Annotated in this window: 53 protein-coding genes and 2 tRNA genes (2 of these 55 only partly in view); 22 read left to right on the forward strand and 33 right to left on the reverse strand. The window is 34.2% G+C overall.

Features of this window, described 5'->3' with window-relative positions:
- The 13 genes from ftsA to mraZ form a co-directional block, all read right to left on the reverse strand.
- A protein-coding gene (gene ftsA / locus IWX80_RS02870; RefSeq protein WP_196852083.1) for a cell division protein FtsA crosses the window boundary here: on the reverse strand, positions 1 to 148 show its 5' portion. It extends 1235 nt beyond the left edge of the window; 148 of the gene's 1383 nt are visible here — the first part of the coding sequence; the start codon lies at positions 146 to 148; its stop codon lies beyond the left edge, outside the window.
- A 6-nt stretch (positions 149 to 154) separates the two neighbouring features.
- Positions 155 to 877 (reverse strand): cell division protein FtsQ/DivIB, encoded by a 723-nt coding sequence (locus tag IWX80_RS02875; protein ID WP_196852084.1) that lies wholly within the window; start codon positions 875 to 877, stop codon positions 155 to 157.
- Complete coding sequence (gene murC, locus IWX80_RS02880; RefSeq protein WP_196852085.1) at positions 864 to 2213, reverse strand: UDP-N-acetylmuramate--L-alanine ligase; 1350 nt, start codon at positions 2211 to 2213, stop codon at positions 864 to 866. The genes IWX80_RS02875 and murC overlap by 14 nt, the downstream gene beginning before the upstream one ends.
- A 36-nt stretch (positions 2214 to 2249) precedes the next feature.
- Positions 2250 to 3341 (reverse strand): undecaprenyldiphospho-muramoylpentapeptide beta-N-acetylglucosaminyltransferase, encoded by a 1092-nt coding sequence (murG, locus tag IWX80_RS02885; RefSeq protein WP_196852086.1) that lies wholly within the window; start codon positions 3339 to 3341, stop codon positions 2250 to 2252.
- A 30-nt stretch (positions 3342 to 3371) separates the two neighbouring features.
- Positions 3372 to 4658 carry an FtsW/RodA/SpoVE family cell cycle protein gene (locus tag IWX80_RS02890; RefSeq protein WP_196852087.1) on the reverse strand — a complete coding sequence of 429 codons (1287 nt, stop codon included), beginning with the start codon at positions 4656 to 4658 and terminating at the stop codon, positions 3372 to 3374.
- A 76-nt stretch (positions 4659 to 4734) separates the two neighbouring features.
- Complete coding sequence (murD, locus tag IWX80_RS02895) at positions 4735 to 6066, reverse strand: UDP-N-acetylmuramoyl-L-alanine--D-glutamate ligase (RefSeq protein ID WP_196852088.1); 1332 nt, start codon at positions 6064 to 6066, stop codon at positions 4735 to 4737.
- 123 nt (positions 6067 to 6189) lie between these two features.
- A complete protein-coding gene (locus IWX80_RS02900) occupies positions 6190 to 6543 on the reverse strand; it encodes a four helix bundle protein (RefSeq protein ID WP_196852089.1) in 354 nt (117 codons plus the stop codon).
- A gap of 42 nt (positions 6544 to 6585) precedes the next feature.
- Positions 6586 to 7815 carry a phospho-N-acetylmuramoyl-pentapeptide-transferase gene (gene mraY, locus IWX80_RS02905; RefSeq protein ID WP_113665167.1) on the reverse strand — a complete coding sequence of 410 codons (1230 nt, stop codon included), beginning with the start codon at positions 7813 to 7815 and terminating at the stop codon, positions 6586 to 6588.
- 99 nt (positions 7816 to 7914) lie between these two features.
- Positions 7915 to 9378: a UDP-N-acetylmuramoyl-L-alanyl-D-glutamate--2,6-diaminopimelate ligase gene (locus IWX80_RS02910; RefSeq protein ID WP_196852090.1), complete on the reverse strand. Its 1464-nt coding sequence runs from the start codon at positions 9376 to 9378 to the stop codon at positions 7915 to 7917.
- Positions 9375 to 11378 carry a penicillin-binding protein gene (locus IWX80_RS02915; RefSeq protein ID WP_196852091.1) on the reverse strand — a complete coding sequence of 668 codons (2004 nt, stop codon included), beginning with the start codon at positions 11376 to 11378 and terminating at the stop codon, positions 9375 to 9377. Before IWX80_RS02915 ends, IWX80_RS02910 begins: the two co-directional genes overlap by 4 nt.
- Positions 11369 to 11716 carry an FtsL-like putative cell division protein gene (locus tag IWX80_RS02920; RefSeq protein WP_113634797.1) on the reverse strand — a complete coding sequence of 116 codons (348 nt, stop codon included), beginning with the start codon at positions 11714 to 11716 and terminating at the stop codon, positions 11369 to 11371. Before IWX80_RS02920 ends, IWX80_RS02915 begins: the two co-directional genes overlap by 10 nt.
- Positions 11717 to 11729: 13 nt before the next feature.
- Positions 11730 to 12638, reverse strand: coding sequence for a 16S rRNA (cytosine(1402)-N(4))-methyltransferase RsmH (rsmH, locus tag IWX80_RS02925; protein ID WP_196852092.1), 909 nt, complete (start codon positions 12636 to 12638; stop codon positions 11730 to 11732).
- Positions 12613 to 13086: a division/cell wall cluster transcriptional repressor MraZ gene (gene mraZ / locus IWX80_RS02930; protein ID WP_196852093.1), complete on the reverse strand. Its 474-nt coding sequence runs from the start codon at positions 13084 to 13086 to the stop codon at positions 12613 to 12615. Before mraZ ends, rsmH begins: the two co-directional genes overlap by 26 nt.
- A gap of 379 nt (positions 13087 to 13465) precedes the next feature.
- On the opposite strand from mraZ, the gene IWX80_RS02935 reads away from it, so the two are divergent.
- Both IWX80_RS02935 and yihA read left to right on the forward strand, forming a co-directional pair.
- Positions 13466 to 14239, forward strand: a complete 774-nt coding sequence (locus IWX80_RS02935) for an alpha/beta fold hydrolase (RefSeq protein WP_113634790.1) — start codon at positions 13466 to 13468, stop codon at positions 14237 to 14239.
- A gap of 31 nt (positions 14240 to 14270) precedes the next feature.
- The gene (yihA, locus tag IWX80_RS02940) at positions 14271 to 14891 is read left to right on the forward strand and encodes a ribosome biogenesis GTP-binding protein YihA/YsxC (RefSeq protein WP_113634788.1); all 621 of its coding nucleotides are present in this window, start codon (positions 14271 to 14273) and stop codon (positions 14889 to 14891) included.
- Positions 14892 to 14969: 78 nt separating this feature from the next.
- Here yihA and gldC read toward each other — a convergent pair whose 3' ends face one another.
- Both gldC and gldB read right to left on the reverse strand, forming a co-directional pair.
- Positions 14970 to 15305 carry a gliding motility protein GldC gene (gene gldC, locus IWX80_RS02945; RefSeq protein ID WP_091165314.1) on the reverse strand — a complete coding sequence of 112 codons (336 nt, stop codon included), beginning with the start codon at positions 15303 to 15305 and terminating at the stop codon, positions 14970 to 14972.
- On the reverse strand, positions 15305 to 16261 hold the full coding sequence (gene gldB, locus IWX80_RS02950) for a gliding motility lipoprotein GldB (protein WP_196852094.1): 957 nt from the start codon (positions 16259 to 16261) through the stop codon (positions 15305 to 15307). The genes gldC and gldB overlap by 1 nt, the downstream gene beginning before the upstream one ends.
- Positions 16262 to 16361: 100 nt before the next feature.
- Here gldB and nadE point away from each other — a divergent pair, with 100 nt between their 5' ends.
- Positions 16362 to 17159: an NAD(+) synthase gene (nadE, locus tag IWX80_RS02955; RefSeq protein ID WP_196852095.1), complete on the forward strand. Its 798-nt coding sequence runs from the start codon at positions 16362 to 16364 to the stop codon at positions 17157 to 17159.
- Positions 17160 to 17256: 97 nt separating this feature from the next.
- Positions 17257 to 17886: a LuxR C-terminal-related transcriptional regulator gene (locus IWX80_RS02960; protein WP_196852096.1), complete on the forward strand. Its 630-nt coding sequence runs from the start codon at positions 17257 to 17259 to the stop codon at positions 17884 to 17886.
- On the opposite strand, the gene dnaG is transcribed toward IWX80_RS02960, so the two are convergent.
- From dnaG to rlmN, 6 genes are all read right to left on the reverse strand, one after another.
- Positions 17883 to 19859 carry a DNA primase gene (gene dnaG, locus IWX80_RS02965; RefSeq protein ID WP_196852097.1) on the reverse strand — a complete coding sequence of 659 codons (1977 nt, stop codon included), beginning with the start codon at positions 19857 to 19859 and terminating at the stop codon, positions 17883 to 17885. The genes IWX80_RS02960 and dnaG overlap by 4 nt on opposite strands.
- Before the next feature lie 133 nt (positions 19860 to 19992).
- Complete coding sequence (locus tag IWX80_RS02970) at positions 19993 to 21585, reverse strand: hypothetical protein (protein ID WP_196852098.1); 1593 nt, start codon at positions 21583 to 21585, stop codon at positions 19993 to 19995.
- Positions 21586 to 21619: 34 nt separating this feature from the next.
- Positions 21620 to 22339, reverse strand: a complete 720-nt coding sequence (locus tag IWX80_RS02975) for a hypothetical protein (protein ID WP_196852099.1) — start codon at positions 22337 to 22339, stop codon at positions 21620 to 21622.
- Positions 22326 to 22886, reverse strand: a complete 561-nt coding sequence (locus IWX80_RS02980) for an RNA polymerase sigma factor (RefSeq protein ID WP_196852100.1) — start codon at positions 22884 to 22886, stop codon at positions 22326 to 22328. Before IWX80_RS02980 ends, IWX80_RS02975 begins: the two co-directional genes overlap by 14 nt.
- Positions 22887 to 23033: 147 nt before the next feature.
- The gene (locus IWX80_RS02985) at positions 23034 to 24011 is read right to left on the reverse strand and encodes a polyprenyl synthetase family protein (RefSeq protein ID WP_196852101.1); all 978 of its coding nucleotides are present in this window, start codon (positions 24009 to 24011) and stop codon (positions 23034 to 23036) included.
- Between the two features lie 79 nt (positions 24012 to 24090).
- Positions 24091 to 25134 (reverse strand): 23S rRNA (adenine(2503)-C(2))-methyltransferase RlmN, encoded by a 1044-nt coding sequence (gene rlmN / locus IWX80_RS02990; RefSeq protein ID WP_196852102.1) that lies wholly within the window; start codon positions 25132 to 25134, stop codon positions 24091 to 24093.
- Positions 25135 to 25333: 199 nt separating this feature from the next.
- Here rlmN and IWX80_RS02995 point away from each other — a divergent pair, with 199 nt between their 5' ends.
- From IWX80_RS02995 to IWX80_RS03005, 3 genes are read left to right on the forward strand one after another with little or no spacing between them, the layout of a single operon-like run.
- A complete protein-coding gene (locus IWX80_RS02995) occupies positions 25334 to 25585 on the forward strand; it encodes a hypothetical protein (RefSeq protein ID WP_196852103.1) in 252 nt (83 codons plus the stop codon).
- Positions 25578 to 25877, forward strand: coding sequence for a type II toxin-antitoxin system RelE/ParE family toxin (locus IWX80_RS03000; protein ID WP_196852104.1), 300 nt, complete (start codon positions 25578 to 25580; stop codon positions 25875 to 25877). The genes IWX80_RS02995 and IWX80_RS03000 overlap by 8 nt, the downstream gene beginning before the upstream one ends.
- Complete coding sequence (locus IWX80_RS03005; RefSeq protein ID WP_196852105.1) at positions 25877 to 26518, forward strand: O-methyltransferase; 642 nt, start codon at positions 25877 to 25879, stop codon at positions 26516 to 26518. Before IWX80_RS03000 ends, IWX80_RS03005 begins: the two co-directional genes overlap by 1 nt.
- A 96-nt stretch (positions 26519 to 26614) precedes the next feature.
- Here IWX80_RS03005 and IWX80_RS03010 read toward each other — a convergent pair whose 3' ends face one another.
- The 8 genes from IWX80_RS03010 to IWX80_RS03045 all read right to left on the reverse strand — a co-directional run bounded on the left by IWX80_RS03010 (position 26615) and on the right by IWX80_RS03045 (position 33541).
- A complete protein-coding gene (locus tag IWX80_RS03010; protein WP_196852106.1) occupies positions 26615 to 27190 on the reverse strand; it encodes a phosphatase PAP2 family protein in 576 nt (191 codons plus the stop codon).
- Positions 27190 to 27591, reverse strand: coding sequence for a twin-arginine translocase TatA/TatE family subunit (locus tag IWX80_RS03015; protein WP_196852107.1), 402 nt, complete (start codon positions 27589 to 27591; stop codon positions 27190 to 27192). The genes IWX80_RS03010 and IWX80_RS03015 overlap by 1 nt, the downstream gene beginning before the upstream one ends.
- A gap of 111 nt (positions 27592 to 27702) precedes the next feature.
- Positions 27703 to 29946: a M1 family metallopeptidase gene (locus IWX80_RS03020; protein ID WP_196852108.1), complete on the reverse strand. Its 2244-nt coding sequence runs from the start codon at positions 29944 to 29946 to the stop codon at positions 27703 to 27705.
- Positions 29947 to 30011: 65 nt separating this feature from the next.
- Entirely contained in the window at positions 30012 to 30515 is a 504-nt protein-coding gene (locus IWX80_RS03025; RefSeq protein ID WP_196852109.1) for a DUF6702 family protein, read from the reverse strand.
- The gene (locus IWX80_RS03030; RefSeq protein WP_334682206.1) at positions 30512 to 31267 is read right to left on the reverse strand and encodes a hypothetical protein; all 756 of its coding nucleotides are present in this window, start codon (positions 31265 to 31267) and stop codon (positions 30512 to 30514) included. Before IWX80_RS03030 ends, IWX80_RS03025 begins: the two co-directional genes overlap by 4 nt.
- Before the next feature lie 37 nt (positions 31268 to 31304).
- Positions 31305 to 32066 (reverse strand): hypothetical protein, encoded by a 762-nt coding sequence (locus IWX80_RS03035; protein ID WP_196852110.1) that lies wholly within the window; start codon positions 32064 to 32066, stop codon positions 31305 to 31307.
- Positions 32053 to 32781, reverse strand: a complete 729-nt coding sequence (locus IWX80_RS03040) for a hypothetical protein (RefSeq protein ID WP_334682207.1) — start codon at positions 32779 to 32781, stop codon at positions 32053 to 32055. The genes IWX80_RS03035 and IWX80_RS03040 overlap by 14 nt, the downstream gene beginning before the upstream one ends.
- On the reverse strand, positions 32771 to 33541 hold the full coding sequence (locus IWX80_RS03045) for a hypothetical protein (RefSeq protein ID WP_334682208.1): 771 nt from the start codon (positions 33539 to 33541) through the stop codon (positions 32771 to 32773). The genes IWX80_RS03040 and IWX80_RS03045 overlap by 11 nt, the downstream gene beginning before the upstream one ends.
- A 131-nt stretch (positions 33542 to 33672) precedes the next feature.
- Between IWX80_RS03045 and pepE the strand changes: the two genes are divergently transcribed.
- Positions 33673 to 34380 (forward strand): dipeptidase PepE, encoded by a 708-nt coding sequence (pepE, locus tag IWX80_RS03050; RefSeq protein ID WP_196852111.1) that lies wholly within the window; start codon positions 33673 to 33675, stop codon positions 34378 to 34380.
- Positions 34381 to 34433: 53 nt separating this feature from the next.
- On the opposite strand, the gene IWX80_RS03055 is transcribed toward pepE, so the two are convergent.
- A tRNA-Gly gene (locus tag IWX80_RS03055) sits at positions 34434 to 34506 on the reverse strand.
- A 44-nt stretch (positions 34507 to 34550) separates the two neighbouring features.
- Positions 34551 to 34623: transfer RNA gene (locus IWX80_RS03060), tRNA-Gly, on the reverse strand.
- A gap of 199 nt (positions 34624 to 34822) precedes the next feature.
- On the opposite strand from IWX80_RS03060, the gene IWX80_RS03065 reads away from it, so the two are divergent.
- Together IWX80_RS03065 and IWX80_RS03070 are read left to right on the forward strand one after the other, a co-directional pair.
- Positions 34823 to 35014, forward strand: coding sequence for a hypothetical protein (locus IWX80_RS03065; protein WP_196852112.1), 192 nt, complete (start codon positions 34823 to 34825; stop codon positions 35012 to 35014).
- A gap of 102 nt (positions 35015 to 35116) precedes the next feature.
- Complete coding sequence (locus tag IWX80_RS03070) at positions 35117 to 36703, forward strand: L,D-transpeptidase family protein (protein ID WP_196852113.1); 1587 nt, start codon at positions 35117 to 35119, stop codon at positions 36701 to 36703.
- On the opposite strand, the gene IWX80_RS03075 is transcribed toward IWX80_RS03070, so the two are convergent.
- Positions 36692 to 37414: a murein L,D-transpeptidase catalytic domain family protein gene (locus tag IWX80_RS03075; RefSeq protein ID WP_196852114.1), complete on the reverse strand. Its 723-nt coding sequence runs from the start codon at positions 37412 to 37414 to the stop codon at positions 36692 to 36694. The two genes, IWX80_RS03070 and IWX80_RS03075, sit on opposite strands and share 12 nt — an antisense overlap.
- Before the next feature lie 188 nt (positions 37415 to 37602).
- Between IWX80_RS03075 and IWX80_RS03080 the strand changes: the two genes are divergently transcribed.
- The 9 genes from IWX80_RS03080 (at position 37603) to IWX80_RS03120 (ending at position 51052) form a co-directional block, all read left to right on the forward strand.
- Positions 37603 to 40011, forward strand: coding sequence for a DUF5916 domain-containing protein (locus IWX80_RS03080; protein WP_196852115.1), 2409 nt, complete (start codon positions 37603 to 37605; stop codon positions 40009 to 40011).
- Positions 40012 to 40143: 132 nt separating this feature from the next.
- Complete coding sequence (locus IWX80_RS03085) at positions 40144 to 42549, forward strand: DUF5916 domain-containing protein (protein ID WP_196852116.1); 2406 nt, start codon at positions 40144 to 40146, stop codon at positions 42547 to 42549.
- A gap of 141 nt (positions 42550 to 42690) precedes the next feature.
- The gene (gene gpmI / locus IWX80_RS03090) at positions 42691 to 44208 is read left to right on the forward strand and encodes a 2,3-bisphosphoglycerate-independent phosphoglycerate mutase (protein ID WP_196852117.1); all 1518 of its coding nucleotides are present in this window, start codon (positions 42691 to 42693) and stop codon (positions 44206 to 44208) included.
- A 124-nt stretch (positions 44209 to 44332) separates the two neighbouring features.
- Positions 44333 to 45004 carry a TetR/AcrR family transcriptional regulator gene (locus tag IWX80_RS03095; protein WP_196852118.1) on the forward strand — a complete coding sequence of 224 codons (672 nt, stop codon included), beginning with the start codon at positions 44333 to 44335 and terminating at the stop codon, positions 45002 to 45004.
- A 16-nt stretch (positions 45005 to 45020) separates the two neighbouring features.
- Complete coding sequence (locus IWX80_RS03100; RefSeq protein ID WP_121364951.1) at positions 45021 to 46682, forward strand: peptidase domain-containing ABC transporter; 1662 nt, start codon at positions 45021 to 45023, stop codon at positions 46680 to 46682.
- 2 nt (positions 46683 to 46684) lie between these two features.
- Positions 46685 to 48031: an HlyD family secretion protein gene (locus IWX80_RS03105; RefSeq protein WP_196852119.1), complete on the forward strand. Its 1347-nt coding sequence runs from the start codon at positions 46685 to 46687 to the stop codon at positions 48029 to 48031.
- Complete coding sequence (locus IWX80_RS03110) at positions 48031 to 49419, forward strand: TolC family protein (protein WP_196852120.1); 1389 nt, start codon at positions 48031 to 48033, stop codon at positions 49417 to 49419. The genes IWX80_RS03105 and IWX80_RS03110 overlap by 1 nt, the downstream gene beginning before the upstream one ends.
- A gap of 44 nt (positions 49420 to 49463) precedes the next feature.
- Positions 49464 to 50282: a type I methionyl aminopeptidase gene (map, locus tag IWX80_RS03115; protein ID WP_196852121.1), complete on the forward strand. Its 819-nt coding sequence runs from the start codon at positions 49464 to 49466 to the stop codon at positions 50280 to 50282.
- Positions 50282 to 51052, forward strand: a complete 771-nt coding sequence (locus IWX80_RS03120; RefSeq protein ID WP_196852122.1) for a class I SAM-dependent methyltransferase — start codon at positions 50282 to 50284, stop codon at positions 51050 to 51052. Before map ends, IWX80_RS03120 begins: the two co-directional genes overlap by 1 nt.
- 78 nt (positions 51053 to 51130) lie before the next feature.
- Here IWX80_RS03120 and IWX80_RS03125 read toward each other — a convergent pair whose 3' ends face one another.
- Positions 51131 to 53941, reverse strand: coding sequence for a M16 family metallopeptidase (locus tag IWX80_RS03125; protein WP_196852123.1), 2811 nt, complete (start codon positions 53939 to 53941; stop codon positions 51131 to 51133).
- Positions 53942 to 54107: 166 nt separating this feature from the next.
- Between IWX80_RS03125 and IWX80_RS03130 the strand changes: the two genes are divergently transcribed.
- The 3 genes from IWX80_RS03130 to pruA all read left to right on the forward strand — a co-directional run.
- A complete protein-coding gene (locus IWX80_RS03130; protein WP_196852124.1) occupies positions 54108 to 55373 on the forward strand; it encodes a type IX secretion system plug protein in 1266 nt (421 codons plus the stop codon).
- 80 nt (positions 55374 to 55453) lie between these two features.
- Positions 55454 to 55840, forward strand: a complete 387-nt coding sequence (gene apaG / locus IWX80_RS03135; RefSeq protein ID WP_113634711.1) for a Co2+/Mg2+ efflux protein ApaG — start codon at positions 55454 to 55456, stop codon at positions 55838 to 55840.
- 290 nt (positions 55841 to 56130) lie between these two features.
- Positions 56131 to 57671, forward strand: partial view of an L-glutamate gamma-semialdehyde dehydrogenase gene (gene pruA / locus IWX80_RS03140; RefSeq protein ID WP_196852125.1) — the 5' portion only. The gene runs 88 nt beyond the window's last position; only the first 1541 of its 1629 coding nucleotides appear in the window; the start codon lies at positions 56131 to 56133; the stop codon falls past the right edge of the window.

The raw sequence follows: 57671 nt of genomic DNA on the forward strand, positions 1-57671 counted from the left end.
TGTTTACAACGCCTCTTGCCACACCTAAACTTTTAGACTTTCCAACACCTAAAATTTCTAGTTTGCCATATTCATTCTTCTTGCCTATCATGGCAACTATTTTAGTTGTCCCAATATCTAGACCTACTGCAATATTCTCTTTTTCCATTATCTATTATTTAGTGCAAACTACTTGATCCGTAAATCGGAGGTCAATTTTTTTATATTTATACAACGAACTATCTAAAACTGCTTTTTGAAAAAAAGCTTTATAATTTTTAAATTTACGCTCCACATTAATCAAAATACCAAAATCTATTTGATAATCAAAATTTCTGTTGTGCATTTTTAAGCTTCCGTTAGGCATAATTTCAATTCCAATGATGTTTTTTTTCAAAAATGCATCGTTATAAATTACGCGAAATAATTCGGCTAAATTTTCGTTATTATCTTTATTTATCCCCCCTGAAACAAGTGGAACTCGGGCTGTAAAATTTGCTGACAACGGCATTCTATTCCCTTCGTAATCAATATAAAAAGAACCTCCTTCGTCAAAAACTCTAGCAATAGGAGTTTTTTGTTTTACCACTGCTTTTAACACACCATCAATGCTCACAAAAACATCTGATTTTTCAATCATTTCTTGTGAATCGAGATTTGTTTCCAGCTTATTCAAATCTAAATTAACTTTTTGAATGCTGGATGCCTCTCTATTATTTTCTATTAACAATTTATTAACCGTTTCTTGCTTTACAAAAGGAGCGTCATCTCCTACAAAAATAACGACAGATTTGGCCAATTTTCTATTTTCATTTCGTTTTGACGTGAAAGAAAAAAGAAAAACAACCAATCCAAACATCAGTAATAATCGAATATTTGTCCAATTAAAGAGTTTCATTTATCGCTTTTTTTATAGATGGCACTAATTCTCCAATGTCACCTGCACCAATTGTGACAATTACAGTTGCGGTACTCTCTAAAATTGTTGCAACCAAATTATTTTTAGCCACAATTTTCTTATTATTATTTGTCATTTTATCCATCAGCCATTGTGAATTTACGCCGTCAATCGGTTGTTCACGAGCCGGATAAATATCTAATAAAATAATCTCATCAAATGCAGATAAACTTTTGGCAAAATCATCAGCAAAATCTCTTGTTCTGCTAAACAAATGCGGTTGAAAAGCAGCTAAAACCTTTTGGTTTGGATACAACTCCCTAACGGCTTGATGCACCGCATTAATTTCGGTAGGATGATGTGCGTAATCATCTATGTAAACTTTAGCTTCCGTTTTTATTTGATACGAAAATCTTCTTTTTATTCCTTTAAATGATGCTACGGCTTTTGCAATGGCATCGGTTGGGGTGCCGAATAAATTTGCCATTGCAATAGCCATCAATGCATTCATTAAATTATGTCGTCCCGGTAATCCAAAATGCAAATCTCTGATTATCTCGGTAGGTGTTTGCACATCAAAAATGTAACTTCCATCTCCTATTCTAACATTGAAAGCTTTATAAGTTGCATCTTCATTGACCGCACAAATAACTCCTTCTATTGGTAATTCTTTGGTGATAAAAAGCTTGCTCTTGTCTTCAATTTTCGAAGCAAATTCTATAAAAGATTCTTCTATAGCCTCACTAGTTCCGTAAATATCCAAGTGATCTGCGTCCATAGATGTAATACATGCAATATTGGGATACAAGTGCAGAAATGAACGGTCAAATTCATCGGCTTCAACAACGGTAATCGTCTTTCCGCTTCCTATTAAATTTGAATTATAATTTTCTACTATTCCACCAATAAAGGCAGTGACATCTGCGCCACTTTCTTGCAAAATATGTCCTAATATCCCTGAAGTGGTCGTTTTTCCATGCGTACCGGCTACAGCAAAGCAAAAGGTATCTTTTGTAATTAATCCTAAAACTTCGGCTCTCTTTTTTATTTCAAAGTCTCTTTCTAAAAAATAATTCCATTCTGAATGCGAAACTGGAACTGCCGGAGTAATAATTACCAAAGTGTTTTCGATATAAAAATCCTTTGGAATCAAATCAATATTATCTTCAAAATGAATTGAAATGCCACTTTCTATTAATTCATTCGTCAGAGTAGAAGGAGTTTTATCATAACCGGAAACTTGCTTTCCCAAGTTCTTGAAATAGCGGGCTAGATTGCTCATCCCGATTCCTCCGATTCCTATAAAATAGACGTTATGTATTTGATTCAGGTTCATTTTCGTTTTCTTTTTTGTCTATTATCTTAATTCTTTCTATCTGATTAACTTCACAATTTCATCTACAATTTGTTTTGTAGCTTCTGGAAGAGCCAGTTGTTTAATGTTTTTACCCAGCTGCTTTTGCTTTTCTGGATCTTTCACCAGCGATTCAAATACCACACTGAATTGCGAATCGAGTTCGGATTCTTTTAATAACAAAGCTCCTTTCTTATCCACTACAGCTTGGGCATTTTTAGTTTGATGATCCTCTGCTACATTCGGAGAAGGAATGAAAATCACCGGTTTCCCTACGATACATAATTCTGAAACTGAGGAAGCTCCGGCACGTGAAATCACAATATCCGCAGCGGCGTAAACTAAATCCATTCGGTCAATAAAAGAATGAATCTGAATATTTTCATTTTCTTCAACACGTTTATATTCATCAAAATACAACTTCCCACATTGCCAAATCACTTGTATATTATGAGCAGCGAACGTTAAAATCTCTTTAGCAATTAACTGATTTACTCTTCTTGCGCCAAGACTGCCACCTAATACCAAAAGTGTTTGTTTATTAGGATCTAAATTAAAATAACGTATCGCCTCTTCTCTTTTACTGTCAATATCTATTAAATCCTGACGCACTGGATTCCCTGTCAAAATCATTTTGTTTTTTGGAAAAAAGCGCTCTAGATTCTCGTAAGCAACACAAATTTTATTTGCATTCTTGCTCAACAATTTATTTGTAATACCAGGATATGAATTTTGTTCCTGAATAACGGTAGGAATGCCGGCAAACTCGGCTACTTGTAACAAGGGCCCACTTGCAAATCCTCCGGTTCCAATAACCACATCTGGTTTGAAATTCCGAATTATTGTTCTCGATTGTAATAAACTTGAAAGAAGTTTTACAGGGAAAAGTGCATTATCAAATGTTAGTCTTCGTTGCAATCCTGCAATCCAAAGTCCAATGATTTTGTAACCCGCCTGTGGTACTTTTTGCATTTCCATTTTATCTTTGGCACCAACAAAAAGAAATTCTGCATCTGGAAAACGAGATTTTAATTCATTTGCAATAGCAATTGCAGGATAGATATGTCCACCTGTTCCACCACCGCTTAATATGAATTTATACTGTTTCATTATTCCTGATTTCTAATTTTCTAAAATGACTTACTTATTTAAAACTGCATGCATTGGGTTCTTCGCTTTATCTTCAATTGAATATGCTTCTGCTACAGCACCATCTTCTTCCAATTCTCTATCAATCAATTTTTGAAGTGCTTCTTCTCTTTTGGCAGCATCTTTCATTTCCTGTGCAATTTCTTCTTCTTTTTTGGTTACACTTATAATAATTCCAAGTGCAAAACAAGTCATCCAAATAGAACTTCCCCCACTACTTATAAGTGGCAATGTTTGCCCGGTAACTGGCAATAATTCTACTGCAACGGCCATGTTTACCATCGCCTGAAATATCATGGGAAAACCTAAACCGACCACTATTAATTTTCCAAATAGCGAATTGGCTTTGTGCGAAGCTATAACAAATCGAAACAACAATAATAAATACAACGACAGTACACCCAAACCTCCAATAAGTCCATATTCTTCAACAATTATAGCAAAAATAAAGTCGGAAGAGGATTGCGGCAAAAAGTTCTTTTGGATACTTTTCCCTGGACCTAAACCGTATATTTTTCCCGAAGCTATCGCAATTTTAGCTTTTTCTATTTGGTAATCATCCTCGCCCGGTTTGTCACTTGTAAAATTGTCAACACGATTGATCCACGTATCAACCCGGTTTGGGAATGCATCTGGAAATGCTTTAGCGATAAGTATAAAAAAAGCGAGAAATACGATTCCTGATCCCACTACAATTCCAATATAGCGCAATGGATATTTACCAATAAAAACCAACATTAATACCATCGAAAAAATTAAGGCCGTTGTCGAGAAGTTAGCTGGCAAAATAAATAACAATGTAACAAAAACAGGAATCCAAAGCTCCAGTACTGAAGACTTAAAATCAATAGGTACTTCTCTTGCCTTAGATAAATACCGAGCAACAAAAATAAACAAAACCATTGAGGCCAATGTTGAAGTTTGAAACGTAACTCCTATAAACGGCACCTGTATCCATCGACTGGCATTGGCACCTGCAATTACTGTTCCTTTTATTAGAGTGTAGGCCAATAAAACCCATACAATATACAGCGCCCCTTTAGAAATAGCTTTAAAATAGTGATAAGGCACTTTATGCACCATAAAAATAATGGTAAAACCAATACCAATATGCATGATATGCTTCACTAAGTAACCTAAAGTATTTCCGTTTCCCTGACCAATGTAAGCCAAATTACTACTCGCACTAAAAACAGGCATAAACGAAAACAAGGCCAATAAGGCCACAAATGACCAAATTCCTTTATCTCCCTTTAAATTGTTTATTAGTTGTTTCATTTTAAGTTTGGTTTAAAGTTTCATTTGATTTAAAGTTTAAAGTTGCTCAACCTTATACTTTAAAACTTAAACTTTTTTATAAATTTTTAACAGCTTGTTTGAACTGATTTCCTCTGTCTTCATAATTCTCGAATAAATCAAAACTGGCACAAGCAGGCGATAATAAAACAGTATCACCTTTTTCTGATAATCGTTGTGCCATTCTCACTGCATCATCCATGTTAGAAACTTCAATCATCATATCGACAACATTACCAAAAACATCAATGATTTTCTTGTTATCCACACCTAGGCAAATAATAGCTTTTACCTTTTCACGAACTAATGACATCAATTCGTTGTAATCATTTCCTTTATCTACACCACCAACAATCCAAACAGTAGGTGTATTCATGCTGTCTAAAGCAAAAAAAGTAGCGTTAACATTCGTTGCTTTTGAATCATTAATATATTGAACGTTCTGGATTTTCAAAACTTTCTCAAGACGGTGTTCTACTCCCTGAAAATTAGAAAGACTCTCGCGAATTGTCGCCTTTCTTATTTGCATTAATTTTGCCACAGAGGTTGCTGCCATTGCGTTTTTCATGTTATGTTTTCCTTCTAAAGCAATGTGTTCTGTGTCCATTGTAAATTCTTCTTGATTGATCTTTATTTCCATTTTGTTATTTTTTATATAAGCCCCTTCGCTGAAAATTTTAGTCAATGAAAAAGGAATTAATTTTGCTTTTGTTGTGTGCGTTTTGAACCATTCATTAATAGCTTCATCATCTGCATCGTATATGAGGTAATCTTCCTCCGTTTGATTCATCGTTATTCTGAACTTTGCATCAATATAATTTTCATACTTGTAATCGTAACGATCTAAATGATCTGGACTGATATTCGTAATAATGGCAATATGCGGTTTGAAATCTACAATCCCATCGAGTTGAAAACTACTCAACTCCAGCACATAGGAATCGTATTTATTATCAGCAATTTGCCAGGCAAAACTCTTCCCGATATTTCCTCCCAATCCAACATTTAATCCTGCTGATTTCAGCAAATGATGGGTTAGCATTGTTGTTGTTGTCTTTCCATTACTTCCGGTAATCCCAATAATCGTAGCATCTGTAAAAGGGGCAGCAAACTCAATTTCTGAAATAACAGGAATTCCTTTTTCCAAAAGCTTTTTTACTATTGGAGATTTATCAGGGATTCCAGGGCTTTTCATCACCACATCTGCATTCAAGATTAAATCTTCGGTATGTTTTTCCTCTTCCCAAGCTATTCCATTGATGATAAGAATCTCTTTGTAATTGCCTTTTATCTTTCCAAAATCAGATACAAAAACTTCATATCCTTTTTTCTTACCCAGAATAGCGGTCCCAACACCACTTTCGCCTCCACCTAAGATTACTAGCCTCATACTATTTTAATTAAAAATTGAGAATTAAAAATTAAAAATTTCGGATAGTAATTAATTGAATTCGAGTAGTTCTAATTTCTCGTTTTCAATTTTTGTTTCGTAATTTTTAATTTTATATTTTTTCTACATTTTCCCTTTTAAGGTTATTATAATTTTTGCTAATATTTTGCAAATTTCTTCAGCTTCAGCATAAATACTTTCAAATTCACTAATTGAAATATAATCTGTTTCTTTTAGCAATTTTAACCAATAAATCGTTTCTCTTGCTTCCTTGTATGAAATCTCCAGTTTAAATAAAAACTCTTTATCAGATCGCCCACCTATAGATTCTTCTATATTTGCACCAATTGATGTCCCACTTCTTAAAATCTGTTTACTCAAAACAAATTCCTTTTTTTTAGTGGTTAAATATTTATATAAATTAATTATCCTAACGGCAAAAAGAAATGATTTTTGTTGAATAATATTTTCTTTCATTCGAGAATTATTAATTTTTAATTTCTGATTTTTAATTGAAAATTATCTTAATTTTAAGGTAACAATTGACAATATGGCCAGCATTATAGCAACAATCCAAAAACGGGTGACAATTTTACTTTCGTGATATCCTTTTTTCTGATAATGATGATGCAAAGGCGACATCAGAAATATTCTTCGGCCTTCGCCAAAACGTTTCTTGGTATATTTAAAATAACTTACCTGAAGTACTACAGAGAAATTTTCGACTAAGAAAATTCCACATAATAACGGAATCAGCATTTCTTTACGGACAGCTATTGCTAAAACCGCTATAATTCCACCTATCGTCAAACTTCCTGTATCTCCCATAAAAACCGAAGCTGGATACGAGTTGTACCAAAGAAATCCAATCAATGACCCCACAAATGCCGCTATAAATACCGTCATTTCCCCTGAATTCGGGATATACATAATATTCAGATAATTAGAGAAAATAATATTTCCCGATACAAACGTGAATATTCCTAGCGCAAGCACTGAAATTGCCGAAGTTCCTGCTGCCAGTCCGTCAATTCCATCCGTTAAATTAGCTCCGTTAGAAACGGCAGTAATAATAAAAATCACCACTGGAATAAAAATCAACCAAGCCCATTTTTCATATCCCTCACCCGTCCAAGCCAGTAATTCAGCGTAATCAAATTCATTATTTTTAAAAAAAGGAATTGTTGTCGCTGTAGACTTCTCCTCAATTGGCGCAGGCAGAATCACGGTTTCTGTTGGTGCTTTAAAAATATCTGAGCTAGAAGTATCAGTACGAACCGTTACACCAGCATGAAAATAAAGAACAATCCCTACAATTAAACCCAAACCTACTTGCCCTACAACTTTGAATATTCCTTTTAAACCTTCTTTATCTTTTTTGAAAATTTTAATATAATCATCTATAAACCCTATTGTACCCATCCAAAGTGTGGTTACAATCAACAAAACGATGTAAATATTATGCAGTTTGGCAAAAAGAATTACCGGAACTAGCGTAGCAAAAATGATGATTAATCCACCCATCGTTGGCGTACCTGCTTTTTCGTTTTGACCTGCCAGTCCAAGCTCTCGAACAGTTTCTCCTACTTGCTGTCTTTGCAAAAAACGAATTATCATTTTTCCGTAAATTGTTGACAAAAGCAACGATAGCATTAAAGCTAATGCAGATCTAAAAGTAATGTACTGGAAAACCCCTGTTCCCGGGACATCTAGTGTTTTGTCTAAATATTCAAATAAATAATACAGCATATATTTTTGTTTATTTGGTTAATCGTTGATTCCTTATTCGTTAATTCCTAATCACATCTTTATTTGCGCAAACAAATAATTCAAACTTCCGACTAACTCTTATTTTCCTAATTGAGCTAATATCTCTTTAACTATTTTCATGTCGTCAAAATCATGACGAACCCCATTAATCTCCTGATAAGTTTCGTGTCCTTTGCCTGCAATTAAAATAATGTCATTAGGCTGAGCCAATTGACAAGCCGTTTTAATCGCTTGTTTTCTATCCGTTATGGTCAAAACTTTTTTATAATTCTGCGGGGCAATTCCTTGTTCCATTTCAGTAATAATTACCTCAGGATCTTCATTCCTAGGATTATCAGAAGTGAATATCGATTTATCACTTAAATCAGATGCAATCCCCGCCATAATTGGACGCTTGGTCTTGTCTCTATTTCCTCCGCAACCTACAACCGTAATTAGTTGTTCGTTTTTGGTCCGAATATCATTGATGGTTTTCAATACGTTTTCTAAAGCATCCGGCGTATGCGCATAATCCACAATTGCCGTAATATTTGAATCCGAAACAATAAATTGAAAACGTCCCGAAACACTTTCTAAATCTGACAATAATCGAAGTACTTCCAGACTTTCCATTCCTAACTCAACCGCAGTTCCATAAATTGCTAATAAATTATAGGCATTGAATGTTCCTATTAGCTTAACCCAAACTTCATTTCCGTTTATTTTCAACAACAAACCTGATAACTGATTTTCCAAAATTTGAGCCTTGTAATCGGCATACGATTTTAACGCATAAGTCAATTTTTTTGCAGCAGTATTCTGCAACATCACGGGCCCATTTTTATCATCAATATTGGATAAGGCGAATGCTGTTTTTGGTAAATTATCAAAGAATGATTTTTTCACATCTCTGTATTCTGCAAAAGTTGGATGATAATCCAAATGATCATGAGATAAATTTGTAAAAATACCACCAACAAAATGCAATGCTTCCGTTCTTTTTTGATGAATTCCATGCGAACTCACTTCCATGAAACAGTATTCAACCTCGTTTTCAACCATCTCTTTTAGAAAATGATTTATCGTAATTGAATCCGGTGTTGTGTGAGTGGCTTTATATTCTACTTCGTCGACCATTATTTTAACGGTAGATAGTAATCCAACTTTAAATCCTGCTTTTTTAAACAATTGATACAATAAAGAAGCAATCGTAGTTTTACCATTTGTACCTGTAATGCCAACTAATTTCAAGCTCTGAGAAGGATCACCAAAATAATTCGCAGCCATAAATGCTAGGGCCGAATTGGTATCTTTTACCTGAACATAGGTAATTCCTTTAGCGATGTTTTCTGGAAATGTGTCGCATATAACTGCAACTGCACCTTGCAGAATCGCTTTTTCTATAAAATCATGACCATCAGAAATGGAACCACGAATGGCTACAAAAACATCATTAACCTCGATTTTTCTAGAATCGAAATCCATTTTGTTGATAGTAATATCCGTCGAACCTTTTACTGCTTCGATAGCTACTTTGTACAATATGTCTTTTAGTATACTCATGATAATTCTAATAGTATCGTTGTGTTTTTTACTAAATTCTGACCTGCTTCTAGAGATTGTTTTTTAACTTTTCCAACTCCTATTACTTTCACTTTCATACCCAAATTCCCTAATAAAGCAACAGCATCCATCCCTGACATTCCTTTTAAATTTGGAATTATTTGCTGTTTCTTTTGCGATTTAACAAAATAGGAATCATAATTATTTTCTTGTTTTGGTATTTTTCTGTCTAAGTTTTTAATCTCATTTGTTGATGGCGCATCAGTAAAAATCTTTTGTGCAATGCGCTTGAAAACAGGCCCTGCCACATCTGCACCATAATAATTATTCAGCGCTGTACTTGGTTTATGTACGACAACTATACAAGAATATTTAGGTTCATCAGCAGGAAAGTACCCCACAAAAGAAGAGGCATAATATTTTCCAACTCCACCAGCCTTTCCGTAATTCACCGCCGCTGTTCCTGTTTTCCCTGCCATCGAAAAATCCTTAGAATATAATTTCGAAGCCGTTCCTTTTTTTACAACATTTGCTAAAACTGCTTTTAACTTTGAAATAGTTTGTGGGGAACAAATTCTTGGATTCAAAACTTCTTTCTCATATTTTTTGATTGTCCTGTTCCATTCTTTAATTTCAGAAACAAACTGAGGCTTTACCATTTCACCATCATTGGCAACCGCATTATAAAAAGCTAATGTTTGCATTGGAGTGATAGAAACACCATATCCAAAAGCCATCCATGGAAGCGAAATATTCGACCAATGTTTATCCCCTGGCTGCGGAATATAAGGTCTTCCTTCTCCTTTGATAGAAAGTCCCAATGGTTTGTTCAATCCAAAATTATTAAGATGATTTACAAATCTTGAAGGCTCATCTTTATATGCATTATAAACCGCCTGAACCAAAACAGTATTTGACGAAAGTTCAAAACCTCTTCCTAATGAAATTTTCCCATAACCACCTTCATGAGAGTCGCGTACTTTTTTTCCGGAATAAACGACAACACCACCTTTACTGTCATAAACAGTACTGGTATCCGCTTTTTTGTCTTCAAAAAGCGCCATTAAATCAGCTAATTTATAGGTAGAACCTGGCTCGTGCGATTCAGCTACTGCATAATTTGTGGTCTCATAATAGGTTCCGTCTTTCGCTCTTCCCAGATTTGAAATTGCTTTTACATGACCCGTTTTTGTTTCCATAACCACCACACAACCGTGATCCGCTTGATACAATTCCAACTGTTTTAGCAATGCGTGATGCGCTATATCCTGAACATAAACATCTATTGTAGATATTACATCATACCCATCTTGAGGATCGACTTCATTAATATCCCTTATTGGTTTCCACTGTCCTTTTGCAATTTTTTGTTTTAAAATCTTACCGTCTTTCCCATTTAGATATTTCCTGAAAGCCCACTCGATTCCTTTTCCATCCAGTGATTCCCCATTAGAAGTTCGCTCATAACCAACGGTACGTTCTGCAATTTTGCCTATCGGATGTTCTCTAACGGTTTCTTGTTCAATTATAATTCCTCCTTTATAAGCACCCAAATTAAATAATGGAAATCCTTTTATTTTAAAATATTGTGTGTAACTCAAATTTCGGGCTATCAAATAATATCTGTTTTTGTTTGCTCTGGCTTTTCGAAGTTCATTTTCAAAAAAGCTGGCAGGCTTCCCTAAAACTGTCGCTAATGAATCTGACAGAGACTTCACGTTTTTTTCAAAAGATTCAACTTTTGGCGCTAAAGCATCAAAACGTATTTCATAGTTCGGAATTGATGTAGCCAAAAGACTTCCGTCAGCAGAATAAATATTCCCTTTATTAGCAGGAATTACAAAATTTCTAACCGTTCTTTCTTTAGCTAACTTCCTGTAATAATCACCTTCAACCCACTGAATATTTGTCAATTTTACAGCAATTGCTATGGCCATCAAAAAAATGACAAAAGCTACCAGATAAATTCTGTAGGATATGTATTTATCTTCTACTGCCATATTTTTTCTAAAAAGTTTTTCTCTTTTTCTTTTTTAACTTTAATTTTAATTGGAGGAACTGTTGACGGAAAAATTTCTTTCTCAATCATTTTCTCAGAAACCGTCGACTCCATTTTCAATTTCATCAACTCGGAACGTCTGTCTACAAACTCAGAACGCAATTCTTTCACTTTATTTGTTAGTTCAGCAATCATGAAAACTTTCTGTTCAAATCGCTGAGTATTTGCAATCATTATGATAGCCAAAAGAATTATAAAAACGATGAAACGCCAGTTTTTCACAGCATCATCATTAATAAGAAATCTTGCTTTTAATAGGCTGTAAACTCCGTTTTTCATTTTTTATGACTACTTATCTTTTCTCAGCTATTCTTAATTTGGCACTTCTGGCTCTATTATTTTCCTTTATTTCGGCAGCGTCCGGAACAATCAATTTTCCAACGGTTTTGAATGGAACCGAAAAATTCCCAAAAAAATCACGTTCAGGTTCGCCCTCGAACATTCCATTTTTCACAAACCTCTTTACTAATCTATCTTCTAGTGAATGGTAGGATATAACACTTAATCTTCCTCCTGGATTCAAAATTTCTAAGGATTGCTCCAAGAACTCTTTCAAAACGTCCATTTCCTGATTTACTTCAATTCGGATTGCCTGATAGATTTGTGCCAATATTTTATTTCTGACCCTTTCCGGTAGGAATCTTGCCAAAACTTCTTTTAGCTCATCAGTCGTTTTGATTGGCTTTAGCTCTCTGGCTTCGATAATTGTTCTTGCCAAAACTGGTGCATTTTTCAATTCTCCATAATCCAAAAACACCCTTTTCAAATTCGCCTCATCGTATTCATTTACAACTCGATACGCATTCAAATCATTTTTCTGACTCATTCGCATATCCAAACCAGCATCAAAACGAGTAGAAAAACCTCTTTCCGGAACATCAAATTGATGTGAAGACACACCTAAATCAGCTAAAATTCCATCCACACTTTTCACTCCGTAAAAACGTAAAAAACGTTTTATAAATCTGAAATTTTCGTTTATCAGCGTAAATCTTTCGTCCGGCAAAGCATTCGCTAAAGCATCTTCATCTTGATCAAAAGCAAACAGTTTTCCGTTAGGACCAAGTCTTTTCAAAATCTCTTTTGAATGACCGCCTCCACCAAAAGTTACATCTACATAAATGCCGTCAGGCTTAATATTTAAACCATCTACTGATGCGTGAAGCAAAACCGGATTATGATATTCCATTGTCGTCGTCATTTAAATTCCCCATTACTTCTTCGGCTAAATCTGCAAAATCCATGTCTTCGCCGCTTATTGATTTTTCGTATAAATCTTTGTCCCAAATCTCAACAATATTCACCGCTGAAGAGAACACCACTTCTTTTGAAATACTAGCGAAACCCACTAAATCTTTCGGGACTAATAATCGTCCTAAAGCATCAATTTCAACTACTTTGACACCAGCCGTAAAGCGACGGATAAAGTCATTGTTTTTCTTAACAAATCGATTTAGTTTATTGATTTTTTGCATCATCAAATCCCATTCTTTCATTGGATATAATTCCAGACAAGGCTGAAAAACGGAACGCTTCAAAACGAATCCGTCTTGAAGTGAAGCTGCCAACTGCTTTTTTAAGGGCGCTGGCATAAGCAGCCTTCCTTTAGCATCGACTTTACACTCATATGTTCCGACAATTGTATCCAAGAAAAAAATATTAAATGATGTAGAGCAAAAATATAAAAAATATTACCACAATTTACCACTATATACCACTTTGTTAATAAGTTTAACCACTTTTAGACAAAAAGCCTTAATTTATGCACAGTCAGAACATTAGCTGTGTTTTGTTTTATTTGTAAGAAACATAATGTTATAAAAAAAAGGGTTTAAAACACAAGGAAAAGTGAATATTAAATAGTAAGAATAAAAGTGAAAAAATCAGAAAAAGCACCTTTATTTTTTTAAAAAATTACACTTTTTTTTAAGCAATGCGGATAATTTTACAATTAAAAATTGTTGTAAAAATTCATTTTTATTTATTAAATCCTATATTTGTCAAAATTGAAATCCGGATTCAAAAAAAATGGAAAAACACTATAAAAAAGAAGGTAGATACAGCTATTATGAGGCTGGCGAAGGAACTCCAATTGTCATCTTGCACGGACTTATGGGAGGACTTAGCAACTTTGACGCTGTTGCTAGTTACTTTTCTACAAGAGGATATAAAATAATCATTCCAGACTTACCTATATATACTCAGAATATTTTAAAAACGAATGTAAAAAGTTTTGCAAAATATGTTAAGGATTTTATCACATTCAAAGGTTTAGAACGCGTTATACTTTTAGGAAATTCATTAGGCGGGCACATTGCTTTATACCACACTAAAATGTATCCTGAAAAAGTTGCAGGCCTTGTTATCACAGGTAGTTCAGGACTTTATGAAAGTGCCATGGGTGACAGTTACCCCAAAAGAGGCGATTATGAGTACATCAAGAAAAAAGCCGAAGATGTATTTTATGACCCGAAAGTCGCCACCAAAGAACTTATTGATGAAGTATACGAGTCCGTAAATGACCGAATAAAATTAATAAAAACACTGACAATTGCAAAAAGCGCGATTCGTCATAATATGGCAAAAGATTTGCCAAAAATGCATGTTCAAACCTGCATCATTTGGGGAAAAAATGACAAAGTCACTCCTCCAGATGTAGCAGAAGAATTCCATAAATTATTACCTAATTCTACATTATATTGGATTGACAAATGTGGCCATGCCGCCATGATGGAACATCCGGATGAGTTTAACCGTTTGTTAGAAGAGTGGTTAACACAAACTCATTTAGCCGTACATTAAACCTAAAAGTAGAATTTTACACCTCGAGAAAATGAAAATTAATACCGCCGAATTTGTTATCAGCAACTCTGATGTAAGCAAATGTCCAAAAGACTTTTTGCCGGAATATGCTTTTATAGGCAGATCAAATGTTGGGAAATCTTCCTTGATAAACATGCTGACCAATCATAAAAAGTTAGCTAAAACTTCCGGAAGACCAGGAAAAACACAATTGATAAATCATTTTCTGATTAACAATAATTGGTTCTTAGTCGATTTACCAGGATATGGATATGCTAAAGTTTCCAAAAAAACGAAATCTATTTTTCAGGAATTTATTACTGATTATTTCGAAACTAGAGAACAATTGGTCTGTGCATTTGTTTTGATTGACATTCGTCATGAAGCACAAACCATAGATATCGAGTTCATGTCCTACATGGGCGAAAGTGAGATTCCTTTTTGCATCGTTTTCACTAAAGCAGATAAGATAAGTAAAGTAAAAATCGATTCGCATATTGCTGCTTACAAAAAGAAAATGTTCGCCAACAATTGGGCCGAAATGCCTCATTATTTTGTAACATCAGCAACAGAATCAACTGGGAAAGAAGAATTACTTTCTTATATAGATGAAGTAAATCAAGAAGTTTTTAAGAATAACAGCCAGTTTTAAAAACTCCTTATTGAAACATAAAAAATCCCAAAACTTAAGTTTTTAAGTTTTGAGATTTTTTTTATAAAGAAATCTACTCTATTTTGTTAACTCTAATTTCTCCGCAAAATAATCACAGAAATCTTTCATGGTATCAGCCATTTTCTCATCATCGGTTGCGCGTTTGAATGTTTCGGACATTGCCACTAAAGTTTGGTGAAAGAAAATTTTCATTTCATCAACCGGCATATCTTTCGTCCATAAATCAATTCGCATACTTTCTTTTGCCTTGCTGTCCCAAATAGACAACATAATTGCTTTTGCCTCTTCCTGTTCTACTCCGCCGTCTTTAGCAGACCACATTAATTTTTCTGGAACACGATTTTCATCTAACTCAATTAGAAATTTAATTTCTGATGTATTTTTATTTGACATTACTTTTTGGGTTTGTATTTTGATTTTACAAATATTTCTTTTGCACTTGTTTTCAGTAAATCAGCAATTGGAACTTCATTATTTTTCATGTAGGAACGAACCATTTGCCATCCAATCCAGGCTCCAACTTGCCCCGGGGATTCATTATCAATTTCCAAATAAAATTTAGAAAATGGAGCCGGATTTATAAATCGCGGAATTAACTTTTGGTCATTACTGTAAAGCATTTCTTTTTCAATAAAATAACGCCACATATAACTTTCATTTTCCTGACACCATACTATTTGTTCCGGAGTATATCCCATTTTTTCAGCATCAGTATATTCTGGTAAAAGTAAGTCCTTTAAATACAATTGCTTTCCGTGATAAATCATTTGACTCAGTAAATCTTTCTCTAAAACAGGAGGGATTTTACGAGCGGAAAAACTCGAAACAACATCGGGAGCAATTTGTCTTTGTTCAAAATTTTGTTTTAAATAATTGGGAAACTGATAAAACTTGTGCCCTTTTCCTAAATAAAGTTCCAACGAAACAATTACTAAACTGTCCGCATAAATTGCTTTATTAGTATAATCCATTTCAGAGATTATAGTAATTACTTTTGGCGTTTTTGTTTGCGGAAAATAATATTTAATATGTTTAAAAAGCGTCTCTAATTCTAATTTGACAGGTTCAAAATCAGCATATTTTTTTTGAACTTCCGTGTATAATTCTCTCCACATCGGATCTTGCATTTTATTTAACCAAACGCTATTATCGTTTCCTGCAGGAAAAAAAAACGGGAATTCCTTTTTTACTTTTTCCAAATCCTTTGGAGGCGTTTCAAAAAATATTTTATCAAATCGCTCCACTTTTACTTCCAAAGGAATCGCTGTAACGGCAGTTTCAACTTTAGTTTTCTTATCACAAGAAAAAATAACGAGACAAAAGACTACAAGAAACAGATATTTTTTCATATATATTAATTAAATTTGTTTCCAAAGAATCCTGGGAAACGAATGCATGATGAAATGATTTTGCAAATATACATTCCTGCTTTTTAAAACGTAAACTATTATGACTAAAAAAAGTGCAATCCAAGTTGAAAAAGTAAATACTCAAATTGTAAACTGGTTAAAAACATATGCTGAAAATGCAAAAGTAAATGGATTTGTAATAGGTATTTCCGGCGGAGTAGATTCTGCAGTTACCTCAACATTATGTGCACAAACAGGATTAAAGGTTTTATGCGTTGAAATGCCTATTCATCAAGCTCCAAGTCACGTCACCAGAGGACAAGAACATATTGAACAGCTAAAACAAAGATTCCCTAATGTTTCCAGCACTGAAGCTGATTTGACTGGCGTTTTTGAAACGTTTAAAAAAGCAGTTCCCGATGATTCAGATACAGCAAAAGTTAACCTGGCGCTTGCAAATACAAGAGCACGATTAAGAATGACTACGCTCTATTACTTTGCAGGAATCCATGGTTTACTAGTTGCAGGAACAGGAAATAAAGTAGAAGATTTTGGAGTAGGTTTTTATACAAAATACGGTGACGGCGGAGTAGATTTAAGTCCAATCGCTGATTTGATGAAATCAGAAGTCTATCTATTAGGCAGTTATTTGAAAATTCCGGAGTCTATTTTAAAAGCTTCTCCAACAGATGGATTATTTGGTGACGACAGAACTGATGAAGATCAATTAGGAGCCAGTTATGATGAATTAGAATGGGCGATGCTTGAAAATGAGGCGGGAAAGTCAGCTGAAGACTTTTCAGGACGAGAAAAAATTGTTTTCGAAATTTATAAGCGATTAAACACTATTAATCAACATAAAATGCTAGCAATTCCAGTATGTTTTATCACAAAATGATAAAGAAGTAATATTTTATATTGATTTACAATTAATTACAGAATTTATTTATTAATTTTACATTTCCAATTACAAACAATTCTAAAAATTTAAAATTATGATTAAAGTATGTATAGCCGATAATTATCCTGTTGTGCATTTTGGAGTAAAATCTTACTTTAAAGATAATGCAGACATCTCAATAGTTGCCAATGTCGGCAATTTCTTGATGGTAAGGGATATTCTTCAAACTAAAGACATTGATGTATTAGTATTAGATTTGGAGCTGGAAGGTCTTTCCAGTATTTTTGAGGTCAAAGCGGTCTTGAAAAACTTTCCAAAAACAAAAATTATTATCTTCAGTGGGCTTTCAGAACAAATTTATGCGCCAAATGCCATAAAAGCCGGAGTATCTGGCTTTGTGCATAAATCAGAAAAGTTAGAAACTTTAGGTATTTCGATTATCAAAGTCTACCAAGGCAAGATAATCATGAACGAAACCGTGAAGAAAAACTTAGCCTTGATTGCTAAACAAAGTAAAAGCGAACGTTTATACCGTAAGCTTTCTAACCGTGAGGTAGAAGTTTTACGTTATTTAAGTGGAGGAAAAAAGAATCATGAAATTGCTGAAATTTTAAACCTCAACGAAAAAACGATCAGTACCTACAAATTACGATTACTAACCAAACTGAACGTTACAAATCTGGTAGATTTAGTAGACAAAGCTAAAAAACTGGAGATTGTTTAGTAATATCTAGACATTACTCTTCCTAATTTCTTAGAAAAAGAATGGATTAATATATTGTAATCCATTACCAAAGATAAAGGCTCTGTATTGTCTGAATTCGGTTCAGATGATAGAGAGCTTTTTAATTCTTCGATTATTTTACCCACTAAGTACCAACGCAAAGTCAAAATAGTCTCCGATACTTCTTGGACTATTGTATCATTTTTTGATTTTGGAAAAATATTCTGACCAACCCAGTCGTGCAAAACAACGCGTTCGTCCTCCATCAAAATATCCGTCACCTCTTGCGCAAAGTCAACCTGTAAGTGCATTAAATACTGCTCTAAACTGAAATTTTCGTTATGATGATAGTAATTAATTAAATCATTGAATATATCCCGAAACAAAGGATTTGCTAATTCAACTTCATCTTCTTGTAAACTCAGATAGATTCGTTGGAATACTTTATACTGTTTCTTTTCGGTTACCGTTTCGATTTCCCCTTCCTCGTTAGTTCTCAAAAATGTATCTTCAAATTCTTCCTCTTTGTTTCCGTACAACAAAAGAATCTCAATGATTTTACGTTCCAAACGATATAAAATATCTACTTTTTCAGCATCTATTGGATTTTCATTTTTTACAACTTCGAAAGCCTGTTGTTCCTGTTTTTGTTTTTTACCAACTTCAGAAACATCTTTTTGAACTAATTGCGCTAACGTACTTTGCAAAACCTGCTCCGAAATATCCATAATTCGTGAACATTCCTGAATATAAATTTCGCGCTGAATCCTGTCCGGAATTTTCGAAATACTGACCACCATATCCCGAATCAAATCGGCTTTTTTGATTGGATCATTCTTTGCTTCATTCATCAGAAGCGATGCTTTAAACTGAATAAAATCTTTAGCGTTATCTTCCAGATATGAAACTAAATCATCATGCGATGTTTTTTTAGCAAAACTATCCGGGTCTTCTCCATCAGGAAACGTACAGACTTTTACATTCATTCCTTCTTCAAGAATTAAATCGATTCCTCTAATGGAAGCGCGCAAACCCGCCGCATCACCATCAAAAAGAACGGTAATATTCTTTGTTAATCTATTGACTAATCGGATTTGATCTGGTGTTAGAGCAGTTCCTGAGGAAGAAACAACATTTTCAATACCGGATTGACTGAATTGAATTACATCTGTATATCCTTCAACTAAATAGCAATTATTTAATTTCGCTATTGATTGTTTGGCCTGAAAAATACCATAAAGCACTTTACTTTTATGATAAATTTCACTTTCGGGTGAATTCAGGTATTTAGCCGCTTTTTTATCATTGGTAAGAATACGACCTCCAAAACCCAGCACTCGGCCAGACATACTTTCTATAGGAAACATCACACGACCTTTGAATCTGTCGAATGGTCTGTCATCACGGGGAATTGTGAGTCCTGTACTTTCTAGAAACTCTAATTTATATCCCTTTCCTAAGGCTTCTTTAGTAAAAGCATCCCATGCTTCAGGCGAATATCCTAAACTAAATTTCTTGATAGTCTCATTCGTAAATCCTCTTTCTTTAAAATAAGAATAACCAATTGCTTTTCCCTCTTCAGAGTTTAAAAGTGTATTATGGAAATAGCTTTTTGCAAATTCAGAAACCAAATACATACTTTCCCGAACATCGGTTATGGCTTTTTCTTGATCTGTTTGCTCTGTTTCTTCAATTTCGATATTGTATTTCTTAGCTAAGTATCGAATGGCTTCCGGATACGTAAAATGGGAATGTTCCATTAAAAAAGCAACAGAATTCCCGCCTTTTCCAGAGCTAAAATCTTTCCAAATTCCCTTTGCCGGCGAAACCATAAACGATGGAGAACGCTCTTCAGAAAAGGGACTTAATCCTTTCCAATTACTTCCGGCACGTTTTAATTGGACAAAATCACCAATAACCTCCTCTACTCGGGCAGTTTCGAAAACAGTATCAATAGTGGCTTTTGAAATCAAGTTGGATAAAATATTTAATAGTTGAAAAGTGTGCAAAAATACGCAAATCAAAGTTCATAATTCAATATCTAAAAACAAAAAAAGCACTTCTTTCGAAGTGCTTCTCAAAGTATAAAACTAACTAAAACAATTTCTAATTGAAATCAAAACGCAGTCCTAAAGAAACATTGTTTTGTTTTACTGCATTATCTTTAAATAAAGGATTCAAATCATATTTCAAGTACAAACTAGTGGATTTATATCCTATGTAAGTACTCAATCCATATATAAAACTATCAACATTAAAATCCCCTTTAGTAATCTGTCTAGACTTGTAACCATCAATATCATAATTGATATATTGTTTCGATTTTAGATTTGTACCAACGTACCCTCCTAATCCAAGACGAAAACTGTCATGTGTTTTAAAATAGGTTTTACCATCTCTTTCTTTGGATTTTGTGAAGTCAAATTCTAAATGCATAGGAAATACCAAATTTACATTCTTGAAACGGGAATCATCTTGCGCCACCGCATTCACTTCTAAATTTGTTTGATTTCCATTTACTGCAAAAAACCTATTATCTGTAGCTCGCAAATTATTGTATATTACCGAAAGTCCGTACTTAGCATGCAATAAATTATCGTTTTTGAAAATTCGGGTATTATACGTTACTCCCCATTCATAAAAATGAGAACCCAAATATCTAAAATCAGATTTTTCAACAGAGCCGTCAGTCACTACATTATTCAATCCAGTAGCTAATACCAATTGTGAAGTAGTTCTTTTGGATTGGCGCTCTTCCTTATCTTCCTGACCATTATAAACTTTCATGGAAGTGATATTAATTTCAGTTTGTGAACCAATTGGATTTGGATTATTCCCTAGAATAATAGTTCGGCCTCCGCTTCTATGTTCCTTTTCATCTGCCACTTTTCCATCAACTTTATCTTGTACTAATTGATTTAACTTTGCTTGTTCAACACTCACTTTTGCCTCAATGGCTGCAGCATGAATTTTCGCTTTCTGCATTTTAAGTTCACTTGCTTGCTCCTTAGTAACAACACCTTTTTCTAAGTCCTTGTCAATTAATTCCACAGCTGCTTTTAGGGAATTTTTTTCCTTGTCTGTAATGGCTTTAATTTCATTACTAATAGCTTTGGCTTTGGTTTCAAAGGAAATTACTTTATGGTCTCTTCCTTTATTTTGTCCGGTTTCTTCAAGAGAGTCGTCAACTATTTCTATTGTTAGATCCTTAAACCAAATTTGTCCAGTTTCATTTAATAAAACGCCATACGAAATATCTGTTGCCTCAGTTGGAACATATAAAACCACCTCATATTTAGTCCAATCCTTAGTTCCTTTGATGGGCCTTCTTTGCATGTTATCAAAAGCTAATACAGCTGCAGTATAATAATCTACTCTCATCCACAACCCCGCCCATGATTTTACATCTTCACTTTTTACATAAGCAGTCATCTTGACTGTTTTTCCTAAAAATTCATCCGGTTTTATGGTTTTCATCATAGTACCAAAACCATTCGTTTTGCTTTGAATTGATTTAATTTTGTAAACCGTTTGATTGTTTTTTTCAGCACTTGCAACTGATCCCATTTCATAATTATCTGGCTTTGAACCTCTATAATGCCATTCAGAACTGTTTTTTATGGCATCTACTCCTTGAGCGTTTACCTTACACAGTACAGAAAGCAACATAATTGCTGTAAATAAAATAATTTTTTGCATGATTTTCGTTTTTTGATTGATGATTGATTTTGATTTATTCTTCGTAATTTCTATTAACTAAAACTGTTTTTATAGCATTAAAATTCTTGTTGAATTTATCCAGCGCCGATTCTCTAAATGATTGATTTAGCTCTGTTTCAGCACTAGATAATAAACTATTTGGATTTACAGAAATAGCTTTTCTAGTTTTTTCAATTGTTTTATCAGTAGTTTTAGGTTCAAAATTATTATTCGTAACTTCAGCTAATAATTTTTCTGCTGAAACGTATCTATTGCTGCTTGTTGATTGGTAATTCTTATTTTCAGATACAATAACCACAACTTCATTTCCTCGTGATTGATTGCTGTTTGAAACTTTCTCTTCTTTAGTATTAAGTTTTTTCGACTGTTTGTTCACGTTATTATTTTCAGCGATAACTTTCTTAGTTATTGTTTTTTGAATCTGACTAGGCAGAAAGTCTTTATGCAGTATCTCGGGCTTTTCTAAATTATCTTCATCTGGTTTTTCTTCTAAAACTATTGGAGCAGTCGGATCTATTTTTAAAGTTTCATATCCATTAAAAAAAACAGTGCATACAAGTAGAAAACCTACAAAACTCGCAGCAATGTAAATCCAATTAATATTGCGTTTGCTTTTTGTTTTTTCAGCTGAATCTAACATAGCTTCTAATCGATCCCAAGCTTGTGCAGAAGGCTGAATCATTCTATGCTCCAACTTCTGTTTTATTTCAAGATCTAATTTATTCGGTTCCATACTCGTAATTTTTTAAGGTATTAATATGTGCTTGCAGCATTTTCCTGGCATGTGATAATTGCGATTTTGATGTTCCTTCCTTAATCCCTAACATATCAGCAATTTCATGATGCTTGAATCCTTCGATAGCATATAAATTGAAAACCATTTTGTAACCATCCGGTAAACTGTCTATCAAAAATTGAATGTCGGCTATTGCGAATTGGCTTTCAGTATTATTGAAACTTTCTTCAAAATAGGTTTCATCTTCAATATATTTTAGTTTTTTTTCAACTCGGATAAAAGAAATACATTCATTGACAACGATTCTTCTTATCCAACCTTCGAAACTTCCTTTGTGTTGAAAATTTTTCAGATTCGTAAACACTTTCATAAAAGCAGTAATCATTACATCTTCGGCCTGATGAATGTCTTTTATGTATTGGCGGCAAACGCTTAACATTTTTGGAGAAAACTTAGTATAAATCTGTTGTTGTGCAGGCCGATTATTTTCGACAGCCAACTGGATTAATTCATTTTCCTCTTGATGTAAGTTGATTACTTTCAAAATTTTTATAAAGTGTTTCTATAAGTATAGACGATTTGCAATGCAAAAAGGTTGCATCATAAATAGATTTTTTTTTGATTCTACAATTTAAAACCAAAAAAAGTCAATGAAACCAGTAGTTAACGAGAGAAAATAATTTAAAAAAAGTTATTTTTTTCTTTCAATCACATAATTCACCATCAAAATCAGCGCGTCTTTAAACTCAGAATCCGAATAATTATCTAAAAGCAAAAGGGCTTCTTGCTGGAATTCTATCATTTTTTGTTCTGCATAAAGTAATCCGTTATTGTTTTTTACAAAAGCTATAACTTCTTTGACGCGTTTTTTATCTTTATTATGGTTTTTAATGGAATTGATAAGCCATGTTTTCTCTTTTGAAGTACACGTATTCAAAACATGAATAAGTGGCAAAGTCATTTTTTGTTCTTTGATGTCAATTCCTGTTGGTTTTCCAATAGCTTCATCGGTATAATCGAATAAATCATCTTTTATTTGGAAAGCCATTCCAATGAGTTCTCCGAATTTTCGCATATTTTCAACCTGAACTTCATCTTCGATGACTGATTTTGCGCCAAGAGCACAACAGGCAGCAATAAGTGTCGCTGTCTTTTTTCGGATGATTTCATAATAAACGTCTTCTGTGATGTCGAGTCTTCGGGCTTTTTCAATTTGAAGTAATTCACCTTCGCTCATTTCGCGAACAGCAACAGAAATAATTCGGAGTAAATCAAAATCTCCATTATCTATAGAAAGTAACAATCCTTTGGACAATAAATAATCCCCAACCAAAACAGCAATTTTATTTTTCCAAAGTGCATTCAGAGAGAAAAAACCTCTTCTGCGATTACTGTCATCTACTACATCATCGTGAACTAATGTCGCAGTGTGAATCAGTTCGATAACACACGCACCACGATACGTTCGTTCATTTACAATTCCCGCTGAAACCATTTTGGCAGTCAAAAAAACAAACATAGGACGCATTTGTTTTCCTTTTCTGTTGACGATATAATAAGTGATTCTATTCAACAAAGCCACTTGTGAAGTCATCGATTCGTAGAACTTTTTTTCAAAAAGTTCCATTTCGTCAAAGATGGGCTGTTTTATTTGTGAAGTAATATTCATTAGAATTCAAAGATACAATTTTAGCCTGCAATCTTACAACTGCGGTCATTCTTTTGAATATTTTTCGAAAAGAAAATTCCTAGGCTTCTTTATTGGCAAGTTGTCCACAAGCGGCGTCAATATCTTTTCCGCGGCTACGACGAACTTTCACCACAATTCCGCTAGCTTCAAGTGCCTTAATGTACGCATTAATTGATTCTTCTGAAGCTTGTTGAAATTCTCCATCATCAATAGGATTGTACTCGATAAGATTCACTTTGCAAGGAACGTATTTGCAAAACTTCACCAAAGCATCTATGGAAGCTTTATTATCGTTGATATCTTTCCAAACGACATATTCGTAGGAGATTTTGCTTTTGGTTTTTCTGTACCAATATTCTAATGATTCTTGCAAATCAGCCAAAGGAAAATTAGCACTAAACGGCATAATTCGAGAACGAATTTCATCGATTGCTGAATGTAGCGAAACGGCAAGTTTGAATTTCACGTCATCATCAGCTAATTTCTTAATCATTTTAGGAACTCCAGAAGTTGAAACCATAATACGTTTAGGTGACATTCCTAAACCTTCCGGAGAGGTAATCATCTCGATTGCTTTCAAGACATTGTTGTAATTCATCAAGGGTTCTCCCATTCCCATGAAAACAATATTCGATAACGGATGATTGTAATACAAACGGCTTTCTTTATCAATGGCAATTACCTGATCATAAATTTCAGCCGGTTCTAGATTACGCATTCTTTTTAATCGCGCTGTAGCGCAAAAGTTGCAATCTAAACTACAACCCACTTGACTAGAAACACAAGCTGTAGTTCTTGTATTTGTAGGTATCAAAACCGATTCTACCACCAAACCATCATGCAAACGAACGGCATTTTTCACAGTTCCGTCTTCACTGCGCTGCATCGTATCTACTTTGATGTGGTTGATAACGAAATGCGTTTCCAGCATAGTTCGTGTTCCTTTAGAAACATTAGTCATATCCTCAAAACTATGTGCACCTTTACTCCACAACCATTCGTAAACTTGGTTCCCACGAAAGGCTTTATCGTCATTAGCAACGAAAAAATCACGTAGTTGTTCTTTTGATAAGGCGCGTATGTCTTTTTTCTCGATTTCCATGGTGCAAATTTAATGACAATTTGTTGATTTGTTGATTTGATAATTTGATAACTTTGCTTCCAATTGAAAAAAATTCAAATAATGCATTTCATTTCCCAAGAATTAGGAGATTGAAAATTAAAAAAACCAAAACACCTGACCTTTCACAATAAAGAAACCTATTATATTTTTTTGTAAATTTGTGTATAAATAAGTAAAAATGGGACTTCCAGAATTAAAACATAAAATCCAACTTCAATTAGATTTAGCAGATGAACGAGTACTTCGTATTGTATCCTCTGTATTTGATAATTATTTGAATGAAATTGTTTCTTACGATGCAAAAGGAAATGCCATAACACTCTCTGAATATCACAATAAAGTTGAAGAAGGTTTAGAAGATATTAAATACAATAGAGTAATTTCTCAAGAAAATCTCATTGAAGAAATGAAAACATGGAAAAATGAGTAATCCTGATTATCCAATTTTATGGACTACAAATGCAAAACTTGATTTAAGAGATATTTATCTTTCGCTAGAACAAAACATTTCTCCTCTTGTTGCAACTAAAGTAACCGATGAAATTTTCGGAAGTTTAAATTCAATAATTTTTCCTGATCAATTTCAAATTGATGAATACCGAATTGATTGCAGAAGAATCATTATCCGAAATTACAAAATACTTTACCAATTCCATAACAACACAATCTACGTTGTTAGAATATTCAATACTTTTCAAGACCCACTAAAAAGTTTAAAATAATGCATTTCATTTCCCAAGAATTAGAAGATTACATTGAGCAACATTCTGAAAAAGAACCTGCTTTACTCGCAGCTTTAAACAAGGAAACTTATCAAAAAATTCTGTTGCCGCGAATGTTGAGCGGACATTTCCAAGGTAGGGTTTTGAGTATGTTGTCTAAATTGATTCGACCTGTGAATGTTCTGGAAATTGGTACGTATACGGGTTATTCCGCATTGTGCTTGTGTGAAGGCATGCAGGAAAACGGACAGCTGCACACGATTGACATCAAAGAAGAATTAGTTGATTTTCAAAGAAAACATTTTAACAAATCGCCTTGGGGAGAACAAATTTTCCAGCATTTAGGAGAAGCAATTGACATTATCCCAACACTTGACTTGAAATTTGATTTGGTTTTTATCGATGCCGACAAGGAAAATTACCTCAACTATTTTGAATTGATTGTTCCAAAGATGAATAAAGGCGGAATAATATTGTCCGACAATGTTTTGTGGAGCGGTAAAGTATTAGAACCGCTTAACCCTAAAGATTTGAGCACAAAAATATTGCTGGAATACAATCAGTTACTAGCAATAGATCCAAGAGTAGAAACCGTTTTACTACCTATTCGTGATGGATTGACGGTGAGTAGAGTCTTGTAAATTCAACTATTCCTTTTGAAAACAACTGCCTAGCCCTGATGGAAGCGGCATCCCAAGCTTTTTAGCGTGGATACAGCGGACAGCAGGAAATTGCTCCTAGTACTTTTTAGGTTGCGGAAAATATCTTTCTTGTGCTATTTTATATACTATAAAAACCAGAAAACCAGAAATAAATCCGAACAAATAGCCTGATAAAATGTCTAATGGATAATGCAGTCCCAGATAGATTCTGCTATAAGCAAAGATGAAAGGCCATATAAACAGAAGTCCAAAAAATTTGATTTTATCTTTAAAATTAAAATACAAAAATGTTGCAACTGCCATTGAATTTGCTGCATGTCCCGAGAAAAAACTAAAAGATCTCCTGACTTGGACGATGCGTATAAAAGAATTTATTTCAGGATTATTACAAGGACGTAAACGCTGAAATCCGTTCTTGAAGACATTTGTAGTTTGGTCTGTAAATGTTACCAAGACAGCTACAAACAATAGTAAATATAATGTTTGTTTTGCTCCCAATTTTTTAAAAATAACATATAACAGCAGTAAAAAAAGCGGAATCCAATTGCTTTGTTTCGTAATTAGTAGCCAAAGTCCATCGTAAGTCTTCGATCCTAAACCATTTAAAAACACAAACAATTCCGTATCTAAGGAAAGTAATTTTTCTAACATTACATCTGACGTTTTATTGGTCCTGTAATGTCTTCTATTACTTCTTTAGTAGTTTCAATTGGAGCGGTTGTATCTGCCAACAAGCTGTCTTTGGCTTTATTAATTTCAGAAGTAATGTTGCCTGTTATATCAGTAAATTGAGATGTATCGCCTAACAGATTATCCTTCGCTTTATTGATTTCAGAGGTAATATTCCCCCTAAAATCGGTCAATGTTTTCGCATCGAATCCGTTTGCCTCAGCTCCTTTTTGAATTTCACTTTTAATGTCATTCGTTGCATTTTTCAATTGCGCCATTGCTTTACCCATGGTACGGGCTATTTCAGGAACTTTATCCGAACCAAAAAGCATAAGCACTATAAACATGATAAAAATTAATTCGCCTCCACCTATACCAAACATATTTTTTGTTTTTGATTGTTACAAAGATATCAAATTTTGAATCTTTGACTTTTAATTTTTTCATAAAAAAAAGACTCTTTTCAGAGTCTTTTTTAGAAATTTTATTTTTATTTAGTCAAATTTAGATTTTACTTCTTCTTTAGGCCAAGTGTTATTGGTCACATCAATATCGGCAGTTTCTAATTTTGGATCCACTTGGATTTTTTTGATTGCTTTTTCAGTTGCATATACTTTCTTAGCGGTATCATTGTTTTTTCTCCAAATTTGAGCTGGATACTTGAATGACTCTTTCGAATCATCTTCGTAAGTTAACTCAACGATAAGTGGCATTAACATTCCTCCAGGTTTATTGAACTCTACTTCGTAAAAATATTTTGGAGATTTTAATTTTGTTTTTTCATCTACTGTAAAGTTTTTATTAACATAGTCCGATAATAAATTTACATCCGCAATTGCTAATGCTTTCTTTTCTTTTGCAGATAATTCTTCGCTAGTTCCAGGAACTAAATATACGAAAGGCCCTTTTTCCTGTCCAAAACGTCCTCTTCTTACGGTTGCATCTTTTAGCTCTTTAGTTGCAGTTTCAGAAACGTAATATTGTTTTACTTCCTTCACACCGATATCTACAAAATCAGTAGAGTAAAACCATCCTCTAAAAAACCAGTCTAAATCTACTGCCGAAGCATCTTCCATAGTTCTAAAAAAGTCTTCCGGAGTAGGATGCTTAAATTTCCATCTGTTTGCATATACTTTGAACGCATGGTCAAATAACTCTCTTCCCATGATGGTTTCTCTAAGAATATTTAAACCTGTTGCCGGCTTACCATAAGCGTTTGCACCAAACTGAACTATGGTTTCAGAATTAGACATAATAGGCTCCAAGAATTTTTGATCACCGCTCATGTAAGGAACAATTTTGCTTGCTGGTCCACGACTTGAAGGGAAATTTGTTCCCATTTCCTGCTCAGCCATATATTGCATGAAAGTGTTCAAACCTTCATCCATCCACGACCACTGACGCTCATCAGAGTTTACAATCATAGGAAAGAAATTGTGTCCTACTTCATGCACTACTACCCCAATCATACCATTTTTAGTACGTTCACTGGTCACCCCTTTTTCGTCAGGACGACCGTAATTCCAACAAATCATTGGATATTCCATACCTTGATCTTCCGCAGATACTGAAACCGCTTTTGGATAAGGATAATCAAACGTATGTGCAGAATAACTTCTTAGAGTATGAGCTACAGTTCTTGTAGAAGTCTCTCCCCATAAAGGATTACTTTCTTTTGGATAAACTGAAATTGCCATTACTGTTTTCTCGCTTAATTTAACTGCCATTGCATCATAAATGAATTTTCTTGAAGTGGCAATACCAAAATCCCTTACGTTTTTAGCACTGAATTTCCATGTTTTCTTCTTGTCAGAAAATCCTTTTTCATTTGCTTCTGCTTCCGCTTGTGTTACAATAACAACCGGATTATCGTATGATTTCATAGCTAATTCATATCTTTTCACTTGCTCCGGAGTAAATACTTCGCTTCTGTTCATCAGCTCTCCTGTTGCTTCCATAATGTGATCCGCAGGCACGGTGATATTTACATCAAAATTCCCAAAAGGCAACGTAAATTCTCCTGTTCCCCAGAACTGCATATTCTGCCATCCTTCAACATCATTATAAACCGCCATTCTAGGATAGAATTGAGCAATTACATATAATTTATTTCCGTCTTTTTCGAATAATTCATATCCTGAACGACCACCTTCTGCTCTGTAGTTGTTAATATTATACGCCCATTTGATTGCAAAAGAAAATTTTTCTCCCGGTTTCATTGGCGTTGCCAAATTGATACGCATCATAGTTTGATTGATGGTATAAGACAATGAATTTCCTTTCGCATCTTTAACAAACTCAATATTGAATCCGCGCTCTAATTCTTGTTTCAAAAATTTATTAGCAAAACCTCCCGCTGGAAATACCTGCTCCATTCTCTGGCTTTCCGCCAATGGAGTCTGTGAGTTTTTAGCAGCTTGATTTTGGTCTAACTGCACCCATAAATACTCTAAAGTATCCGGAGAATTATTATAATAGGTAATGGTTTCTGAACCACTTAATCTGGAATTCTTGTCGTCAAGCTCAATATTAATTTTGTAATCCGCTTGTTGTTGGTAGTAAGCCGGGCCTGGAGCTCCCGAAGCCGTACGAAACATGTTAGGCGTAGCTAACAAATCATACATTTGACTAAACTTATTCGTGTCGTACTTTCCGGTTTGTTTAGGTGTGACCGGTGCTGTTTTTTCCTGTGCAAATAACAATGCTGGAAAAAACAATAATAAAGATAATTTTTTCATAGAGTGGAAATCTGGTTATTTCAATGCGTGAAAATAATAATTTTAAGTAGATGTATCTACATTAATTAATATTTTAACATTCCCTTGGATGTGGATTCCGTAAAAAGCAATGTGTTTTTGACTCCAGAAACGTTAAAATGCATGATGTTTTGTTGCTCTGCATTGCCTTCGGTGATTACAGCATTATAGATTTCCAAACTATTTATTTTTTGGATTTCTTTCACGCTGAAGTAACAAATGAGCACATCACCTTCCATCTCTTTGCTCAAAAAAAGTATTGGTTTGGTCTGACCGTTTACTTTGATATAAAATTTTTCGCTGAAGTATTTTTTTAAAAAATTTACATCATTAACAGATTCATTTTCTGCACCTAAATTAATTTTCTTGCTGTATTTTTTTCCAACTGCACTGTTCAAATCATCAACAAATATGCGAGTCGTTATCTGAAGCATTTTCTTTTCAGGAGCGTAATTTACCTGATACAACGCAACATAAAATTTGTGAACACTAAAAGATGTTAACGTTAATAATAGTAACCCAAAAAAAGTAATTAAGATTGTTTTTTTCATTTTTGTAAAGTAGTAATTCTTTTAAATTCTTCGTTCTTGGTAATTAAAAAATCAATTAGTAAAAACTCATCTTCTTCTTTCAAAAGATTTTTTGATTTCGGATCACTTTCACAGTAATCCAGAAAAAGACTAATTTCTTCCGACTTCAATTTCAAGGTATTGGTGAAAAAATAGCGATCCAACCCTTTAGAAACGGTATCAGAAAAATCTGCTTGCGCATTCAATCCTGCTTTTTCATCCGAATCTTTTTTAAATACTTTGGAAACCATTTTAAATATTCTAACAAAATCCATTCCGTTTTCTATGGTTCCGTCCGAAGGCATCGTTCTATTTATAGGCGAAGATTTTGCATCATCCGTAAATTGCATATCTACAATTTTCTGAGTACTGCCGATAGCTGGCTTTATGTCCAATTTACCTTTTACAATTACTTCTTTCAAAAGTGTAGTTTGCGCCTCTAAATCGATTACAAACAACGTTTTTAAAAAATCTTTTTCCTGAAGAACGATTTTTTTGGACTTGAAAGAAGGACTTGAAACCAGCAACGTATCTTTGGCTTTAGCCAAAATATCAAAAAAACCTTGATTGCTGATGAAGGTTCTTGTTTTCGAATTCAAATTAAAAACATAGCCATTGTCTACCAAAGCGATTTCATTTACAAATTGCCCGTGGAGTGACTTTCGGGTTTCATTTTGCCCAAAGGAAAGTTGGCAAAAGAAAAGAAAGCACAATATTTTTATTTTAGTTTTCATCTTTATTTTTTTTAACATTATTGATTTTAAGCTACTATCACTTTCCATGATTTAGTGCAGTTTTGTATTCTTGTGACAAAGCTACCATAAATAAAATGGTCTTTTGATTATTTTTAGATTCTAAAACTTGTAAAAAATTTTCATTTTCCACTAAATAATACTTAAAACCACTTACATAATCAGATGCTATTCCTAATTTGGTGGTGAAAAATTCTTCATCATACCATTCAGAAATTAATTGGACATATTTTTCTTTTTTCTCCAAAATGACTAATTTCTTGAGTCGTTTTGTCCTTCCATTAATTTTATTTAACAGCGGGTCCAGTGGCATTGATCCACCTATCATATTCAATAAGTGTATCGGTTTAAAATCTCCAGCTGTTTTCAAGCGTCTTTCTGCAGGACTATATTTCAAAGGATTTTTAGTAACAATTCCCAAAGAAAGTGGGTTAATTTGACTTTCATTAATAATCACTTCCTTGAGTTCTGTAGTTTTTTGCTCCAGATTAATCAGCATCAACTCACTTTCTAAATCACTTGAACTTATCGTTTTCCTATAGGTTTTTAGATGGACTGCAGTAAAGACCAGTACATCATTGGTTTTCCCCAAAATAAAAAATTCTCCAGCACTATTTGTTTGTGTTTTTGTCCCGTTTTTTAAATTTAAGACATTTATTCCGTTTATACCAACAGAATCGACTTTGATTTTTCCACGAAGCAGCTTTTCATCGAGAGTTTGTCCAAAAGAGATTTGGCATATTATAAAGAACATTCCCCATAAAATGCTATTTATTTTCAAGGGCTATAATTTCATTATAATTTTCCGCAAGTTTCACGATTAAATACATAGTCAATGTTTTATTCTTTGCTCGCAACGCATTTGCAAAGGCAACATCTTCGACACAATAATACTGAAATCCCTTGATATAGTCCAATGGAATCCTTAATGTTTCCGTGTAATATTTATCTTCAAAAAGCACATCAATTCTAGCCAAAAGTTGTTCTTTCTTTTCTACAACAATCTCCTTTTTCAACATGGCTTTTCTACCGGATATTGTATTCAAAAGCCCGTCAATTCCGCCACCGGAAGTTGCTGTGTATAATTTCCTTTCAGATGGTGTGTACTTCTTTTGACCATAATGAATAATTCGTAAACTCTCCGCAGTAATAGAAGATTCATTTACAATAACTTCATTCAAAATAATACTTTTTGGGAGCATTATCACCGATAGAACTTCCCCTAATAAATCCTCTTTAGTGATTTTCCGGCGAAGACCTTCTAAATTAACGGCTGTAAATACCAAAACATCGCCATCTTTTACGGGTATTGTAAAAAAACCTTTCGCATCAGAAACCGTAGTTTTTTCTGTTGTTATATTCACAATATTAATGCGATCAACTGCAACAGAATCTGCAGTTATTTTCCCTCGAATTTCCTTAATATTAGTGGTCTGCCCAAAGGCAACTTGAACCAACAAAAGGATTAAAAACTGTAGCGTATTTTTAATTTTCACCGGCAATTATTTCTTTATATTTCGTAGCTAATTCTCCTATCAAAAAAGTAGTCATTGTTACATTTTTAGACTTCAGAACCGTCACAAATCGTTCATTTTCGATACTGTAATATTCAAATCCTTTGACATATTCAGCAGGAATTTTCAATTTACTCACAAAATAATCCGCAGTAAACATATTTTCTAACTGTCGTAAATAAGATTCTTTCTTTTCAATCTCCACTTCTTTTTTCAACATTTTAGTTCTTCCCGAAATCCAATTTAACAATGGATCCGCCGAAACTGATCCTCCCATCATGCTACCCGCATTTGCTGATGCATTCAGATCACTGGCAGTATATAATTTGCGTTCTGCCGGAGTATAAATTTTCTGACCTCGAGGAATAATCCCCAGTGAAGTTGCGTTAATCCCATTTCGAACAATCACCTCGCGCAATTGATTCACAATAGGCATCACTTTCACATAAAGAATTCCTTTAGCAAAATGATCTTGCGTCAAAAGTAATGTAGTTTCCTTGAATTGCGTCGCGGTAAATAGTAACGTATCTCCAGCAGCTGCCTGAATAGAAAAATTACCGTCACGATCCGTAATTGAAGACTTTTCAGTTTTTTTATTTATAACATAAATGCCTTCTAAAACCGAAACATCAGCAGTCACTTTTCCGTTCAACTGCATTCGGGTAGCTTCTTGTGACCAAACATTTGTTGCAGCAAAAGCCAAAAATAAGTACACAATTCTAATCATCTCTTTGAAAGCCATTATTGACACCTCGTAAAAGTATCTTAATGCATTCCAAATTAAGTACTAAAGACTTGGTAAAAAAATGTTAATTAAAAATTTGAAATAAAAAAGACTGATTTAATATCTTTAGCACAAATTATGCACCAAAAATGAAAAACATACTAATCGCAAGTACCTCAACACTTGCAAACGAGAATTATCTGGAGTATTTATTACCGGAATTGACAACGCATTTCCAGGATTGTGACACCATTCTTTTTATTCCTTACGCCAGACCTGGTGGAATTTCACATCAGGAATACACTGCAATGGTTGGCTTGGCTTTCGCCAAAATAAATAAAAAAGTGATTGGAATTCATCAGTTTGAAGATGCCGCAGAAGCTATAAAAAATGCAGAAGGAATTTTCACAGGAGGTGGAAACACTTTTGTTCTAGTATCCCAATTATACAAGAATAATGTTATGAAAATCCTTTCGGAAGTTGTAAAAAATGGGACTCCGTATTTAGGAACAAGCGCCGGAAGCAACATTTGTGGACTTTCGATACAAACGACAAATGACATGCCGATAGTTTATCCGCCAAGTTTTAAAACCCTTGGATTAATTCCCTTCAATTTGAATCCACATTATTTAGATCCGGATACTTCTTCAAAACACATGGGCGAAACACGAGAAACCCGAATTAAGGAATATCATGCATTTAATACTGTTCCGGTTTTAGGACTGAGAGAAGGCAGTTGGCTGGATGTAAAAGGAGATACAATCACTTTGAAAGGTCATTTGACCGCACGATTGTTTCGACAAAATCAAATTCCTGAAGAATTAGAACCTGGAACTGATTTAAGTTTTTTAAAGTAGTTCCAAAATAAATAACAAAAAAAAGCCGAAACAATTAAGTTTCGGCTTTGAAGAGCGAAAGACGAGGCTCGAACTCGCGACAACCAGCTTGGAAGGCTGGAGCTCTACCAACTGAGCTACTTTCGCATTATAACAGTAAAATAAGATTTCAAAGTAAATTTGAAACTTAGAGCGAAAGACGAGGCTCGAACTCGCGACAACCAGCTTGGAAGGCTGGAGCTCTACCAACTGAGCTACTTTCGCATTAACAACGGTGCAAATATAATTAATAAGTTTGCTTTAATGCAAGTTTTTTTCTTAAAAAGTCTCAATCTTACCGCTTCAACCTTTTTTAAAAAAGAGGATTCAAATCATAAAGAATTTAATATGAAAATATTATACCTTTATAGGACACAAAAAAACCTTTGAAAAAATAATGCAAAACATCTAATAAATAATTGCTTTGGATGCATTTCCGGTACGACTTCCTACACTTCGGGCTGAAAAACCGATAGCAATTTGTCGTTTTGACGGCGATACTTTAGAAACTAGATTGCTTGACTATGATAATCTCTTGGGAGTGGTTTCCTTATTTGAAGAAAAGAACATGTATTCACCCATGAAAAAGAGTGCAGCAACAACAAACCAAATCTAATTTGGTTCAACACCCGAAATGGAAGTTTTTATTTCTTTAGAAAAAAAGAAACTCAATCAATAAGAATCGGAGAATAAAGTATAATTTTTAAAGATATAAATTATGAACATTTCATTTCTGATAGTGTTGTTGTTTACCTTTATTAGTTGTAAAAAAGAAGAACTTAAAGGCGAGGTAATCTTGAAAGAAGAGATTCCAAAACCTCGTGTGCAACCGGAAGGAAAACCAACCAATATGGACTCCACTTTAGTACTTTCATTCCGCAACAAAGTGCTTACAGATTTTTACACATCTACAAATTACAGGACAGTTTGGCAATCCCAAGAAAAGAGAAAAATAATTTTAGCCGAGCTTAACAAAGCAGGTGAAGAGGGACTCAGCCCAGAGGATTACAACGTAAAATCTTTATTTGATTTCGAAAAAAAAGCAGCCTCTCTGGATTCTGTAGATTTGGCAAAATATGATATTTTACTGACTTCCAGTTTGCAAAAATACATTTCACATCTCACTAACGGAAAACTAAATCCTCGAAAATTATATAAAAACTGGGATTTGAAACCTAACGAAATCAACCTAAATACAACAGTCGCCCAATTACTTCAAACTGATTCTTTAGTTTATAAAATAGAACAATTGAAACCCAATCATCTTGTTTACAAAAGATTAAAAAAAGCATTACAGCAAATTAATACTTTTCCAAAAGACAACTTTAAATCCATAAAATTCTCAAAAATAATAACTCCGAATGACACAAATCCTTCCCTCATCGACATCAAGAAACGATTAATTTATTGGAAAGAATTACAACCTAAAGACAGTCTTACGCCGATTTATGATGAAGAAACGGTTCGTGCCTTAAAAAAATTCCAAAGTCGGCACGGTTTAGCCGCCGATACAAAAATTGGAGCTGGAACCATAGCGTCACTTAATTTTTCTAAAACCCAACGCACACAACAAATTATAGCTAATCTGGAACGCTGGAAATGGTATCCAAAACAAATGGGCAAAGAATATATTATCATCAATATTCCAGATTATAAGTTGTCACTGGTAAACAATAGTGATACTTTGAGAACGCACAGAGTGATTGTGGGAAGAGCTAAAAGAAAAACACCAGTGCTAAGTTCTAAATTGACACAAGTCGTTTTTAATCCAACCTGGACAGTTCCGCCAACCATATTGAGAGAAGACGTAATTCCTGCAATTTTAAAAAGCAGAAGCTATTTGCCAAATTCAAACATTAAAGTTTATGATAGTAATGGAAGAATCGTAAGTCCGTACAAGTGGCAATTATCTCAGGCCAAAACGTATCGTTATGTACAAAGTCCGGGCACTTTCAATTCGTTGGGCATGGTAAAAATCATTTTTCCAAACCGTTTTTCCGTTTATTTACACGATACAAATCACAGAGATTACTTTGACAAAATTGATCGTTCATTAAGTTCCGGCTGCGTTAGAGTAGACAATCCATTGGAATTAACAGAATACATATTGAACGACGGAGTCAATTGGAATCTGGAAAAAATCACAGAAACACTACAGAATGAGAGAACGAAATTTGTAAAAATCAAAAAAGAAATAGCCTTCCATATTCTATATTGGACTGCTTGGAGCGAGAACAACAAATTGATTTTCAGGGATGATATTTACAACCTTGACGCTGATTTGTACGATAAATTACGAAATTGATTTAGCTCCAAATTTAGGAGCTCTAGAAGGATGATAAATAAAGAAACACGATTTACCTTTTATAGTACTGATTATTTCCTTAGATAATTCCGCAGGAACAGCAGGACAGCCTTGACTTCTTCCTAATCTGTGATTGTTTTTTATAAATGAATTGGAAACATAATCCGCCGCGTGCATTACTACGCCTCTTGCTCTTGCATTATCATTTACTCCTTTTTCTAAACCATCTAAACGAAGTGACATGCCGTGTTTGCCATTATAAATTTCACCTGTGGAATAAAATCCAAGGCTACTTTTATACGATTCGGCTGCATTTGAGAAATTAGAAGCATATTCTTCGCCAGTATTTCTTCCGTGGGCAACAAGAGAATGATACAATACATCTCCACTGATTAAGTCAATTACCCAAAGTCTTTTGGTATTAGAAGATAAACTAAAGTCGATTAACGTTAAAATGTCTTTTTTGATTAATCCTTTTTCTTTCAACGAATAATATCCTTTTAAGGCAACTGCAAAACTTTCCAATTTAGGTAAAGCAAATTTGTCAGAATGTAAATTATTGTAGGCCATTTCGATTTTAGTCTCATCACTAATTGCTACCATTTTGGCATAAACTACTGGTTTAATAATCTTTGGCTCAGAAAAAGATGTTTTACTTGAAGAGAAGGATGCAAGCATAAATAAAACAGTAGGAAGTATCGTATAAATCATTGGTAGTGTTTAAGTTATAAGTTAATTCGGGTTGCAAACGTACGTATTAAAGGACCTTGAAAACAAAAATTATGAAAACTTTAATTATAATATAACAAAATATTCTAGAAAAAATTGTCTATCTGCTTAAAAATAAAAATACATTATGTACTATTTTTGCTATTTTTGTTCACATACATTAGTAATTCATGACAAAACATATTTATTTATCATTACTTTTTTTAATTACCTGCAGTATTAACACCTTTGGTCAAAAAAAGACACTCCAAGCAAAATCCATCACAGAAAACATAACAATCGACGGAAAGATCAACGAACAAATTTGGGAATCGGCCTCGATTGCTTCGGACTTTATCATGTTTGAACCTGACAATGGAAAACCGATAAGCAATGATAAAAAAACAGAAGTAAAAGTGCTGTATGACAACGATGCTATTTATATATCGGCAATGTTGTATGATAACGAACCTAATAAAATTCAAAAAGAAATCACCAATAGAGATGTTTTTGGGGTTTCCGATCATTTCTCCGTTTACATCAATGGCTTCAATGATGGTCAACAAGATTTTAGGTTTTTTGTAAGTGCGGCAGGAGTTCAAATGGATTGTTTGGCAACAGAGGATTATGAAGATTTTACGTGGGACGCCATTTGGGACAGCGAAGTGACAATTACGGAATTTGGCTGGGTTGTAGAAATGAAAATTCCTTATGCCGCTTTGCGATTTTCGAAAGCCGACAAACAAACTTGGGGCTTGAACTTCATGCGTGAAATAAAGCGTGATGTACAAAAATATACCTGGAACAGGATTGACACTAAAATAGGTGCTGTGATTCCACAAGCAGGAATTCTTCAAGGAATCGAAAGCATTCAAACTCCTACTCGACTTTTCCTGATTCCATATACATCCGCCTACTATCAGCAAAGTGACATTGGCTCTGACAGAACTTTCAAAGCTGGATTGGATATCAAATACGGCATTAACGACTCTTTTACTTTGGATGCCATATTAGTTCCAGATTTTGGACAGACAAAATTTGACAATGCCATTTTAAACCTATTGCCTTTTGAACAAAGATTTGAAGAAAATAGACCTTTTTTTACGGAAGGAACTGATTTATTCAGCAAAGGCGGTTTATTGTATTCGCGTAGAATTGGCGGAAGCCCAATTGTTGAAAGAGAAAATCTTGAAGCCCAATTGTCTCCAAATCAAGAAATAACCGATTTTCCTAGTACTGTGGATGTGATTAACGCTGTAAAAATATCTGGTCGCACTGCTAAAGGACTTGGAATTGGTTTTTTGAATGCAGTTAGTGAAAAAACATACGCAACCATTTTTGACACAACCACAAAAACTGCATCAAAAACGGTCGTACAATCCTTGACCAATTACAATATGTTGGTCCTCGATCAACGCTTCAACCAAAACTCTTCGGTTACTTTTGTAAATGCAAATACTATCAGAAACGGTGGTTTTAGAGATGCAAATGTTTCGGCATTACTGTTTGACTTAAATACAAAATCAAATACCTATAATCTATACGGTGACTTTAAATACAGCTCTATCAATACAATTGAAGACTATGATGGATTTAAAACAGAAATTGGATTTGAAAAAACAAGCGGGCAATATAGATATGGTTTTTCTGGAAAATATCTTTCTGAAAACTACGATGTGAATGACTTAGGCATCAATTTTTATTCTAATTATCACAATGCTTACGGACATGCAAGCTATAGAATAGTAAATCCAACCAAAATTTTTAATACTTTCAGATTAAATGAATATGTAAATTTTGAAATAGACAATACTTCCGGAAAATTACAAACTGGTGCTTTTGGGACAGAAATAAGGGCGACAACATTAGGGAATGATTCTTTAGAGCTTTTATTCGAATTAACACCCGTCAAAACATTCGATTTTTACGAGCCTCGTGAATATGGAAGATATGTATTTCTTCCAGAAAGAATGATTACCATTCTAAATTTCACCTCAAACGACAACAATCCTTTTACATTAATTATCCAACCTACATTTACAAAATACAATGAGAGTGGTAGAAATAATTATGGCTTTTATTTAGGTTCAAAATACCGATTCAATGATAAATTTTCTTTAGCCTTCGCATCTGAATACACTAAAATGATTAATGATCGTGGATGGGTTGCCTTTGATGATACAGAAATTGTATTTGCAGAACGCAATCGAGAAATCCTTCAAAACGATCTTACTGGAAAATATTCCTTAAACAATAAAATGACCTTTAACTTAACGGCTCGCTATTATTGGTCGTATTCTAAAAATCATGAATTCTTTACCTTGCAAAACAGCGGTTATTTAATTCCAAATACTAGCTACGCACAAAACAAGGACCGGAATTTTAATTCCTGGAACTTTGATTTATCCTATTCATGGTGGTTTGCGCCAGGAAGCGAAATCTCAGTTTTGTACCGAAATTATGGTCTGCAAAGATCTGACATTGTTGAAAAAAGAGTATCCAAAAATCTTGATAATATCTTCAAAAGCGATCTTACGAACGTGCTTTCAGTAAGCATTCGTTATTTTATTGATTATAATACGGTAAAAAATAAATTTTAATTTTTTAAAAACAAACTGTAACATTCGATTGAAAATGGAGTCTATTAATCCAAACTACTGTGTGGATTGGTGATTTGTCCCTTTGAAACTATTTTGGTTTTTCTAATTTTGCATCAATCAATCAACAGTTTCATGAAAAATCATTTATTGCTTTGTTTCCTCTTCATAAGTGTCTGTGGCTACAGCCAAAAAAAGACATTACAAACAAAATTCATTTCCGAAAAAATTGAAGTTGATGGTAATTTAAACGAACCTATTTGGCAATCTGCTGCAGTTGCAACTGATTTCATTATGTTTGAACCTGATAATGGCAAGGCAATTCCCGAAAACAAAAGAACAGAAGTAAAAGTCTTATACGATAACGATGCCATATACATTGGAGCCATGATGTATGACGACAATCCAGATAAAATTTTAAGAGAAATCACTCAAAGAGATAATTTTGGTACTTCTGACATTTTTGGAGTTTTTATTAACGGTTTTAATGACGGGCAACAAGATTTTCAATTTTTTGTAAATGCTGCTGACGGTCAGGCCGATTGTATTACAACTGACACCAATGGCGAGGATTATTCGTGGGACGCCGTTTGGAAAAGCAAAGCCGTAATTACAGCTAAAGGTTGGATTGTCGAAATGCGAATTCCATACGCAGCACTCCGTTTTTCTGGTGAAAACAAACAAACTTGGGGACTTAATTTTTTTAGAGAGATAAGACGAGACCGACAAAAATTTACTTGGAACTTCATCGATTCTAAACTTGGAACATTTACCCAACAAACCGGAGTTTTAGAGGGAATTGAAAACATAAAACCTCCTACCCGACTTTTTCTTTTACCGTACTCTTCTTTTTATGTAAATGCGGACGCAAGGCAAAAAACATACGGAACTCTTAAAGGTGGATTGGATTTAAAATATGGAATAAACGATGCTTTCACACTGGATATGATTCTTGTTCCTGATTTTGGACAAACAAAATACGACGATCAAATTTTGAATTTAGGACCATTCGAACAACAATTTAATGAAAACAGACCTTTTTTCACGGAAGGAACCGATTTGTTCAGCAAAGGAAATTTAGTTTATTCGAGACGAATTGGGGGCGTTCCAACATATAAGTTAAATGAAAATGAATCATTTGCAGAGACTCCAAATGTCAGTCTTATCAATGCGTTTAAAATTTCGGGCAGAACTAAAGATGGTTTAGGAGTAGGAATTCTGAACGCTGTTACGGAAAAAACACCAACCTCTATTTATAACCGTGAAACCGGCAAAATCAGAAATGAAATAGAACCACTGGCAAATTATAATGTTTTAGTTTTAGACCAACGCTTTCGCAAAAATTCCTCTGTTGCGTTTGTGAATACAAATGTGACCCGAAACGGAAGTTTTCGTGATGGAAATGTGACTGCATTAGTTTGGGATTTGAATACCAAGAAAAACACCTACAACCTCGCCGGTGATTTTAAGTACAGTTACATCAATGGTGTTGAGGACAAAAAAGGTATTAATTCCCAATTGAATTTCTCTGAAACCAGCGGTAAGTTTCGTTATGGAGTTGGGGCTGATATCACCACAAAAGATTTTGATAATAATGATTTAGGAATCAATTTTGAGACTAATTATTACAGTCTATATGGTAACACTAGTTATAGAATTTTGAATCCTACGAAGTACTTTAACACTTTCAATGCCAGAATAAACGCTTATTCACAATTTCAAAAAGAAACAGGCAAATTACAAACGGGCAATATTAACTTTCAAATTAATTCGAATACCAAAAAAAATCATTACTTCGGAATAGGTTTCGATGCAAATCCGCTAGAAACCTATGATTATTATGAACCAAGAGCTGCTGATAGATACGTTATAAGACCTAGTAAACTTGGAGGATTTATTTATATTTCAACCAATTACAATAATAGTTTCGCCATTGATTTTAATCCATCTTACGCCGTTTTTGACGAGGCAGGAAGAAATTCGTATGGCTTTTCTCTTGGTCCGAGATACCGTTTTAGCGATAAATTATCGTTGAATTATAATTTCAATTTTTTCAGGCAAAACAATAACAAAGGCTACATTGACAGTATTAATGAAGACCTAAATTTGGCAACGCCAAATACAATACTTTTTGCGAATAGAAATGTTATTACCTATTCGAATACGGTTTCGGGAAAATATTCGCTGAACAGCCAAATGACTTTTAATATTTCGTTACGCCATTATTGGTCCTACGCCGAAAATAAAAATACTTTATCCTTAGAACGAAACGGCAGACTTATGGATTTTGCAGGATATACTGACAACAAAAACTCTAGTTTTTATTCCTGGAATGCTGATTTGTCTTATACTTGGTGGTTTGCGCCAGGAAGTCAGGTTTCTGTTTTGTATCGAAACAATGCGGGTGCTTTTGAAAGAAACATCAATAAAGAATTTAGAGAGAACTTCACCAATTTATTGAATAATGATGCATTGAGTCATGTTTTCTCGATTAGTGTGCGCTATTTTATAGATTATAATGAAGTGAAGAATAAATTCTAAATGCATAAACCTTAAAAAAGGTAACTTTCCACAACAAAATAATCATTATTTGTTATGCTTAGCCTCTGAATCTATAATAGTGATTTTGATTCACTTGAAGATTTTTAGAAATACTTTATCTTTGCTTAAAATAAATTTGCAATGAATAAAAAAGTAATTCTTATGATTTTGGACGGTTGGGGAAAATCTCCTGACCCAAAAGTTTCTGCTATCGATAATGCCAATGTTCCATTTATTAATAGTCTTTATAGAAATTATCCAAGTGCTCAACTTAGAACTGACGGATTAAATGTTGGACTTCCTGAAGGGCAAATGGGAAACAGTGAAGTAGGTCACATGAATCTTGGCGCAGGCCGAATTGTATATCAGGATTTAGCCAAAATTAACCTTGCCGTAGCACACGACACTTTGGCGAAGGAGCAAGTTTTAGTTGATGCCTTCACGTATGCTAAAATACACAATAAAAAAGTACACTTTTTAGGTCTGGTTTCAGATGGAGGCGTACACTCTCATACATCTCATTTGCGTGGCTTGATTGACGCAACACAACAACATGGTTTACAAAAAGTTTTTGTTCACGCCTTTACTGACGGTCGTGATGTAGATCCAAAATCCGGAAAGCATTATATTCAGGATTTACAGGATTACATTGCTAATACTACCGTAAAACTGGCTTCGGTTGTGGGACGTTATTATGCGATGGACCGAGACAGACGTTGGGAAAGAGTAAAACTTGCTTATGATTTATTGGTAAACGGAATTGGAACACATTCAACAAATGCAGTAGCTTCCATCGAGGATAGTTATGAAGTCAATGTAACTGATGAATTTATTCACCCAACGGTTATTGTGGATGAATACGACAAACCTCTAGCAACAATTGAAGAAGATGATGTGGTTATTTTCTTTAATTTCAGAACGGACAGAGGAAGAGAATTAACAGAAGTATTGACTCAAATGGATTGTCATGAACAAAACATGCACAAACTTAATTTGTATTATGTTACGCTCACTAATTATGACGAAACGTACAAAAACGTAAAAGTCGTTTACAACAAAGATAATATTACGGAAACTCTTGGAGAAGTTTTAGAAAAAGCCCACAAAAAGCAAATTCGTATTGCTGAAACGGAGAAATATCCTCACGTGACTTTCTTCTTTTCCGGCGGAAGAGAACAGCCTTTTATTGGCGAAAGCCGCATCTTGAAAAACTCTCCAAAGGTTGCCACTTATGACTTGCAACCGGAAATGAGTGCTTTTGAATTGACAGACGCTTTAATTCCTGAATTGGAGAAAGAAGAAGTAGATTTTGTTTGTCTTAACTTTGCCAACGGCGATATGGTGGGACATACCGGAATTATGAGTGCAGCAATAAAAGCCTGTGAAGCGGTTGATAAATGTGTTGAAAAAGTAATCACGGCAGCATTAGCCCATAACTATACTACCATCGTAATTGCAGATCACGGGAACTGTGAGACCATGATTAATCCTGATGGAAGTCCAAATACGGCGCATACTACAAATCCAGTTCCAATTATTTTAGTGGACAAAGATATAAGAGTAATTCATGATGGAGTTCTTGGCGATATTGCTCCAACCATCTTGGAATTAATGGGTGTCGAAAAACCGGAGGTAATGACTTGTCATTCTTTACTTTAAACAAATTAAAAATTAATATTTAACTAAAAGCTGCTTTTCTTATGAGTAGCTTTTTTTATAAATAAAAGTTAAAATCTCAATATTGATAGTAATACTATTATATTTGCATAAAATATTATCGTTTATGAATTCTATACTATCGAATTTAAAAATACAAGTCAACGAGAAAATATACGTTAAGGATCCGGAAACGTCTCCTTTAGGTAAGAAGATTATACAACAAAGTATCCTCTTGATAGACGAAATTGGTTTTGACAATTTTACGTTCAAAAAGTTGGGAGAAAAAATTGGTTCCAATGAAAGCTCCATTTATCGTTACTTTGAGAACAAGCATAAATTGCTCGTATATTTATCTTCTTGGTATTGGAGCTGGATGGAATATAAGCTGGTTTTTGCAACTACAAATATTTTGGATCCATCCGAAAAACTGGACAAAGCAATAACAATTGTAACTGAAAAAGTTACTGATGACATTAATACAGAACATATCAACGAATCTATTTTGAATAAAATTATCATTGCAGAATTTACAAAAACATTACAGACAAAAGAAGTAGATCAAGAAAATAAAGAAGGTTTTTTTCTGATTTATAAAAGGGTAATAAACCGAATTGTAGGCTTTATAAACGAAGTCAATCCGGAATATCCTTTTTCTAAATCGCTAGCATCAACAATCGTAGTTGGAAGCTTACACCAACATTTTCTGACGGAACATTTGAAAACTATTACAGATTGTAATGAATACGTGAGTACTACTCAATTTTATTTAAATCTTACCAAAAATGTCCTACGATAAACAAAAAAAAATTACCATGACGCCATTAAAACGTTTTTACAATTTACTTGAATTAGATAAAAAAGATGTGTATCAAATATTTTTTTATGCCATTTTTGCAGGATTAATCAGTTTGTCTTTACCTCTGGGTATTCAAGCCATCATCAACTTTATTCAATCCGGAAGAGTAAGCGCCTCTTGGATTGTTTTAATCATTTTGGTAATTTTTGGTGTCGCATTAGTGGGGATTTTATCCTTGATGCAATTGCGAATTACTGAAAATTTACAACAGAAAATATTTGTTCGCGCTTCATTTGAATTTGCGGCTCGTTTGCCAAAAATAAAAATGGATCAATTGTACAATTCTTATCCACCAGAATTAGCCAATCGATTTTTTGACACGATGACTATTCAAAAAGGAACTTCTAAGCTGCTAACCGATTTCTCAGCAGCATTATTGCAAATTGCTTTCGGAGTAATTTTACTGTCTTTGTATCACCCGTACTTTATAATATTTGGAGTACTACTATTTTTCCTTTTGTATTTTATTTTCCGATTTTCTTTTAAATCCGGTCTGGAAACAAGTTTGAAAGAATCAAAATTCAAATATAAAGTAGCAGGCTGGTTACAAGAATTAGCACGGAATAATTACAGTTTCAAAAATGACCTTCACTACAATTTTGGACTCCAAAAAAACAACAATATAGCGGCTGCTTACTTGAATTATCGCGAAAAACATTTCAATGTTATCCAAAGACAATTTACCCAATTAATCATTTTTAAAATTTTAATAACTGGTGGCTTATTGTCTATTGGAGGTTTTTTGGTACTTTCAGAACAAATGAATATTGGCCAATTCGTAGCGGCAGAAATCATTATTTTATTAGTTATAACTTCTGTCGAAAAAATTATCATTGGACTTGAAACATTCTACGATGTACTGACCTCAATTGAAAAAATTGGTCAAGTGACTGACATGGAATTAGAAGACGATACCGCATTTAACAGCGATACTTGCTATGCTAATATTTCATTGGAAATAGAAAATCTTACGTTTAAATTTCCGGATTCAAACAAGGAAATATTAAGTAATTTATCTCTTAAAATAGAACAGGGAGAAAAAATAGCAATTGAAGGACCTAATGGTTCTGGGAAAACAACCCTAATTCGCATATTGTCCGGTTTATTGCAACCTACATCTGGTACTTTTTACATTAATGACGATACGTATAGAAAAATTAACCTGAAGCAATATCGTTCGCAAATTGGCGGTATTATTCACGGTGAAACACCATTTGAAGGAACGCTGTTAGAAAACATTACGTTCAATGACAGCTCAATAACAACTGAAAATCTAAAATGGGCTATTGAAGGAGTCCAACTTTCCAGCTTTGTAAAAACGCTGCCGAAGGGTCTCGAAACACGCATTTTTCCTGAAGGCAAGCAATTATCATCTTCCGATGCTGAAAAAGTACTATTGGCTAGAAGTATCATACACAAACCAAAAATCCTTTTTTACGAAGATCCTACGGACATGATGGATATTAAAATTGCTAATGAAATTATTGATTTCCTTACATCCGAGAAGAATAACTGGACAATAATAGTTTCCTCAAAAAACCCATACTGGAAAACCAAATGCAGTCGCATCATCACTATGGAAAATGGAACTATTCAACTTGATTTAAAAAATAATTAGTCATGCTAAACATATCTGACAATAAAACAAAACTGCCGTCATTAGATCGTTTTAGTACGGTGAAAAACCTAGTCAACAGACCACACTATAAAATTTTAAATAAAATTATTGTAGGGGTTTCAATTATAGGGGTAATAGCACTCTTTTTGCCTTGGACGCAAAACATTTCAGGCAGCGGTAGCGTTACCACATTAAGACCTGACCAAAGACCACAGTCCATTCAGAGTGTGATTTCTGGTCGACTTGAAAAATGGTATGTTCAAGAAGGCGATTTTGTAAAGAAAGGCGATACAATTCTATTTATATCAGAAATAAAAGAGGATTACATGGATCCAAATTTAGTTCAAAACACACGAAATCAAATAGATGCAAAAAAACAATCTTTACAATCGTATGGTTCAAAAGTAAGCACGCTTACCGGCCAGATACAAGCCATTGAAAGAGAAAAAGTTTTGAAACTGGAACAAGCACAAAATAAAATCAAACAATCAGTTTTGAAAATAAAGAGTGACAGTATCGATTTAGTTGCCGTAAGAACCCAATTAAAGATAGCCAATACACAATACAATCGTTCGGTTCAACTGAATAAGGAAGGACTGAAACCACTTACTGATATTGAAGAAAAAAGACTGAAATTACAAGAAGTAGAAGCGAAAATTATCACTCAGGAAAACAAATACTTAACCAGCAAAAACGAGTTTATTAATGCTAAAGTTGAGATAAACAGAATAAGCGCGGAGTATGCAGAGAAAGTTTCGAAAGCAAATAGCGACAAATTCACAGCGCTTAGCAGTCAGTACGATACTGATGCACAAGTAAATAAACTTGAAAATCAGTATGCAAATTACAGCATTAGAAACGGAATGTATTATATCAAAGCCTCGCAAAACGGCTACATCAACAGGGCTTTGCAATCCGGAATAGGAGAAACAATCAAAGAAGGAACGCCAATTGCAACCATAATGCCATCAAAATATGATATTGCCGTAGAAACTTTTGTAAACCCAATAGACCTTCCATTGTTACGCAAAGGAGAAAAAGTCAGAGTTTGGTTTGATGGCTGGCCTACAATTGTATTCTCCGGATGGCCAAACATGTCTTACGGAACCTTTGGAGGTGAAATTGTAGCCATTGAAAATTTCATTAGTGTCAATGGAAAATATCGCGTATTAATTTCACCTGATAATAGTGATGATAAATGGCCTGAGCAACTGAGTATAGGAGCTGGAGCGCAAACCATCGCACTGCTAAATAATGTGCCGGTTTGGTTTGAATTGTGGAGATCCTTGAACGGATTCCCTCCTAATTATTACAAACCAGGGGTAAAACCAACAACAGAGAAAAAATAATGAAACAACTATTTTTAGCATTTTTATTTTTGGGTTTTGCTGCAACAGCCCAAGATATCACCTCAAAAGAATTCACTTATACGGAGTTTTTGGGGTATGTAAAAAAATACCATCCGCTGGTGAAGAATGCCAACTTGGAAATCAGTAAAGCGCAAGCTAATTTGATGATGGCTCGCGGTGGTTTTGACCCAAAAATTGAAGTCGATTTCAGCGAAAAACAATTCAAAGACAAAGAGTATTATTCGATTTTGAACAGCAGCTTCAAAATCCCAACATGGTACGGAATCGAGATTAAAGCGGGTTTTGACAATAGTGATGGCGTATACTTGAATCCGCAAAACACCCTTCCCAATCAAGGATTAACTTCCTTAGGAGTGACCGTTCCACTTGGACAAGGACTGTTTATCAATCAAAGAATGGCTGATGTCCGAAAGGCAAAAATGCAAATACAATTGAGTCAGGCAGAGCGAAAACTTCAGGCGATTGCGGTTTTGTATGATGCTTCACTGGCTTATTTTAATTGGAAAAAAAACTTCAATGAAGTGCAGTTGTATGAAGAATATAATGAAAATGCACAAATTAGATTTAAAGGAATTCAATCTTTAATTAATCAAGGTGACAAACCCGCAATTGATAGTGTTGAGGCAGGAATTATTGTGAAAAACAGAAAACTGAGCTTAGAAGATTCGAATCTGAAATTGGCTAAAGCCAAATTAGAACTCGCTACTTTTCTTTGGTTGGAAAACAATATTCCGCTGGAATTATCCGATGAGTTGATTCCTGAAACCCAATTGGAATTCACGATTCAGGAAAGTTTAAAAACGAATGATTTACTGAACACCGATTTCTCCATCACTAATCATCCAAAAATTAATGCGCTGCAAAGCAAAATTGACATGCTCAATGTGGAACGAAAACTGAAAGCTAACATGCTTTTACCAAAAATTGATGTCGGTTACTCCTATATTTCAGAACCCAGCTATATTGATAATTATCAGTTTGAGGATTATAAAATTGGACTAGATTTTTACTTCCCTTTATTTCTTCGAAAAGAACGCGGAAGCTTGAAATTGGCGAAGTTCAAAGTTCAGGAAACTGAATTTACATTAGATCTTGAAAAAGTACAATTGACCAATAAAATAAATGCACAAAAAATGGAAATTGAGTCATTGTTAAGACAAAAAGAGCTGATAAAAGGTTTGGTTCAAGACAATCTGACAATGTTAAACTCAGAGGAAAGATTATTTTCTTTTGGAGAAAGTTCCTTATTTCTAATCAATACTCGAGAGAATAATTTAGTTAGCGCTCAGCTTTCGAAGATCGCTTTAGAGAATCGTTTTTACATATCAAATTCAGAGCTTTTTAAAATAATGGCCAATCCGGATTAAATAATTTATAAAATCGTACTTTTGCAAACTGAAAAACAAGAATTATGATTATTGTAAAATCACGTGAAGAAATAGAATTAATGCGCGAAAGTGCGTTGATCGTATCAAAAACATTAGGAATGATTGCTTCTGAAATCAAAGAAGGAGTCACCACTTTATACCTCGACAGATTAGCCGAAACATTCATTCGTGATCATGGTGCAGAACCTAGTTTCCTTGGATTATACGGTTTCCCAAATTCACTTTGTATGAGTCCAAACTCGCAAGTGGTGCATGGAATTCCAAATAATAAACCATTGGAAAGCGGTGATGTAATCTCTGTGGATTGTGGTGCTTTCAAAAACGGATACCATGGTGACCATGCATATTCTTTTGAAATAGGCGAAGTTGCTCCTGAAACTAAAAAATTATTACAGGTTACCAAAGAATCATTATACGTAGGAATCCGCGAACTAAGACTAGGAAACCGTGTTGAAGACGTAGGAAATGCAATTCAAAAATATACCGAATCACATGGTTATGGTGTAGTACGGGAATTAGTAGGACACGGCTTGGGCCAAAAAATGCACGAAGATCCTGAAATGCCTAATTATGGCAAAAAAGGAAGAGGAAAACTTTTTGTCGAAGGAATGGTTGTTGCCATTGAACCGATGATTAACATGGGAACCCGAAACATCAAACAACACAAAGACGGCTGGACAATCACAACCGCTGACGGAAAACCAAGTGCTCATTTTGAGCACGACGTAGCCATTATTGATGGGAAACCGGAGATTTTGTCCACTTTTGGTTATATCTACAAAGCGTTAGGAATCGTAAGTACTGAAGAAGATGAGTTTAGACAAACACCTTTAGTGCTGTAATGAAAAAACTATTTAAACTTATACTCAATACCATTCCGCGTCCTATACTTATTCGCTTAAGTTATGTGGCACGTCCTATTATCGCTTATTCATTAAAAGGAACTAATTTCACCGACCCTATTGATGGAAAAAGCTTCAAATCGATGTTGCCTTATGGATACCAAACACAACGAAATAATGTGCTTTCGCCAAGTACACTTTCATTAGAAAGGCATCGTTTATTGTGGTTGTATTTAAATAACGAAACAGATTTTTTTACTTCGACAGCAAAAAAGAAAGTATTGCATTTTGCACCAGAGCAAGCTTTTTATAAATTGTTTCGAAACCAAAAAAATCTGGACTATACAACAACCGATTTATTTTCTCCGTTGGCGGATGTGAAAGCGGACATTTGTAATTTGCCTTTTGAGGACAATCAATATGATGTTATTCTGTGCAATCATGTTCTAGAACACATCCCGGATGATACGAAAGCAATGCAGGAATTGTATCGGGTTTTGAAACCGGGTGGAATGGCCATTTTACAAATTCCACAGGATTTATCCAGAGCAACAACCTTTGCCGATGATTCCATTACGGATCAAAAAGAACGCGCTAAAATCTTTGGTCAATACGATCACGTTCGTATTTATGGCCGTGATTATTTTGATAAATTACGAAGTATCGGTTTTAAAGTAATCGAAGAAGATTACACTAATAAAATTGCCCCCGAATTAGTAGAAAAATATTGTTTGGCTAAAGGGGAAATTATTCCCGTTTGTTTTAAATAATTCAAACCATAAATTCACATCATAAAAAAACCTGCTAAAGTTAATTTTAGCAGGTTTTTAGTTTATAAATAAATTGGTTTATTTCTTTTCTGGCATCAACATTCCAATAACTTTATCTTTGGTAAGATATTTTTTAGCAATATTTTGAATATCTTTCGCAGTCACCGCATTTACAGCTTCTTCAAATTTCAAGACATCCTCGGTACTGTTTCCATAAATATAAGATCTCGTGAAATTAGACAACCAATATCTGTTTTCTTTACTGTCTTTTCTAAAATCAGCTAATTCTCCTTCTTTGAATTTAGCCACATCTTTTTCATCCGGTCCGTTATCGATAATATTTTGAAGTTCTTTTAAAGCAGAAGCTGTCAATTTTTCAGCATTATCCGGTCCACATGGAAAACCAATATTAAAACTGTACATTCCATTTGGAATTTTACTCAAACTTCCTCTTGCAGAAACACCATAAACACCACTTTCGTTTTCACGCAATTGCTCGATTAATTTTATAGTCAAAACTTCACCTAGTGCCTGCATCGTCATCGCATCTTTAGCGGAATAAGTTGCATCGCCATAATACATGATCGTCACATTACTTTTTGGATCTGTTCCTTTGTTAACGACTTTTTTCAAATCTCCTTTTAACATTCGGTAGCCTAAATCAACTGCTTTCTCTTTTTTATTGGTAGCTGGCAAAGACGCTAAATATTTAACGGCATATTCTTCCATGGTTTTATCATCGATGTTTCCCACAAAATAAAACTCAAAATCAGCTGCATTCGCAAAACGCTCTTTGTATTTATTATACGCTAACTTGTAATCTGTTTCAGCCCAAGATTTATCCGTTGGCATAACTCCATTGAATCTTGGATTTTCTTTATTCAAATACGTATAAAACTCCTGTTGAAAATAGTTTTGCGGTTGCGAAGCCATATTCTTAAAGAAACTTGATTGCTTTTGTTTAAAGCCTTCAAAAGCTTCAGGATCATAGTTCAAATCAGTGAAGTAAGCATACGTCATTTGGAAAAGATATTCTAAATCCTTAGGAGTAGCATTTCCGCGTAAACCTTCTGTAGTAGAACTAATATATGGATTCACTCTCGCTATTTTACCTGTCATGAATTTATTTATATCATTCAATTTAAGTCCTGAGAATCCGGCTTCCGCCAAAGCGCCATTGGCAAATTGAACTTTTTTCATCTCCTCGTTCGAGTATAAATTAGTTCCTCCAAAACTCACTGCTTCAAAAAGAACCTCATCATTCTTGAAATCGGTATTTTTGTAAATCACTTTCACACCATTGGATAAAACTAAGGTCTTGGTTCCAATTTTCGCATTGCTTTCACGACTAACAATTGTACCTGGTTTAACCTCATTGCGCATTAAACTTGTAGCAACAGCAGCATCTTCATAAGGCTTAAGATCATCTGCGTTAACTTTTAATGCGTCTAGAACTTGTTGTTCCGTTACTTTTTTCAAACCTTCTTTTTCAGGTCCGGTCAGAATAATAACGCGGTTATCTTCTTTTACATAATCTTTAATCAAGCTATTCACATCCTTTAAATCGATCAAAGGCATCAATTGCTTCATCATTTGATACGTCCACTCGATTCCGGGAACTGGTTCTTTTTCTAAGAAATTAGCTTGGTATTCACCCACAAAATTCACTGAATTCGTTTTGTCTCTATCATTATATGCTTTTTCAATAGATGCCAGAAATTCGGCTTTGGAGCGATCTAATTCGCCTTGAGTGAATCCAAATTTCTTTGCTCTCTCATTTTCAGTCACCAAAACTTTCAAAGCATTCAACTGCTTGTCTTCCTGAGACATTGCTACTGATTGATACGCTTTTTTATTTCGGGCAAAAGTGCCGCCATAATACGAATATCCATACGTAAACGGAGGTGTTGCTGAGTTTGTCAGTTCATCCAATCGTGTGTTTAAAAGTGTAGAAAATAATCCTTCAACAAGAGAATTTTTGAAATCTCCAACATTTACCACTGTTTTTGGAGTTCCGTAATCTTTGTACATTAATTGTACTTGAGCACTTGAGGCTTCTTTATCACTTTCTACAGCTACAAAAGTTTCCTTATGATTAGGAACATCATAAAACTTTCTCAACTTTTCGTTTGCTGGGTTTTTATAGCTTGAAAAATGTGAAATAATTTTTTTCTCCATTTCAGCAACATCAATATCACCCACAACAATTACACTCATCAAATTTGGACGATACCAATCTTTATAAAAATTAATTAAAGATTGATGTTTGAATTTTTCTAAAACTTCCTTTTGTCCAATTGGCAATCGTTCCGCATAATGGGAATCGTGCATCATTTTAGAAATATAACGTCCCTGCATTCTTTTTCCGGCTCCTAAACCTAACCTATATTCTTCCAGAACAACTCCTCTTTCTTTATCAATTTCTTCCGGAGTCAAAACCGTATTGAAAGCCCAATCCTCAATAATTTGGAATCCTTTTTCCAATTTTTCAGGGCTGTCTGATGGAATTGGTAAAAAATAAACGGTTTCATCAAAACTGGTGTAAGCATTCAAATGCTGTCCAAACTTTACACCGATACTTTGTAAATAATCAACCAATTGGTTTTTTGGAAAACGCTTGGTTCCATTAAAACACATGTGCTCCATAAAATGAGCTAAACCTTGTTGATCATCCGTTTCTAGAATGGATCCCGCATTGACGACTAATCGAAGATCTACTTTGTTTTCCGGTTTGGCATTTTTCTTGATATAATAGGTTAACCCATTTTCAAGTTTTCCGGTTTTCACGCTCGGATCAAAAGGAATGGCTTTTGAATAATCCATTTGCTGTGCAAAAACAGCTAATGGAAATAACAAAACACCAAAGACTAAGTTGTTGATTTTTTTCATAAGGTTGGTTTATTTGTAGTAAAACTAATCAGTTACCATTTAAAAACAGAACGAATTAAGAGAATATTAACAGATATTACTCACAAAAAAAATCGTCACCACAAAAACAAGATCAACTAAAAACAAAACGTAATCCTTATATTTACAAAATCTTAAGTGCTACAAAATGAAAAACTCTTTTCTCAATATAACCTTTCTTCTTCTCACGGTGTTTTGTTCCTATATTTCTTTTGCTCAAGCAGAAAAAGAAATCGCTCCGCCATACAACATCAAAACCATTTCATTTGTACAAAATGACCAAAATATAGTTCCAATTTTAAAATTAGGGGAAGGATTTCAATTTCAATTTGATGATCTTTTTGGTAGTGAAGCCAATTACTACTACGAAATTATTCATTGCGACTATAACTGGAATCCTACCTCAATTCCGAAAAACGAGTATCTTGAAGGTTTTGATAACCAAAGAATTCAAGATTACAGCAATTCCTTCAATACATTACAAATCTATTCGCATTACAAATTAGCGATACCAAATCAGTTTACCCTACAATTAAAGATCAGCGGGAATTACATGATTAAAGTTTTAGATGAAAATAAAGAGGTGGTATTTTCCAGAAAGTTCATTTTATACGAAGATTTGGTTACAGTTCCTATCCAAGTAAAACGAGCCAGAACAGTTAACAACATCGAATTAAAGCAGAATTTAGATTTCACTATTCGATCCAATACTATTACTTTTCAAACGCCGTTGCGAAATGTAAAAGTATTATTACTGCAAAACGGCCAAATGAATACTGGCATTAAAAATATAGTTCCGCAATACACGATTGGTAATGATTTGATTTACAAATATGATTGGGAGACTCAGTTTTGGGCTGGAAATGAATTTTTATTTTTCGAAAACAAAGATATCAGAGCCGCGAATAATAATATAGCCCGAGTCGATTTTAGCACGGCAGTTTACGGATCATATTTGTACACTAGCGCCGCCAGAGCGAATTTTCCGTATTCATTTACTCAAGATGTGAATGGCAATTTTGTAGTCAACAATTTAAATACAGCTAACAACGAAATCGAAGCTGATTATGCCTGGGTTTATTTCAGCCTTTCGGCACCTACTTTCCGATTGAATAAAAATATTTATGTCACTGGAATGTTCAATAATTATATGCTGTCTCCAGAATACAAAATGGAGTATAATCCCAAAAAAGCAATTTATGAAAAAGCAATTTTAATCAAACAGGGATTTGCTAATTTTGAATACAAAGTCGCTGACGAAAAAGGAGTAATTGACTATGAAAATGCAATTGATGGAAATTTTTACCAAACAGAAAATGATTACACAATAGTCGTTTATTACAGAGAAAACATTGACCGATACGACAGAGTTGTGGGTAAAGGAATAGCTAATTCCATAAATATCATCAACTAAAAAACTTTTGATAAATTTGGTAAAACGACACCATTTTTTTGTAAATTTGTCAATAATAATCACATATTCATCCATTTAACATGGTTTCTCAAATAACAAGAGGTATAAAGATTTCTGTATTGACTAGTTTTGAGGGTACTTACTTCAAAAACTATAAGATTCACTTTGCCTTTAGTTACGTAATCACAATCGAAAACCACAGTAAGGATTCCGTTCAATTGATTTCGCGCCACTGGGAAATTTTTGATTCCCTAAATGACATCGAGATTGTTGATGGCGAAGGCGTAATTGGAAAAAAACCCGTTTTAAAACCTGGAGAATTTCACACCTACAGTTCAGGCTGCTTATTGTCGTCCCCATATGGCGCCATGAAAGGCTATTTCAACATGATAAATTTCACCTCAACAAAAAACTTCAAAGTTATTGTACCTGCTTTTAGGTTGAGTGCTCCATTTGCTTTGAATTAAAATTTATCTCTTTTTTCGTAGCTCATCCAGCTATACATTTCAAGTTTTAGTCGTCTCCTTTATTTTTTTCTAAGCACAATAAGGAGCTTCTGAAGTCGCTCTTATTCTGCAAGAAAAAATATAACGAGACCACAAAAAGCTTTCCATTTCTATCTGGGCTATAACACGACTTCCACCCATATTGCTTTTAGTTTACACCAAAAAACATCTTTTTTCAAACAATCCTTCGTACTTTTGTGCATTATTTTGAAACACACTGCAACCATTTCTAATTTTATAATTTTACAAATATGTTAAAAGGATTTTTTCATGTACCAAAAGCGGTAAACGAACCAGTAAAAGGATACGCACCAAATTCACCAGAAAAAGCAGCTGTACAAGCAGCTTACACAAAAATGTGGAATTCTAAAATCGATGTGCCTTTGTATATCGGAATCGAAGAAATTAGAACTGGAAACACAAAAAACATGACCGCTCCACACGATCACAAACACATCGTAGGAACGTATCATTTAGCCGAAAAAACACATGTTGAGCAAGCAATTGCAAATGCACTTGAAGCTAAAACTGCTTGGGCAAATATGGCTTGGGAACAAAGAGCAGCTATTTTCCTTAAAGCAGCTGAATTAATCGCTGGTCCATACAGAGCAAGAATAAATGCAGCAACAATGATTGCGCAATCAAAAAACATACACCAAGCTGAAATTGATGCTTCTTGTGAATTTATCGATTTTTTACGTTTCAACGTAGAATTTATGACCCAAATTTACAACGATCAGCCAAAATCAAATTCGGATATGTGGAACCGCTTAGAGTACAGACCTCTTGAAGGTTTTGTATACGCGATTACACCGTTCAACTTTACTGCTATTGCTGGAAATCTTCCTGCAAGTGCTGCTATGATGGGGAATGTTGTGATTTGGAAACCAAGCGACAGCCAAGTGTTCTCTGCACAAATCATCATTGAAGTTTTCAAAGAAGCAGGAGTTCCTGATGGCGTTATTAACGTTGTTTTTGGAGATGCTTTGATGATTACGGATACTGTTTTGGCAAGCCGTGATTTCGCTGGAATTCACTTTACAGGTTCAACTCACGTATTCAAAGATATCTGGGCAAAAATTGGAACAAACATTCACCATTACAAAACCTACCCAAGAATTGTTGGTGAAACTGGAGGAAAAGATTTTATCATCGCACATCCAAGTTCGAATCCAAAACAAGTAGCAACAGGAATTGTTCGTGGTGCATTTGAATTTCAAGGTCAAAAATGTTCTGCAGCTTCAAGATCTTATGTTCCACAAAGTTTGTGGCCAGCTATAAAAGAGCAATTAATAACCGATACAAAATCGATGAAAATGGGTTCTCCGGAGGATTTTGGTAACTTTATCACTGCTGTTATTCACGAAGGTTCGTTCGATAAATTAGCTGGTTTTATTGACCAAGCCAAAAAAGATGCCGATGCTGAAATTATCGTTGGAGGAAATTATGACAAATCTGTTGGTTATTTTATTGAACCAACAATTATCGTAACAACAAATCCACATTATTCTACAATGGAAACCGAATTATTCGGACCTGTAATGACAATTTTCGTTTATGAAGACGACAAATGGGAAGAAACTTTAGAACTAGTTGATACCACTTCAGAATATGCTTTAACAGGTGCGGTTTTCAGTCAAGATCGTTATGCAATTGAGCAAGCGACTACCAAATTGCAAAATGCGGCCGGTAACTTCTACATCAATGATAAACCAACGGGAGCTGTTGTAGGAATGCAACCTTTTGGTGGCGCAAGAGCATCAGGAACGAACGACAAAGCGGGTTCAGCATT

Source organism: Flavobacterium sp. CAN_S2 (genome assembly GCF_015752255.1).
Classification (GTDB): domain Bacteria; phylum Bacteroidota; class Bacteroidia; order Flavobacteriales; family Flavobacteriaceae; genus Flavobacterium.

What these genes read in the sequence shown, in the direction of transcription:
- IWX80_RS02875 (WP_196852084.1), bottom strand. Translation starts at nt 877, where the DNA reads ATGAAACTCTTTAATTGGACAAATATTCGATTATTACTGATGTTTGGA.
- murC (WP_196852085.1), bottom strand. Translation starts at nt 2,213, where the DNA reads ATGAACCTGAATCAAATACATAACGTCTATTTTATAGGAATCGGAGGA.
- murG (WP_196852086.1), bottom strand. Translation starts at nt 3,341, where the DNA reads ATGAAACAGTATAAATTCATATTAAGCGGTGGTGGAACAGGTGGACAT.
- IWX80_RS02890 (WP_196852087.1), bottom strand. Translation starts at nt 4,658, where the DNA reads ATGAAACAACTAATAAACAATTTAAAGGGAGATAAAGGAATTTGGTCA.
- murD (WP_196852088.1), bottom strand. Translation starts at nt 6,066, where the DNA reads ATGAGGCTAGTAATCTTAGGTGGAGGCGAAAGTGGTGTTGGGACCGCT.
- IWX80_RS02900 (WP_196852089.1), bottom strand. Translation starts at nt 6,543, where the DNA reads ATGAAAGAAAATATTATTCAACAAAAATCATTTCTTTTTGCCGTTAGG.
- mraY (WP_113665167.1), bottom strand. Translation starts at nt 7,815, where the DNA reads ATGCTGTATTATTTATTTGAATATTTAGACAAAACACTAGATGTCCCG.
- IWX80_RS02910 (WP_196852090.1), bottom strand. Translation starts at nt 9,378, where the DNA reads ATGAGTATACTAAAAGACATATTGTACAAAGTAGCTATCGAAGCAGTA.
- IWX80_RS02915 (WP_196852091.1), bottom strand. Translation starts at nt 11,378, where the DNA reads ATGGCAGTAGAAGATAAATACATATCCTACAGAATTTATCTGGTAGCT.
- IWX80_RS02920 (WP_113634797.1), bottom strand. Translation starts at nt 11,716, where the DNA reads ATGAAAAACGGAGTTTACAGCCTATTAAAAGCAAGATTTCTTATTAAT.
- rsmH (WP_196852092.1), bottom strand. Translation starts at nt 12,638, where the DNA reads ATGACGACGACAATGGAATATCATAATCCGGTTTTGCTTCACGCATCA.
- IWX80_RS02935 (WP_113634790.1), top strand. Translation starts at nt 13,466, where the DNA reads ATGGAAAAACACTATAAAAAAGAAGGTAGATACAGCTATTATGAGGCT.
- yihA (WP_113634788.1), top strand. Translation starts at nt 14,271, where the DNA reads ATGAAAATTAATACCGCCGAATTTGTTATCAGCAACTCTGATGTAAGC.
- gldC (WP_091165314.1), bottom strand. Translation starts at nt 15,305, where the DNA reads ATGTCAAATAAAAATACATCAGAAATTAAATTTCTAATTGAGTTAGAT.
- gldB (WP_196852094.1), bottom strand. Translation starts at nt 16,261, where the DNA reads ATGAAAAAATATCTGTTTCTTGTAGTCTTTTGTCTCGTTATTTTTTCT.
- nadE (WP_196852095.1), top strand. Translation starts at nt 16,362, where the DNA reads ATGACTAAAAAAAGTGCAATCCAAGTTGAAAAAGTAAATACTCAAATT.
- IWX80_RS02960 (WP_196852096.1), top strand. Translation starts at nt 17,257, where the DNA reads ATGATTAAAGTATGTATAGCCGATAATTATCCTGTTGTGCATTTTGGA.
- IWX80_RS02970 (WP_196852098.1), bottom strand. Translation starts at nt 21,585, where the DNA reads ATGCAAAAAATTATTTTATTTACAGCAATTATGTTGCTTTCTGTACTG.
- IWX80_RS02975 (WP_196852099.1), bottom strand. Translation starts at nt 22,339, where the DNA reads ATGGAACCGAATAAATTAGATCTTGAAATAAAACAGAAGTTGGAGCAT.
- IWX80_RS02985 (WP_196852101.1), bottom strand. Translation starts at nt 24,011, where the DNA reads ATGAATATTACTTCACAAATAAAACAGCCCATCTTTGACGAAATGGAA.
- rlmN (WP_196852102.1), bottom strand. Translation starts at nt 25,134, where the DNA reads ATGGAAATCGAGAAAAAAGACATACGCGCCTTATCAAAAGAACAACTA.
- IWX80_RS02995 (WP_196852103.1), top strand. Translation starts at nt 25,334, where the DNA reads ATGGGACTTCCAGAATTAAAACATAAAATCCAACTTCAATTAGATTTA.
- IWX80_RS03000 (WP_196852104.1), top strand. Translation starts at nt 25,578, where the DNA reads ATGAGTAATCCTGATTATCCAATTTTATGGACTACAAATGCAAAACTT.
- IWX80_RS03005 (WP_196852105.1), top strand. Translation starts at nt 25,877, where the DNA reads ATGCATTTCATTTCCCAAGAATTAGAAGATTACATTGAGCAACATTCT.
- IWX80_RS03010 (WP_196852106.1), bottom strand. Translation starts at nt 27,190, where the DNA reads ATGTTAGAAAAATTACTTTCCTTAGATACGGAATTGTTTGTGTTTTTA.
- IWX80_RS03015 (WP_196852107.1), bottom strand. Translation starts at nt 27,591, where the DNA reads ATGTTTGGTATAGGTGGAGGCGAATTAATTTTTATCATGTTTATAGTG.
- IWX80_RS03020 (WP_196852108.1), bottom strand. Translation starts at nt 29,946, where the DNA reads ATGAAAAAATTATCTTTATTATTGTTTTTTCCAGCATTGTTATTTGCA.
- IWX80_RS03025 (WP_196852109.1), bottom strand. Translation starts at nt 30,515, where the DNA reads ATGAAAAAAACAATCTTAATTACTTTTTTTGGGTTACTATTATTAACG.
- IWX80_RS03030 (WP_334682206.1), bottom strand. Translation starts at nt 31,267, where the DNA reads ATGAAAACTAAAATAAAAATATTGTGCTTTCTTTTCTTTTGCCAACTT.
- IWX80_RS03045 (WP_334682208.1), bottom strand. Translation starts at nt 33,541, where the DNA reads ATGGCTTTCAAAGAGATGATTAGAATTGTGTACTTATTTTTGGCTTTT.
- pepE (WP_196852111.1), top strand. Translation starts at nt 33,673, where the DNA reads ATGAAAAACATACTAATCGCAAGTACCTCAACACTTGCAAACGAGAAT.
- IWX80_RS03070 (WP_196852113.1), top strand. Translation starts at nt 35,117, where the DNA reads ATGAACATTTCATTTCTGATAGTGTTGTTGTTTACCTTTATTAGTTGT.
- IWX80_RS03075 (WP_196852114.1), bottom strand. Translation starts at nt 37,414, where the DNA reads ATGATTTATACGATACTTCCTACTGTTTTATTTATGCTTGCATCCTTC.
- IWX80_RS03080 (WP_196852115.1), top strand. Translation starts at nt 37,603, where the DNA reads ATGACAAAACATATTTATTTATCATTACTTTTTTTAATTACCTGCAGT.
- IWX80_RS03085 (WP_196852116.1), top strand. Translation starts at nt 40,144, where the DNA reads ATGAAAAATCATTTATTGCTTTGTTTCCTCTTCATAAGTGTCTGTGGC.
- gpmI (WP_196852117.1), top strand. Translation starts at nt 42,691, where the DNA reads ATGAATAAAAAAGTAATTCTTATGATTTTGGACGGTTGGGGAAAATCT.
- IWX80_RS03095 (WP_196852118.1), top strand. Translation starts at nt 44,333, where the DNA reads ATGAATTCTATACTATCGAATTTAAAAATACAAGTCAACGAGAAAATA.
- IWX80_RS03100 (WP_121364951.1), top strand. Translation starts at nt 45,021, where the DNA reads ATGACGCCATTAAAACGTTTTTACAATTTACTTGAATTAGATAAAAAA.
- IWX80_RS03105 (WP_196852119.1), top strand. Translation starts at nt 46,685, where the DNA reads ATGCTAAACATATCTGACAATAAAACAAAACTGCCGTCATTAGATCGT.
- IWX80_RS03110 (WP_196852120.1), top strand. Translation starts at nt 48,031, where the DNA reads ATGAAACAACTATTTTTAGCATTTTTATTTTTGGGTTTTGCTGCAACA.
- map (WP_196852121.1), top strand. Translation starts at nt 49,464, where the DNA reads ATGATTATTGTAAAATCACGTGAAGAAATAGAATTAATGCGCGAAAGT.
- IWX80_RS03120 (WP_196852122.1), top strand. Translation starts at nt 50,282, where the DNA reads ATGAAAAAACTATTTAAACTTATACTCAATACCATTCCGCGTCCTATA.
- IWX80_RS03125 (WP_196852123.1), bottom strand. Translation starts at nt 53,941, where the DNA reads ATGAAAAAAATCAACAACTTAGTCTTTGGTGTTTTGTTATTTCCATTA.
- IWX80_RS03130 (WP_196852124.1), top strand. Translation starts at nt 54,108, where the DNA reads ATGAAAAACTCTTTTCTCAATATAACCTTTCTTCTTCTCACGGTGTTT.
- apaG (WP_113634711.1), top strand. Translation starts at nt 55,454, where the DNA reads ATGGTTTCTCAAATAACAAGAGGTATAAAGATTTCTGTATTGACTAGT.